Here is a 55520-nt window from a genome sequence, read left to right as displayed (position 1 = left end):
GCCGTGGGGGCGCGGGTGAATGCCGGTACCATCGATGTGCAGGCGCAGAATATTACTCTCAGCGCGGCCACCAACAGCCTGTCTGTTACCGGTGGATCCTCAAGCAAGCGCCATACCAGCTCGGTCAATCTCTATGATGAAACGCTCCTCGGCAGCCAGTTGAACGCCACGGGCGATATCAATCTGCAGACAGCAAACGATATCACCCTCAGTGCCAGCGCGGTGCAAACGGATGGCGCGTTGAAACTGGCGGCAGGTGGCGATGTCACCTTAACCACCCAGACCGAACAGCATGACGAGCAGCGCAATCATACCGGGACTAAAAAAGGGCTGGTCAGCAGCTCACTGACAATAAAAAGAGATAGAAGTTTTCATGCTGTATTATCCCCAAAAAACAAGAAATCTGGATTTATGCACTGCATCACACCTTAGGTTTCACATCACAAATATCCAGTATATCGTACAATTCACATACATATTTTCGGGTGATGATCTTGTATCTTTTTAACTATGTTAATAGAACGTAAATAACAGGATCCGCGATGAAAACCCAATCTGAAATGTATTTGAATGCGTTAGGTGCAACGGTCGAGTTGCCTGAAAATGTTATTAAAGAACTTAATACTAAAGGGTATACCGTTATTAAAAATGTTATTGATCCTGACTGGTTGGAGGATATGCGTAATACCATTGATAATATTGTACAGAAAGAAGGGAATAATCTGGCCATTGAACATCATCAAGAAGCAACGGCAACCCGGATAGCAAATCTCATTAATAAAGGTACTGTATGGGAAAAGGTCTGGTCTCATCCGCTGATACTTTCAGCTTGCCGTTATGTCTTTCAGGGAGAATTTAAAATATCCAGTTTGAATTCCCGTGAAGCATTACATGGTGGTGGTCATCAGCCTTTGCATGCTGACTGGAAAAAAGAACGTACTGATTTTCCTAAAGTGCACTTAGTGAACACTATTTGGGCAATAGATGATCTCAGCGCTGAAAATGGTGCGCCGCGTATTATTCCCGGTACTCACCTGCGCCCTGAGTTACCGGAAGATATCATGGCCGATCCGGGATTATCGCATCCGGATGAAGTGATTTTCGCAGCACCAGCAGGTAGTGTTATGATTTATAACGCGCATACCTGGCACGGTGGGACAACTAACCTTATCGGTACGCGTCGTAGAGTACTACATGGGCTGTATATTGACCGTGCTGATATCGCGCAACAGGATCAACGTAAATGGCTAAAACCTGAAACCACGAGCCGTTTAACGCCAGCACAGAAATGGCTATTGGATGTTTTATAAGTCGACGACTCCCTTTGAAGATGATTGAACAGTAATAATGCTGCAAGTTATAAACCCATATAAAAACCCCAGTTGACATAGAATTAACTGGGGTTTTTATCAAAAATCAGGATAGTATGGTCAGTCAATTATGTGATAATGAAAAATAATATATATAAAGAGAATGTTATCTATGAATATTGAACAGTTGGCGGAGAAAATTACTTTTTTCACAAAAAATACCAATAGAATAAGATTCCCTGATAATATAAAAAATGTTCCCCCTTTGGCCTTTCAAGTTAATTTTACACGTTTGGAAATTATTCTTGATGGTCATTTGTCAGAGTTATGCTTGCATAAACCGGATAATATTCTGCATAAAAACGATGTATTATATATTCCGTCAAACAGTTGGAATTTCTCGGTATGGGATGAACCCGCGTCAACATTAAGTATTCTTTTTGGCAAGCAGCAAATTGGGTTTAGTATCCAACGTTGGGATGGATATAAATTAGAGAGGCTTGGTAGAACAAACATTGCGCGCCTTGGTCCCCGTGTCGGGTCATATTTGCTTAAAGCATTAAATGAAATAATGATACAACCTGACGCGCAAAAAACGGCCAATTTTATCGTGAATGGGTTGCTCAGTCATTGCACTGACCTGTTAGGAAAGCAAATCCATACGGCATCTCGTAGTTGGGCTCTTTTTGAGGCAATAAGAGAATTTATTGATAATAATTTTAAATCAGAACTTACCCGAGAGTCTGTAGCGAATAAGTTTTATATCTCACCAAATTACCTCTCACATTTATTTAATAAGTCAGGATCTATTGGATTTAATGAATATCTTAATCATGTTCGTCTGGAACAGGCAAAAGAGTTATTGAAAACCTATGACGCGAAAATAAAAGAAATTGCTCACTCATGTGGCTTTACGGACAGTAATTATTTTTGTCGTGTTTTTCGTAAAAATACCGGGCGTTCTCCGTCAGAATATCGACGTCAACACCATAGCCATTACCTAAAAAGCTAAATAATATTGATCTGCGTTGTAGGGGACAACGTTGATATTTGTTTAATCATTTCGATGGTCTTGTGTGGCGTGAGTAGAAAAGAGCTAATGCTCATCTTAATTGATCGCGAATGGGCAAATCGTTCCCCGCCATCAATTTCAATATCGGTGATCAGTAAAACCACATCTGCGCATTTAACATCTTCTGATGTTAACGTATTCTCAATGCCTAAAGCGCCTTGGGTTTCGATCTTGATGCTCCATTTTTCTTGATGGCATAATTTTTCCAGGCGTTCGGCTGCCATGTAGGTATGTGCTACCCCACTTACACAGGCCGTCACTGCAATCAGATTGAGGTTCATATTGTCACTATGCCCATTGAATTTGTTTTACCCACCAATCGTAACCCGATAGCCTGAAGCTTCAACAAGTAATTTAAGCTGATTAATTGCTGCAGGGACCGGCGTAGCAACCTCTTTCATCGCCCAAGCCTGACCTAATAACCTATATTTAGGCTCGCCATATTGATGAAAGGGCAAAAGATGCAATTCAATCAAGTTTAGCGGTGCCAGGATAGCCAAGACACGCTGAACATTTTCCTCACTGAGGGTGTAACCTGGAATTAAGGGTAAACGAGGGATCACCGTAATTCCTTCTGCCACCAGTAAGCGTAAATTATCCAGTACTCGGACTAAGTTTATATTCAATATATCTTGCGACTGCTTTTCATCCATAATTTTTAAGTCGAATAAAACCTCATTGCACTGTTGGGCTAAAGGTAATAATCGCTTTGCTGGTGCATCGCCCGCCGTTTCAATGGCCGTTTTAATTCCCCATTGGCGTATGCGTTTTAGAAATTGGGTAGCAAATTTTGCCTGCATAAGCACTTCACCTCCCGAGAGTGTTACACCCCCCCCTGATGTGCGAAAGAAGATCTCGTCTTTTAATATTTCATGCTCAAGTTCATCCAGCGTCACATCACGACCGATACGTTCTAATGCCCCAGAAGGGCATTCATCGACATCGTTTGGGCAGGAAGCGCAATGTAAGCATTTACTCTCTCGGCGGACTATTTCAATCTTGGGTGAGAGCGATTCAGGATTTGCGCACCACGGGCATTTATGTGGACAACCTTTAAAAAAAATGACCGTCCGAATACCTTGCCCATCATTGAGTGAATAACGTTGGATATTGAAGATGCGCGCAGTATTGGCGCGTCTTGTCATGACTTTACAGCTGATGTGCAGTGCGGCGGATGATATCATCTTGGATCTCCTTCGATAACTCAACAAAGAAGGCACTGTATCCCGCAACGCGCACCACAAGCCCTGCAAAATCCTTAGGCCGTTGCTGTGCTTCTCGAAGCGTATCAGCATTAACCACATTGAATTGGATATGTTGCAATTTCAACTTGGTGAATGCGTGTAAGAAATCGGCAAGTTTATTTAGCCCTTGTTCACCGGCTAATGTTGATGGTGTGAATTTCACATTTAGCAGCGTCCCGTTTGACAGTAAATAATTATCCAACTTACTGACTGACTTCAGCACTGCGGTTGGACCTTGCCCATCCTGACCGAGCATGGGCGAAAGGCCACCATCGGCTAATTGTTCCCCTGCAAAACGACCATCGGGTGTTGCACCCACGACAGAGCCAAGAGGAATATGCGCAGAGACGGTATACGAACCTGGCGTAAACTGGCCCCCACGTGGATTGGTGTATTTCTCAACTTCTTTACAGTAAAAGCGCAGCAGATCAGCGCTAATATTGTCCACCTGATCAATATCATTACCGTATTTATCGAAATGGTTAATCAGCCGCGCCCGAATTTTTTCACCCTCCGGGGTAGCAAAATTGGCGTTAAGGACGTTAATCAGTTCATCAAAACTCATGCGATTTTGTTCAAACACCATGCCTTTTAGTGCATGTAACGAGTCACTTAGATTGGCAATACCAATACCTTGCACACCAGAGAAGTTGTAACGCGCCCCTCCTGCGGTAATATCTTTCCCTTTGATGATGCAGTCATCGATAAATGACGAAAGTAGAGGAACCGGAGCCCAGTCACGATGACCAATATCACAGATGTTACTGCCTTCAACCATTAACCTGATGTAGTAACGGATTTTTTCTCGAATTTGGGCCAGTAATGCTTCATAGGTAATCTCATGATTCCCTGCATTTTCATGTATCGTGATTTCCATGACTTTGAGTAAATTGAACATGGCAATATCATGTAATCCATAGGTTTTACCTGGGATTGACAGTTCTACACAGCCCACAACGGCATAATCGCGCGCATCCTCTAACGAAACACCTCGATTCAGGAAGGCGGGGATCACCACCTCATCATTAAATATTTGTGGAATACCGGTGCCCAACCGAATGGTTTCCACTGTTTTTCTCAGGAATGGGCGGTCAATAAGTTCATTGATGCGCACACCTAAATTAGGTTGTGGTAGTTGAACATGTTGATACGCCTCTAAACAAAGGAAAGAGAGGACATTAACCGCACTGCGGCCATTTTCGGTTACGCCGCCCAGTAATGCGGTATAACCGGTTGGGAACCCGGCAAAATAACGGGCGCTACCTGTTGAGCGTAATAACACGATGTCGTTGCATTTCACCCACAATGACTCCAGCAGTTCTTGCAGAAAAGCAGGAGTATGTCCTCGGTTGAGTGATGTTTGATAATACGGGAGCATATATTGGTCAAAACGGCCTAACGACAGTGAACTGGCATTGGATTCATACTGTAAAATCACGTTCATGTACCAGAACAGCTGACAGGCTTGCCAGAACTCTTCAGGCCGATGAACCGCATTATGACGCGCGATAGCGGCCATTTGCTGTAGTTCTTCACGACGAACAGGATCTGTGCAGGCTTCAGCTATTTCATCGGCCAAAAGAGCGTAGCGTAAAATATGGCGTTGTGAGGCCTCAAGAAGAATCAATGCGGCTTTAAAGAAGTGATTATCGGGTTGCTCATGACAATGATGTGTCATGTCTTCAATCAGTGCAGAAAGGCCGTTATTCAGCAGACGTGGGTAGTCGATAATAATGTGACCCTGTCCTTTATCTGTCTGGTTAATGCTAAAAATTTGTGTATTGACCGCTGTCTTCACCTCATCAGTCATTTGGCCGTTGATAAAATCTTTCATTGAGCGTTTTTCCCAATAGGGGTAAAGCTGCTCGCGATAAATACATTTATCTTCTTCGCTGATTTCAAAACGATCTTGTGGTCGACTTGGGAACTGATCCAGTTCTTTCAGCAGCCAATAAGGGTCCATTTCGGGTGAGATGATCCCGGCTCGCGGTTTTACCGTGCGGTTGCCGGCAATCAATTCATCATCTCGAATGGTGATATTGACATGATCGAGGATATGCGCCGTGGCTTTAGCGCGGCGGATGATAACCGGTTCGCCTTCCGTTTGTTTATGGTTGGAGGTATAGAGTATCGCGCGTTCCAACGAAATTTCTCGCGGGTTGGAAAAGAGTGCGCTTTTAAGACGTTGAGTTCGATTATTCAAAACAACCTCCTTTATTTAAAAGGACGAACGGGTGATATAGCAAAAAAACATTACGTATTTTGAGAAAGATGAGTGCTTATTTTATTCATTATCGCGTCAGCTCGTTTTACGGCGTCACTAATATTGACTCGCACGATTGTTTTACCCACAAAACGTTCTTCAAACTTAATACCAATATCTTTTGTCAGAATGACCATATCAGCATCAGCGATTTCAGCTGGGGTTAGCTCATTTTCCAGGCCAATAGAGCCTTGCGTTTCGACTTTAACCTCCCAACCTTTGGCTTTTGCTGCACTTTCCAATGCTTCTGCCGCCATATATGTATGAGCAACACCTGATGGGCATGCGGTTACCGCAATAATCTTGGTCATGGAATATTCCTTGTGATGAGTTACTTAATTTCAAAATCTATATCGAAGTCATCTTCTTTCGTCTGAATAATCAATTGATTTTTACGCGTCATGGACTTCAGCAAATTGACACACAATGCAGTCACAATGGCACCAACGGCCAGCCCGGCGATATAACCTAACTTGCCATCAACAACCGGTAAAACGATGAGTCCCCCCCATCCGGCATAACATTGCGCACCGAATAAGGCGACGGTGACCGTTCCGCATACGGCACCAAACATAATGGAAGGAATAACGCGTAACGGATCTGAGGCCGCAAAGGGGATCGCGCCTTCTGTGATGCCGACACAACCCATAACCAGTGCCGCTTTTCCGGCTTCTCGCTCTTCAATGGTAAAGTTTTTACGATTAATGAGTGTGGCAAGTCCCATACCTAAAGGCGGGACTGCAATCCCAACCGCTGCAATGGCGACGACGGTATAAATGCCTTGTGAAACGCAAATCAACATAAAAGCATAGGCAACTTTGTTGACCGGCCCACCCATATCAAATGCCAGCATCAAGCCCATGATTGCGGCTAGTAACAAAATACTTCCTTGCTGCATTCCTTGTAGCCAATGTGTCAGATTGGCGGTCAATACACCGACAGGCTCGCCAAGCCCCCACATCATTATCCCGGCAGTAATGAAGGTACCAATAATGGGGATCACAAATATTGGCATCACCGAGCGAAGCACTTTTGGGACGCGAATTTTTTTCAAGTAATATACGATAATCCCGCCGATCATCCCGGCAATAAGCGCGCCAAAGAACCCTGCACCGAAGCTATTACCAACCCAGGCACCGATAGCACAAGGTGCCAGCGCCGCACGTTCAGAAATGGAATAGCCTATATAGGCCGCTAAGAATGGGACCATCAGTGTTAAACCGGCAACACCTACGTCAAAAAGCTTTTTCAAGTTTGGGTCAGTAGCAACATCGGGTACAGCTCCCTTCCCGTATAGCATGACGGATATAGCCAAAAGAATGCCACCAGAGACCACGAAAGGGATCATATGAGACACACCGGTCATAAGGTGCTGGCGAGTATTTTTTAGTATTTGCACCAACTCATTCATACGTTAGCTCCAGAGGTTGTGTCGTTTTTTCATGTGCTCAATGTGTTAAACAATAGGCCTTAGCCTTCAAGGAAAACAGAAGAGAAAAAGAACATTTACTGGACTTTTGTAATACAACCAAAAAAATGAGATCCCACTCAAATGTTTCCCGCGTTACCGTGAATACCGCGAAAAGTCGCAACTTGTGACATCGAACACGAAAACTCCAATTGATTACATTTGTCCAGCATTTGGCAGTTTTGTCACATAGCTTAATGCGAACAGATTTTTTAACCTGTAAACAATTAATTAATCTCATCAGGGAAGCATCATGGCTCTTGTTATTAAATTTACCTGTGATTTATCCAACGGAGTTCATGCCCGACCAGCCAGTCAGGTTGAAATTCTCTGTAATACCTTTGCTTCAATGATTGAATGGCACAATGTACGAACTGATCGCCGTGGGGACGCTAAAAGCGCACTTGCGTTGATTGGCACCAATACTCTTCAAGGGGATGAGTGTCATATTCTTGTCAATGGTATTGATGAGCTACAGGCTTATGAGCAACTGAGCCTATTTATACGTGATGAATTCCCTCATTGTGATACTCCGCTGCCTAAAGCAACGGAAATGGAAAGCCAGAATATCCCGGAATCGCTATTAAACCTTAAGCCCACATTTTTACGTGCTCGCACCGTTTGCGAGGGGAGTGCCGGTGGTGCCCTGATACATCTTAAGTCTTTGGATTTTCATGATTTAGGTGAGATTCCAGCGACACAATGTATCGAAAACGAACAATCTGAATTGGATCGCGGTTTAAAGCAATTGGTTAGAACCCTCGAATTGCGGTTACTGGATAATGACGGTACGGCGAGTGCTATTCTGGAAGCGCATCGCTCTTTGGCCAGCGACATCTCGCTACATCAACACTTACTGGGCGGTGTCTTAACCGGTTTGAGTTGCGCCCAAGCAGTTATCGCGACAGCCGATCATTTTTGTGCTCAATTTGAACAATCTGGTAGTTGCTATCTGCAAGAGCGTGTTCTGGATGTTCGGGATGTCTGCTTTCAGTTATTACAACATATCTATGGTGAGTCTCGTTTCCCCGCGCCGGGCCAGTTAACTCAAGTGGCTATCTGCATGGCTGATGAGCTCACGCCCAGCCAATTCCTTGAGCTGGATAAATCGTTATTAAAAGGTTTGATACTGCGGAATGGGGGGACGACCTCTCATACGGTGATCCTGGCGCGTTCTTTCAATATCCCAACGCTGGTGGGAATGGATATCAATGCTTTATCACCTTGGATAGGGCAGCAGGTGCAAATTGATGGCAATGCAGGTCTTTTGGTCGTTGAACTCAATGACACCGTGAGGCGCTATTATCAACAAGAAGACGACTTGCAAGTACAACTTCGTGAGCAACAACGTGCCTGGTTGTCTCAAGAAGGCAAGACTATTGACGGTGTCCGTATCGAAGTGGCGGCGAATATTGCCCATTCTGTGGAATCTGCCGCCGCATTCGCGAATGGGGCTGAGGCCATTGGCTTATTTCGTACTGAAATGCTGTATATGGATCGCCCCAGCGCCCCTAGCGAAGATAAGCTATACAACATTTACTGTCAGGCGCTAGAGGCAGCAGGAGGGCGCAGTATTATTGTGCGCACGATGGATATCGGTGGCGACAAGCCCGTAGAGTATTTAAATATTCCCGCCGAGAATAATCCATTCCTCGGTTACCGGGCGGTACGTATTTATGAAGAATACCTTACGTTGTTCCGTACCCAGCTACGTTCCATTTTACGGGCTTCAGCCCATGGCTCGCTGAAAATCATGATCCCGATGATCTCCTCCATGGAAGAGATCCTTTGGATTAAAGAGCAGTTGGCAGAGGTAAAACAAACCCTGCGTGCCGATCACATCCCTTTCGATGAAAAAATTCCATTGGGCATCATGCTGGAAGTGCCATCGGTGATGTTCATTATCGATCAGTGTTGTGAGGAAATTGATTTCTTCAGTATTGGTAGCAACGATTTAACGCAGTACTTGCTCGCCGTAGACCGTGATAATGCCAAGGTGACGCGTCACTATAATAGTTTGAACCCGGCTTTCCTTCGCGCTCTGGATTATGTGGTTCAGGCGGTTCATCGTCAGGGGAAATGGATTGGATTGTGCGGTGAATTAGGGGCGAAAGGCTCGGTACTCCCTTTATTGGTTGGATTGGGGCTCGATGAACTGAGTATGAGTGCGCCGTCTATCTTGGCAACGAAAGCCCGCTTGTCACTGCTTGATAGCCGTGCCTGTCGCCAGTTGTTAAATCAGGCGATGGATTGTCGTACCTCATTGGAAGTTGAGCACCTTCTAGCCCAGTTCCGCATGACGTTACAGGATGCACCGTTGATAACGCCGCAATGCATCACGCTAAATAGTGACTGGCGTAGCAAGGAAGAGGTCATTAAAGGGATGACTGACAACTTATTGCTGGCAGGCCGTTGCCGTTACCCGCGAAAATTGGAGGCCGATCTGTGGGCAAGAGAGGCTGTATTCTCCACCGGTTTAGGTTTCAGTTTCGCTATCCCTCATAGCAAATCTGAACATATCGAACAATCCACCATTAGTGTGGCGCGCCTGTCTGAGCCGGTAACATGGGGTGATGAAGAGGCACAATTTATTATTATGTTAACGCTAAATAAACACGCGGCTGGCGATCAACATATGCGTATTTTCTCACGTCTTGCACGCCGTATTATGCATGAGGAGTTCCGTAGTGCGTTGGTGAGTGCCAATAGCAGCGAGGCCATTGCGGCCTTATTGCAAAAAGAGCTTGAGCTTTAATCTCGCAGTGTAATGGCAAAAAATAAAACCCTGTCAGGGGCGTGCTGATAGGGATAAAGTGAAGCGTCTTTTATGCATTTTTTATAGGAAGACGCTATCACTGATGCCTATAGGTAAAGAAAGGGGTTTGAGGCATTTGGAGCGTTTATTTTAGGCCACAGTGTGTCCGTTATCCGCTTTTTTACCGTTATACCCAGTGCGCTGGTGGCGGCGATATAAGTTAATTTCCGCTGCCAGCGCCCAGTCCTCTAGAACGCCCAGCCCAGATTTGCCCAGCCGGTGAAATCCTGACGATCACTATTGACCATGCCCGATAGCTGTAGGCTGGCAGACACACCGTTATCGCTTACCAGTGCCATACCCAGATCGAAGGTTCCCTGAGTGTTTTTATCCTTGGTGCTTACGCCAACTACCTGCGAATTAGGGATACTCTGATCGATGGTGATCTCATCGCCATACAACATCTGTTGCAGCCCGACATTAAAGAACGGCTTAAGCAGTGTCTCGTTGGTTAGTGGATAGCGACCATCGAGACGTACTCCAGCATGGAGAGCGACTGCATGGTCGCTGTAGCTGCTATAGCGGGTGTCGATAAGATCATAGTTGCTGTTATTGGATGAGACAGTATAGCCATCGCGTTGCTGCCAGATATGCGTCAGCCCGACCATCGGCGTCATGGCATAGTTGCGATTCAACTGCCAGCTATTACCCACGGAGATATCGGTATAGAGGCCGCTGCTATCATAGCTGCCGCTCTGGCTGCCCACGCCGTAGTAGGTATTACTGTCACTGTAATCGGTGTCACTGCTGAACCACGTACTGGTCGCCGCAATAAACAGACTTTCAGAGAGCTTCATTCCGCCCTGAACCCCCAGCATCAGCGTATTGATCTCCTCCTTACGCCCTACAGAGGTACCATTAAAATCGGTGCTGGCACTCTCATAGCCGCCGTGCCAGCCAAGCTGGAAATCGCCAAAATGTTGGTTCTGACCAAGCAGTACCCCATAGCGTTGACCGCTGTAACCGGAGGTGACGGGATCACGACGGTACTCACCAGCATAAGGTGTGATAAAGACGCAGCTATCGGCACTCTCTAACTTCTGGTTACAGCCTGCGTTACCTACCAACTGACCATGCAGTTGCGAGGAGATAATATTGGATGCCTGCTCCATGGAAGAACGCTGTGCCAATGCGGAGACTCCGGCATGAGAGACATCCGGTGCATACACCAGTGCGGCAGATCCCAACGAACTACTGCCGCCACCGCTGTGAATCACCTTGATATCAGGCGTAATACCGTACAACCCAGCAATAGCCCCCCCCACCGTACTCTGCTGGCCGGTGGTGGTATCGTAAGCCAGATTGTTCAAGCTGTACTCTTTGCCATAGGCGAAACCTTCACTGGCCTGCCCAGCCATCAGCACCAGATCGGCCCCTTGCGTACCGTTACCCAGCACGATCGAACCGCCATTACTGACCGCCCACGGTGTCTCATTGCCCAAGGCGAGTGTATAGCGTTCAATATTAACTACCGAACCGTCGGCCATCACTTCATAGGCTTGCTGTTGGCTTCCGCCGGTGGCTGTCGCCAAAATTCTGCCGCTGGAGTTGATCGTGGCACTACCGTTGAGCACATGAATACCATAGGCGGATGCACTGCCCTGCGCACTATCGCTAAATGCATCAACGATCAGTGTACCGTTGTTGTAGATGTAGACCCCTTCGCCCTCGGTACTGATCGCGCTTGCGGTCGCATTGTTACCGCTGGCCGTGACTGACAACGAGCCATTGTTGCTCATCAGATGAGTGGGGTTAGCTGGGTTCCATGGATCGGGATCGACGCCTGGGTTGGCAGAGAGGGTATGCAGGCCGGTTGCCCGCGCATCGCCAGCACTGGCATGAGCACTGACATCCAGACGACCATTGTTGACCACGCCATTACCGGCATTGGTATAGATGCCGCTGGCAAAGGCGTCCTGCTCGGCCGTGGCACTCACCTGCATTACACCCTCGTTGCTCAGCATCATATGGTCACCGTAGTGATCCCCGGCGGCATCGGAAAAGGCCAGGCCAGCCTGGATACCATAGGCCTCTGCACTGCCGTGTAGGCTGTTGCTCGTGGCACTGATGCTACCCTGATTACGCAGAGTGGACCAATAGGCATCCGTTGCCTGCAACCCGCTGGCAACAGCATGTTGATCCTGACTGCTGGCACTCACGGTGATCGAGCCATGAGCCTGATTAGTAAAGGTGCCGGAGGTGACCAGTACGCCATTCGCCTGAGCGTCACCCTGAGTGGGTTCAACCCGCAGCGACAGCGCGCCTGCGTTGGTCGCATCCACTGCTTGCCCTTCTGCGTTGGCGGTCAGATCTGCCAATGAAAAGTTATTGACCTCTGGTGCGGCGATCACAGTATGATCGCCCGTGTTATGCGGTTGCTGAGCGAAGTGGAAGGTCTGATCGGCATAGCTATTACCGCTAATCAGTAAAGCAACAGCAACGGCAGATAAACGCCAGATCTTATGGTTACTCATAGGTAATTCCCCAAATATTAGCCCAATATTTTTTATCGTTAGTAAAAGGATGTGGACGCTTAGAAATTAAGGATAAAGCCGACTTTGGCGAAAATATCTTCTTTATCGCCCCACGACCATTCATTACCCCGATGCTGTTTTTGATCCTTATATTGCAGGTCGGCCATAAAGGATATCGTCGGGTTGAAGGGGATTTCGGTATATAAACCGTAATTGTTGTAGTTATAACCACTGCCGTCATGAGTACGAATACCACCGATCTCCCAGCGCAGTTCCAGATAGGTACTGTTAGCGAAGCGATACTGTATCAACGGGCGAATTGCCGTCTCGCGCCAGCGGTAGTCGTTATCTTCAGCGTGGTAATAGGCCTTTGCGCCAATATTAAAATTATCGGTAACGCGATAGAGGTACAGTGGTTCGGTTTCGATATAAGCGCCGCGGTCAGTTCTGTCTATCCAGCCCAATTCGGCATTGAGATGCAGGAAATTACGGCCGAACCCCAGATTTATCTCTGGGCGAATATGGTACATCTGCTTTTCTGGCGCATCTTTGGCATCAGTAAAACGCTCGTAGCCAAATTCGGCACCGTAACTCAAGTTCTCGTTAACCCAGTTGATATATTTCGGCAGCAACTGAATTTCCATAAAAGAGTCACGGCGCGATTTATCGGAGCCGGCAAATGCATTATTACGTGGGCCGTCGTAAATCGTGGTCTCACGTAGCACATAACCCATGCTAAAACTGTCGGTAATCTTGGTTGAACCATCAGCAAACACCAGTGTGCTATACAGTTGCGCTGGGTGATTGGAAAACTTGATATTTTCATACTCATACCCGGTAAAGACGCGGGTTCTTTTCGGCGCGGAATTGTTCACTGTCCGGTCATCGTCGATAAATATAATATCGCCGAAGTCTCTGGAAACACCGAACAAGTCTAGGTTGGAGTTCTTAATGGTCGGCGTATCGCCGCCACTGAGCAGCGGGAGCTCCTGAGCATCGGCTGCCAGCAAAGTGCCAGGTGTGATCAACAGCGCCGACAGTAACAATCTCTTCATGCCTGTAATCCTTATTCTATCATCGCGAAATGGGGGCAATGCCATCCTCTGCTCTGGTGAACCGAGAGGTGGCATTAGGGTAATTGGGCGTCGGTAGTCATCAGTGCAGAGAAGAGCTGGAGAGACCATCCAATGGTTTGTAATTATTGGGAACGTAGGACTGATACATCTCTTTTAGCAGCTCCATATCGCCCTTGCTTTGTAGGTATTTTTCAACATCGGCATTGATCTCTTTCGCCAGAAAAGCGCCAACAAACATGCCAACATCAAGGGAAAGGATATTTTTTGAGATCTTGCCGTTGCTATCGACAGCGTCATACCAGCCATACGGGGATTCGATATTCGGATAAGCCTGCTTCAGTTTCTTTAATGCGCTGATCGCTCCGGCAGGATCGACGATATAGGAGAGTGCTATTGCGTGCGGCGTACCGGTATACCCATCATCGATTTTATTCTTGAAGCGCACTTTGCTCTCGGAAAGCTGTGGCACACCGAAGGAATGGTAAGCGTTATCCGTGGTAGCGGAGGAAGAGACCATTGGAATGCCGTGCTTGCTGGCATAGACTTTTTGAATAAAGGTGTGATCCTCAACAATGCCGTAGTTAGGCATCAGTTCACGCTCATTCAGCCATATTTGCGGCATCATCATCTGGAAATAAGCGCCATCCCAAGTCAGCAGCGGGTTGTATTGCTTGCCGTTTATTTCATAGCGTTGGGTATAGAGCTCCATTTTACTGAACGCACTAACCGGTAATGCTTTGGCTCCCATATCTTTAGTCGCCAGCACCGCCCAGGCCACCGCAGCACGGCTTTCATTACCCTTGCGATCAACGAAGTATCCCAGTGACGCATTGTTTTTTGTCGACCACCCAGAGGAGAGCAGACCTTTATTTTCGTCGTACAGTGCGGCCCAGCCTGGTTTCTGTCCGTCCAGTATCGCCTCAATGCGCTGCACGATCTCTTGCTTGTCCGCATCGCTCGAATCTAGAAATGCACCGGCAACCCCCGCCAATGCGAACGAGAGATTACCGTTATCTACCGCAGGTACGATCTCATCGGGATTGGTTACCAGCTTGCCGTCGCGGATATCATAGGGCCAGTAAAATAACCCGTTCCACTTGGGCGCCTGCTCCAACGTGGTCAATGTCTCTTTAATTCGTTGTAACGCCTGCAGATTACCGGCTTTTACCGACTCGGTTAATATATTGAGATACAGCCCCACCTCGGTGGTATTGGTATAATAACCTTTAACAATTTCAGTACCTTCAATACGGATCGTATCGTAAGGCACTTTGGCCTTCTCATCGACACCCACACCGTCACGGTAGAAATCAAGGTTATTCTGAAATTCGGATTCAAATCCCTTTGGATAAAGATGCTCAGAAACTTTTAATTGATCAATCACGACGCTCTGGGCGAACAAGCCGCCATTAACCGTGAGTAATATAGCGGCGAGGACAATTTTTCTTTTATTAATCATGTAAATATGCCTTATAAGCCTGACTTTAGGTTAAAAACCATTCAGTAGAAACGTTTCTATAATCTGCGCAACAAACAACGTGAGTCAACCGCATTCACAGAGATTTATTGAAAAGTGTGACATACAAAACATTTTATTACATTTTGTGCTAATTTTATAATAACAATCATATAACTGTATGTTTTTAATTAATTTATTGGTAAGTTGATGTCAAAGCGTGATAGAGATCTCGTAACGGAATGTCAGTATGTAGCGCGATATTGACAGTGGCCCATGGCAAACTCTAATCTAGTGAAACGTTTCTATTGGGCGGTGAGAGTGGGTGATGACAGGAGTGATGTTACATAACGTCAATAAAATATATCCAAACGGCATGCAGGTTCTGCATGATATTAATCTGGATATTAAAGACGGTGAATTCATGGTGATCGTTGGCCCCTCTGGCTGCGCAAAATCAACGATGTTGCGCATGATTGCTGGCCTTGAAGAAATAACCAGCGGTGAGCTCACTATCGCGGGCAGAAAATGTAATGACGTGCAGCCTAAAGATCGCGGCATTGCCATGGTATTTCAAAACTATGCCCTCTATCCGCATATGACCGTGTACGAAAATATGGCGTTTGGCCTGAAGGTGGCGAAGAAGACCAAAGCTGAAATCGCTCAGCGAGTCAATGAGGCCGCCGAGTTACTGGAAATCACGGATCTGCTGCAACGCAAGCCGAAAGAGATGTCAGGCGGCCAATGCCAACGCGTGGCGTTAGGTCGGGCCATGGTCAGAAAACCTGCGGTATTTTTATTCGACGAACCTCTGTCCAACCTGGACGCTAAGCTGCGCGTCTCCATGCGCCTGCGCATCAGTAAGTTGCATCAACAACTACGCGAATCGGGTAGACCGGCCACGATGATTTACGTCACTCACGATCAGGTTGAGGCGATGACCATGGGTGAACGTGTCTGTATCCTGCGCAAGGGGGAGATCATGCAGGTTGACCGGCCAATGAACGTCTATCGCCATCCGCTAAATAAATTTGTTGCGGAGTTTGTGGGTTCGCCCGCCATGAACATGTTTAGTGGTCGTATCGAGGAATACCAAGAGCAACTGGTTATTCGCTGCGGCGAATATCGCTTTCCACTGCCTGCGGATAAAATTGCTAAGAGTCGGCCTTATCTGGGCCGGGAGATCGACTTGGGGATCAGGCCTGAGGATATCAGCATCAGTCCCGCAGACGCAGCCAATGCGCTAATTGCCACGGTTATCAGAGTCGATGCGATGGGTTCCGATGAGTTTATCTATTTTAACTTGATGGGGCAGCAGGCCATCTGTAAACGGCCTAATCCTGAAGATGAAATCCAGATCAATGAGACCTGCCATTTCTCTTTTAATTTGGATAAGTGCCATCTTTTCGATAAAGAAAGCGAAAAAAATATTCTCTATATCTAATCAATTTTAAGTTGCAGGTGAGTTAAATCCCGCAGCTTGAAGGCGTTCGGATATATATTTAATTATCTTCAGGGCAAGTTAAATGATAACCAAGTCAATCACCAACGTCGTATACAGCGCACAGGGCGGCGTACTGCAGTTTAACTTCATGCAGGGCAACATGTTGAAAAACATGCTGGCCGGCGACATCATGCTCAACCTGTTTGACACCCCAAGGCTGGATATGGCAATTGCCAATATCTTCCTGCGCCAGTTGGACGATAGCGGTATTGTGCGGGTTACCCCACTGCTGTTTCACAATGACCAACTCGTCACCTATAAGAACGCGCAGGATGAAATCATCTGGCAGACCACGACTCCAGACTTCACCGCCTTTGTTACTCTCTCCTTTAGCCATGGGCAGGAAGAGACTTACTACTACAGTGTACGGGTTGAGAATCACGGCGCACAGGCGCTACGCTATGATCTGATCTACGGTCAGGATCTGTCACTGTCCGATGCCGGTGCTACCAAGACCAATGAATCCTACTGCAGTCAGTATCTGGATCATAAGGTCTTCTCGCTTGATAAGTATGGCTATACCGTATCCTCTCGGCAAAACCTACCACAGAGCACCGGTAATCCCCTGCTACAACTCGGTAGCTTCTCACCCGCAGTAGGTTTCTCCACCGATGGCTACCAGTTCTTTGCCAAGCAGTACAAGTTTAGCCACTTGCCCACCATCGTCACTGAACCATCGCTGGAGAACCGGAACTACCAGTATGAAATGGCCTATGTCGCTCTACAGCTACAGCCAATCACGCTGTCCGCGGGTGACAGCGCAGACAGCGTATTTTACGGTTTCTATCTCAGCCATCAGCCAGAGGCCAATATTGCACAGGCCTTTGATGTCGCGCGGATCCGTGCTAACTATCGCCAGCCACAGCGAGAACCCGCGACAGAGCAGGTTGCCCCAACTCAGCAGGGCTATGATCAGCGGCCACTGTCGGGAGACAAGCTAACGGCAGAAGAGATCGAGCAACTGTTTGACGGTGAAAAACAGTTTGTTGAACAGTTGGACGGTGAACTGCTATCGTTTTTCTATCAGGATGCTAACTACGTCACGCTGGCAGAAAAAGAGCGCTATCTGGAGCGACCGACTGGCCATATTATTTCCTCCGGCAATAATATCGACTTCACTAATCCCATCATGAATTCTACCCACTATATCTATGGGGTATTCAACTCACATCTGACGCTGGGCAACACCTCCTTTAATAAATTGCTGGGTGTCAATCGTAATATGCTCAATCAGTTCAAGAGCAGCGGTCAGCGTATTCTGGTACAGGTTGACGGCGAATATCGCATTCTGGCGATGCCTTCTGCATATGAAGTGGGTGCCAACTTCTCGCGCTGGATATACAAGTTGGCCGGGGGCATGATTCAGGTCCGCGCCTTCGCCAGCCAGAGTGAGCCGGTTATTCAATTGGATATTGCTGTCTCAGGCCATAGCCAACCGCTCAACGTTATTGTCAGCCACCAACTGATCATGGGCAATATGGAGGAGGAAGCGACCGTACAGGTTGAACGCCATGACGATCTGTTGCAGATCAGCCGCACGGGCGATGCTCATGGCCCCCGCTTTAGCATCGCGACTTGTGGCGGGTTCACGGGTGTCGAAAGATACGTCGATAGCGACAGCCAAGGAGTACAGTACCTGTTGCTACAAGGACAGATTGCTCAGCAGGCCAGCATCGCCTTTGGTGGCGTGCTAAACGGCGTAGACAGCCGCGGAAAGTGGCTGGATTTTGAACACGAGCGGCAGGCTTATCACGCACAGTATCGTGCACTGCTAAACGACTTTTCGGTGAGTTTTTCTGCCGCACCACAGCAAGCGCAGAAGCTTAATCACGCCATGCACTGGTTCACCCATAATGCGCTCACCCACTACAGCTCACCGCATGGTTTAGAGCAGCCAGCCGGTGCCGCCTGGGGCACCCGTGATGTTTCACAGGGGCCGATAGAGTTCTTCATGGCCATGGGGCGCTATCAGCAGGTTGAGGCGATTCTGTGCCAAACCTATCGCCATCAGTATCTGGAAACCGGAACCTGGCCGCAGTGGTTTATGTTCGATGAATATGCTCAGGTACAGCAGCAGGAGTCGCACGGCGATATCGTGGTCTGGCCGCTGAAAGCGTTGGCAGATTATCTGTTAGCCACGGATCGCGTCGCGTTATTGGACACGCGTCTGTCCTACACCAGCATCAAACAGAATTTCGCCTTTACCGGCGAGCAGGAGACGCTGCTGCAACATGTTCAGCGGCAGATAGACCATATCGTGGCGCATCTGGTACCCGGTACCTATCTTTCCAGCTACGGTGACGGTGACTGGGATGATACGTTGCAGCCCGCCAATCAGTCGCTGCGGGAAAATATGGTCAGCGGCTGGACTATTCCGCTGACGCTGCAAACGCTGAAAACCTTGACCAAGGCGCTGCAGGCTTATCCGCAGTTTGCCGATTTTATCGCACGTATCGTGACGCTAACCAGCAACATGGAGGCGGATTACCATAAGTATCTGATCAAGGATGGCGTGATCAGCGGCTTTATTCACTTTAATCAGGGGGAGGCGGAATACCTGCTGCATCCTACCGATACCACGACCCATATCAAGTACCGCCTGTTGCCCGCCAAGCGCTCAATTATCTCCGAGTCGTTCGATAAAGAGATGGCTGAGCAGCACATGAAGATCATCATGGAGAACCTGATGTATCCTGATGGCGTGCGCCTGATGGATCGGATGGCAGAGTACAAGGCCGGTAAGCAGACTTACTTCAAACGGGCCGAATTGTCCGCTAATCTGGGGCGCGAAATCGGCCTACAATACTGCCACGCCCATATTCGCTTTATAGAAGCCCTATGCAAAATGGGGATGGCGCAGGAGCTGTACGATAACCTGTTTAAAACCATCCCTGTTGGGATCCAGGAGAGCGTGCCTAACGCCGAGCTGCGCCAGGCAAACAGCTATTTCTCTAGCTCCGATGCCAAGTTTGATGATCGCTACCAGGCTTACGACAACTTCGATCAATTGAAAACCGGTGCCGTAGCCGCGAAAGCGGGCTGGCGTATTTACTCCAGCGGTCCTGGGATCTATATCAACCAGATTGTTTCCAACGTACTTGGCGTGCGTTATCAGGCCGGCGATCTGTTGCTGGATCCGGTGATAAGTCGGCAGTTTGGTGATGTGACGCTAAGCTATCAACTCTATAACCTTCCGGTCACGCTGCGCATCTATCCGCAACAGGGGGAGTTTACCCCGAAGCGTGTGCTACTCGATGGTCAGCCGCTGGCGTTTACGTTGCAGGATAATCCCTATCGCAGTGGGGCCGCACTGATTCACCGCCAGGAGATTGAAGGGCGTCTGACAGCACACAGTCAGCTAGAGATTTACCTGTAGTTACGGGGCTGAGTCGCCGGGCTGAATGTGCCACACTGAAGTGTGGCGCTACAAAAGCCTGAGTGGCTCATGCTATAGTAAATTCCTTTTTTATTTAGAGAGTTAGCCGTGAGTGTAACGATTAAGGATGTTGCTAAAAGGGCCAAAGTCTCCATATCTACCGTCTCCTATGCCATTAATGGCAGTCCGAAGATCACGGAGGAGACGCGGCTGCGGGTGCTGAAAATAGCACAAGAGATGAACTATACCGCCAACAACAACGCCAAGATGCTAAAGGCTAAGAAGAGTGGTGCTATCGGGCTATTCTTCAACTCATGGTTTGGTCCTGTTTATAGCGAACTGGTGCGCGGCATTGAGGAGAGAGTGCACCGCGAGCACTACGATTTACTTGCCTGCAGCCTGTATGGCGGCGAACAGTCTACTGCTCACAAATACCTCAGAGATCGCTCGGTGGACGGAGCCATTGTACTTACCAGCTCTTTCGATGATCGCTTCCTGCAATCCGTTGCTTCCGATGTTCTGCCGATTGTCGTACTGGATCGTGAACTGAAGAGCCCGCACATTTATAACGTCTTGATCGATAACTTCGGCGGTGCCTTCAAGGCCGTCAACGCTCTATTGGCGAAAGGCTGCCGGGATATCTATTTCTTCAGTGGCCCCGAACAGTCTTACGATAACCAGAAACGTCTGGACGGTTTTATTGCAGCGCTGGGTTATCACAATATGCAACTCAACCGCGACTTTATTATCCGCTCTAATTTTACCGAAGCGGATGCCTATTTAAAAATGCAAGCGCTGATTGCCGCAGGACGAGTCCCTTCAGCTATTTTCTCGGCTAATGATGAGATGGCCATCGGTATTCTGCGCGCCGCAAAAGAGCATAATATTCGAGTGCCAGAAGATCTAAAAGTGGTTGGATTTGATAATATTTATGCTTCAGGTGTATTAACCCCTTCGTTGACCACCATCGAACATCATAAATATGAGATGGGCGTTATTTCGGCCAACACGCTGCTGAGGGCAATAAAAGAAGAAACCGATATTGACGCGGTTACCTTATTACCAACCGAGTTGATTGAAAGAGAAACGCTATAGCGGCCGACTATTTGCCATAGCGCGAGATAAATAATGGCGATTGCCAAATATCCGCGCTTCAGGATTAATCAATAATATGAAGATACTTTATTATATTGCAATCGCGATAGCCTCGCTGCCGCTTATGGCGGCCGAAAGGCTAGAAATTATGGTGCCCAGCGGCAGCTATGTTTCTTTTATGCGTAATACCGTCACCCCTGAATTTAATAAGCTCTATCCCGAGGTTAATTTAGTGGTATCCAACGACGAACAACTGGATACTCGGATGGCCGCCGGAGATAACCCCAATGTTTACATCGGTGTATTCGGCTATCAACCCGCCAAACTGGCGAAGCTCGGCAAGCTGGCGTATTTGGATAAATTCCCCGGTTTTGCCGAATTAAATGAACGTATCGATCCTCACTTCTTACGCGAAAACTTTGGCCGTACCTACTATATTCCGTGGAACGCCACCACCCAGATGATGATTTATAATAAGGAGCTATTTGCCGAGGCAGGCTTGGATCCCGAGCGTCCTCCAGCGACCTGGGATGAATTTTTACTGGCGGCCGAAAAGATCTCCGCCTTGCCCCCTCGCTCAGACGGTAGCAAAGTCTACGGCACGGTATTCTGGAATGATGTGCTGTCATTCGGCAGTTGGTACTGGAATCTGCTGGCACCCATGTATTACAACGTTAATCAGGGCCAGTATCAGTTACTAAACCGCTACGGTACCGACATCGTATTCGACCATCCCGATGCCAACATGGCGCAGTTTATGCGTACCATGCAGCAGGCGCAGCGCTTTGCGCCACTGACTATGGAAAAAAGCTTCTTCTCCCGTAATATCGGCATGTGGCTACAATTCGGCTTCGGCTGGAAGGCCACCCTCTCGTCGGCGGCTGAACGCCCAATGGTGGTAGGCCAGGACGTGGCCATCGCCCCGATCCCGGTACAAACCAAGGGCGATATCCACTACTCGGTATTGGATGGCCGGGCCATTATGATTTTCAAGGATGAGGCCAGGAAAGAGCAACTCAGTTGGGCGCTGCTCAACCTACTTATGCGCGACGATATCAATCTACAGGCCAATATTGCCCTGGGCCAGCTCCCTACGTTGAAGGCGCTGCAAGATGCTCCCTATTTTCAGTCCGCAGAGGCACAACCGTTCGTACAGCAACTACAACATGCGATCATGAGTGAGCCTTTCGCCAATGCGATGGAGGTGGCGAATATTATTCTCGCCAACTACAGCAAAGTGGTACTGAAAGGGGAAATATCCCCGGAACAAGCGGTTGCCACCTCGGCACAGGCCGCACGCCAACTGCTCAATGAACACTGAGCCATGCACGCAGCGACCCGGTATCGATGCAGGTATTCCCCTAAGGAGCCGATGTGAAAAATAAAAATGTGATGATGGGCTACCTGTTTATTGCGCCCTGGATTATTTATTTCCTGGTTTTTATTTTATATCCCTTTTTTCTCTCTTTTCAGAACAGCTTTCTGGATATCAACGTACTGAGTCCAGAGAGTACCCAATTTGTCGGCTTGAACAACTGGATTAGTGTTTCTAGCGACGGGCTATTTTGGCGTTCGCTGTTCAACGTGATCTTTAACCAGGTCATCTTTGTCCTACTCAGTTTCGTACTGGCAATGGGTATGGCGCTGTTGCTGCACGAAATCACCCACTTCGGCGGCTTGTTCCGCACCATCATGTTTATTCCGGTTATCACTTCGATCACCGTGGCGATGATTATCTTTAATTTTCTCTCCAGCCCAGCAGGGCCGCTACAGAGCCTGCTGCTGGAATGGGGAGTGCTCGACGCGCCAGTGTTCTGGAAGTTCGAGCGCTGGTTGCCGATGCCGCTGATCGCCGTATTCAGCACCTGGAAGTGGTTTGGTATCCAAATGATCATTTTTTTAGGCGGCATTGCCGGGATCAGCAAGTCGCTGTATGAGGCGGCTGATATTGATGGTGCTTCTTGGCGTAGGAAAACCTGGAGCATTACGCTACCCCTGCTGAAACCACAGATTATCTTTGTCATGACGATGAATATTATTAACGGTATGCAGATGTTTATTGAAGTGCTGATGAACTTCGATCTTCACGGTGGCCCCTATAACGCGGCCCTGACACCGGTACTCTATTTGTATAAAACCGGTTTCTCGGATATGAAGATGGGCACCGCCTCAACTATCGGCCTGCTGCTGGCTGCGGTTATCTATATTTTCACCATGCTGCAATTGAAATTTACTCAGGAAAAGGAGCACAGCTAATGCGCATCAGCAAAAAAAATCTGTTGATTTATAGCCTGTTGGTCATCATCAGCCTGATCGTGCTGTATCCATTTTTCTTTATGATCATGAATTCGTTTAAGACTGGCTCGGAAATCATCAATGCCCCCAACGCTCTGCCGAAGAATTTTTCGTTTAATGGCTATATTCAAGCTTTTTATAGCCTGAATTTGGGGCGTATTTTCCTTAATACTTTGTTTATTTCCGTTACCGTGACTTTTGTCAATACGCTGCTTTCGGCCATGGTTGCCTACGCCATCGTCAAAATGAATCTCCCTGGCCGCGAGTTCTGGATCAAACTAATCTTGACCTCAATGATGGTGCCTGCGGTGCTGTTCACCATACCTACCTACATGATGCTGTACTCATGGGGTTGGGTGAATACTTTTCAGGCATTGATCGTGCCCGGCACCATTAGCGCCTACAACATCTTCTTACTAGTACAGTTTTTAAAACAGGTGGATAACGCCTATCTCGAAGCTGCCAGGATCGATGGCGCAGGTGAATTCACCATTTTCTTCAAGGTGGTGTTGCCGATGATCCGGCCTGCTCTTGCCACTGTCGCGATCCTCACGTTTATGGGGTCATGGAACGACTTTATGGGGCCGCTGTTGTATGTCCGCGACGATTCACTGATGACATTACAACTGGCGCTGTTCAAGTTTGTTAACGATATCCCTACTGATAACCTTGAGCAATTGTGGGCGATGACCACCATGATCGCCGTGCCAGTGGTGCTAGTGTTCTTTTTCCTACAGCGCAATTTTATCAAGGCGTTCACCGGTATCGGAGTGAAATGATGAGTGGAAAGAAAGGGTTCTTTGCGCTGGTGCTGATTATTCTGCTGGCCTATCTCAGCGCGTGGCTGATGGTCTATCAGCAGTCCAAACGCTATTTTGACTTCGCCGAACAGCGGTATGCCGCAGGGGATTATATTCTGGCGCTGAAGGGGATGAACAAGATCGAGCTGTACCGGCACGATGTTTATTCTGGCGGTTATCAGCAAGTGATCGACGACTGGCGCCACGGCATGCTGGTTTACCGACCAGATTTCTACTACCAGGCACTGGCGCGTAGTAGCGATCTATTGGCTCGGGCCAGCGATCAACAACTGGCCGAGTTTATTGCTACCTACACTGAAATTGATACCCGCTTCGTTGCCGAAGCGGCAACTTGCCTGCTGGCTCGCTACCGGCAGCGTGGTGAGAGCGCAAACCAGCGGACGATGGAGGAGTATCTGGCCGAGGCGTTTCCCGCCCATGCCTTGCGCACTTCTTCGCAGCTCGATGCTGGCTGCAATACCGATAGCTAACCCCGCCATGCGGCAGAGTGATCGGGAGATTACCTGATTTGGAGAACACTATGAGTACTGTCTATCGCGATGCCACTCTGCCCATTGAGGCTAGAATTGACGATTTGCTCAGCCAGATGACGTTGGCTGAGAAAGTGGGCCAACTGTGTCAACAACCGATGCTGGACTATCAGCAACACCGTGACGACTATCTTGCCGGGGTACGCGCTGGCCGCTGGGGGTCACGCATTCTGGCTGATACCGCCTGGGCGGGCAATGCGCCAGGAGAGAACGTCGATCCGTGCCAGTTAAATGAAATCCAGCGTGCCGCCGTAGAGCACAGTCGCCTGGGTATTCCGCTGTTGTTTGCCCGTGACGTGATTTACGGGCAGGCGACGGTGCTGCCGATACCCCTGGCGCAGGCAGCTTCCTGGAACCCTGAGCTGGTACAGCAGGCCTACCGCGTTATCGCCCGCGAGGCGGCTTCGTTAGGTATCCACTGGACCTTCGCCCCGATGCTGGATATTGCGCGCGATCCGCGCTGGGGGCGAACCATCGAAACCAGCGGGGAAGATCCCTGGCTCACCGCGCAGTTCGCCGCCGCTGTCGTCAAAGGATTTCAAGGGGACGATCTCAGCGCCGCCGATAGCCTGATGGCTTGTGCCAAGCACTTTGTCGGCTATGCCGCAGTGGAGGGCGGCCGCGACTACGATACCACCGAGCTGTCCGACAACACGCTGCACAATGTGCATCTGCCACCATTCCAAGCGGCGATAGAGGCAGGCGTTGGCTCGGTGATGACCGGTTTTTGCGATCTCGGCGGTACGCCGGTCACTGCACATGGTGAGCTGATACGCGGCTGGCTGAAACAGCAGCAGAACTTTGACGGCCTGGTGATAAGCGATTGGGGTTCGATTGCTGATCTGACTCACTTTGGTATCGCTCAAGATGCACTGAGAGCAGCAGAATTGGCGTTGCAGGCCGGTGTCGATATGGCGATGACCCATGAGGCCTATGAAGGTAAGCTGGATCAACTGGTGTTACAGGGGCGGATCAATGAGGCGTTGCTGGATGACGCAGTACGTCGGGTGCTACGCGCCAAGTTCCGCTGTGGCCTGTTTGAACGCCCTTATGTTGATGAAGAGTGGCATAAGCGCGAGCTGCGCCGTCCTGAGCATCTGGCTCTGGCACAGCGGTTAGCAGAGCAGTCGATCGTACTGCTGAAAAACCGGCAGGCGCTGCTGCCAATCTCCAGAACATCCGTACCGCTGACGCTGGCGGTGATCGGCCCACACGCCCATTCGCAGCGCCAGCATCTTGGCTCCTGGTGTCTGGACGGCGATGCCGACCACGTGATGTCGATCTATCAATCCCTCTGCGCTATCGCAGGGGAGGTTAAGGTGATCACCGAGCAGAGTAGTTTTAGCGATGAGATGATCGAATGTGCTCATCGGGCCGATATCGTTATTCTCTGTACCGGCGAGAGCCACCGCCGTACCGGCGAGGCGCGCAATATCGCCGAACTTCAGCTACCGCCGGGACAGGAGGAGTTGATCGCTGCGGTTGGGCGCATCGGTAAACCGCTGGTGGTAATACAGTGCACCGGTCGCCCGCTACCGTCACCGGCAACCGAGCAGTACGCCGATGCGCTGCTATACGGTTGGCAGTGTGGCAGCGAAGCGGGTAAGGCGATTGCTCGCATTATTTTCGGCGAACACGTTCCCTGTGGCAAATTGCCGATGACGGTGCCACGTAGTACCGGTCAGATCCCGATTTATTATGGCCGCAAGCCACTGGGCAAAATGCGCGACTATCGTGAATATCAGCCCTATAAAGATCTGGCGGATACACCGCTGTATCCCTTTGGTTTTGGCCTGAGCTATACCCGATTTACTTATAGTGATTTGCAGTTAAGCCATAAATCACTCGAATTGGGGGCATCGTTACGGGTGACAATTACCGTCACTAACGATGGCGCAGTGGCTGGGGATGAGGTGGTGCAGTGCTATATTCGCCAGTACGTCGCCAGCACCACGCGGCCACAGCGTGAACTGAAAGGTTTCCAACGTATCAGCTTGCAGCCGGGGGAAGCGGGAGAAGTTAGCTTCACGCTGGGAGTGAGCGAGCTGGCATTCTACGGCCAACATCGCCGCTATGCGCAGGAGCCTTCGCGTATCAGCGTATTTGTCGGTGGCGACTCAACGACGCCACATCAGGCGGATTTTACGCTGTTTGAGAATCTTTACGCTGTTTGAAAATAGAGAGGCCCTATTTTGAGAGGTAAGGGTATACCTAATGGAATTGGGGCAATTCACTCTCTAATGCAGTAGTTCTAAAGGCGGTGAAGTGTTGGTCATTTTACCCATGACGAAAGCCAGATTGGCGGCGGCGACCAAAGATGCGGCATGTGCATCAGTACTCATTTGTTGAGCATTCAACAAACCATTTGCCGCCTCATTGGCGACCGTTATTGTGCCAACACCACTGCGATAAGACTCCAGCGCTGCATCATAGGTAATAAAGGCGGTTTTCACGAGATTTAATGCCGCCTGATTGGATTCAAGTGCAGAGCGCAATGTATCTGCTGCTACCACAATTTCGCGCACCGCCAATTCCTGCGTTTTCTTAAATCCTTCAGCAGCAACAGCCGCGCGGGATTCTGCCTCTTTAACTCTGGCTGCACGTATCCCGCCATCGTACAGAGGAACACTGACACCGATTAAAATGCTAGAGGATGAAGTTTGTGGGCTGATACCCGGTAGACCCTGAATATCAAAATGCCCATCACCACCAGCAACAGCCCCGGCCAGATAGACTTTCGGCAAGAAATCGGCTTCAGTGGCTTTGATACCCGCCTTGGCTGCCTCGACCGCCGCATAGCTGGCTAAAACATCTGGCCGCTGGGAGAGGGCCAACTGGATCATCTTTTCTGTCGGGGCGCTTATCCCATCCGGCAAAGCACGATCTTCGGCATAGGCGGCTTTGATATCCAATGACGGAGAAACCCCCATCGCCCCCAGTAATGCCTGATAAGCATCACGTTCAGTACCTTTTGCCACCACACGACGCAACTCAGACTGTGCGACTTGCTGCCGTGCCAGCGCCACTTCAACCGTTGTCGCAATACCCTTTTTCTGGCGCTCCGCGGCAGCATCCTGAATCTTTAGGCTGTTTTGCAGCGTTTGTTTTGCTATCTGACTCTGAGTTTGTGCTGCACCATATTGGAAGTAAGTGCGAGTCACATCGTAGATTAGCTTCTGGTGCATACCATTGAAGGTCACATTAGCGGCATAAGAAGTCTGTTTAGCGGCGTCAAGTAACGCGCTGCGCTGACCGAAATCAAAGATAAGCCACTGTAATGCCAAAGCAGGAACAACCGCGCTCCCGGTTGTTTTCAGATCCTTTTCGTTGCCGATAGCATAAGGCAGAGGTGTGGTCGTACTCTGGTAACCACCAATCACACTGGCAGAAATTATCGGTAAAAATATCGCCTCCCCCATTCCTACCGCAAGCGCTGCCTGTCGCGCTTGCTGCCAGGCAATGCGGGTATCCGGATTCTGACTCTGGGCGATATCAATTAATTCTGGCAACGAATAAGCATGATCGCTTTTTATGGTAGGCGGTTGTGCTAATTCCGCCACTATCGGATTCGGTGGCACAGAAAAGTTACCGCTCCCTACGGAAGCCCTTGCATTCCCATCATGCGTCCAGGGTTCGGAGTAAGATGCAGGCGCAAGATCCAAGCGATCTGTAGCACAACCAGCGATCAACATGCTCAAACTCAATATCGAGCAAGTCAGGCTTATTTGGGCAATCCGGGCAGTTAATACTGCATGCGTCATCATGTCATTAAATTCCCAGAAGTTCCTCAAGTCGCTTTATACGTTGTTGAATAGTAAGATCAATAGGTGATAACCCTTGCCGTAAAGACCCGCTATTCTGTCCTTGCTCATCCGATAATGTCATGGCATCGCTTCCAGCCGAGAGCCGGCGCAGTTGTTCCACATCAGACGCCGATTTTTCCGTGGGTAGAAACAGAACAGGGCACAATTTGCCCATTTCTGCCAGTATGGCCTGTAAGCGCACGCACTCTTCCCGTGAGGGGCGCAATTGTGCTGGCTCAAAGGGAATTAGCGCCAACTCTTCCTGCGCACGGGTAATCTCCGCCTCAACAGTTGTGGCCTCTCTGAGCGCTGCAGGCCGGGCATCCGGCGATAGTGCGGCTAAATTTGTCAGCCCCTTCAAGGCGCGACTAATATGTACATGCACCGCATCGGTAATCGCGACCGGCCACAGCCGGCTAAAAATCAAATACACCACCAGATTACCCAGCAAGATACCCAGCACCCTATCGAGTGCTACGCCCATATCGGTACTTGGTCCGAAGCCTTGCAGCACGGTAAGCAGGAAGGCTAGTCCAACCTGTACGCCAGCATACGCGATACGCTCGCTGCCACATGACACCCAAGCGGCCAATAGAATGCAGCCAAATACCAGCGCCATTAATTGTCCGATATCATTCATGTGGGGAATAATGAAAATAATCGACAGTACCCCCATCAATGCCCCGATCAGACACCCTATAATCCGCAAAACCAGTTTATGAACCGTTTCACCTGTCGTACCGAGCGCGGCAACATAGCAAGTGATCATAGCAGTATGAATGTCCTGCCAATCCAGTGCGGTGTAGATCAGGTAGCAAATCAGAGCCGCTGCGGTGGTTTTCAGGGCAAACTGCTGATGAACAGGGTTAGTCAATGCGTCTGCTGCAAAGAATGAGGATTTCGGGGCGTCCAGGTCTTGCCCATTATCTGCATTTGCTAGTGCGATCAGCGCGTTTTTGATTTCATTGATTTCATCGCTGGCATCCTCAATAGCGAAGTGAGGGGGGGCCGCGAGATCACCGCGGGCAATCGCCTGAGCCGCATCACTACAGTAGGTCGCAAGCTCAAGGCGCACTGCCTCTGGTGAAGTAGGAGGTAACGCCGAGGTTACCAAGAGCAGCCGGTAACTACTTTTTACGGCACTTTCAAGCCAGGCCGCTTCAGCCGAGGGCCGTAGATGAAAGATACGAACAAAAAGCGCCCGCTGTTGATGCTCATGTTGCCCTTCCTGTAGCAGTTCTCCAACCCGAGCCATATTGGCGGCATCGGGGTGCCGTAATGTCTCGGCGACTGTGGATAATCGCTCCGCTAAGCTGGCCCGCAATAACGTCTGTGGTGCTCGGCCAAGGAAAAGGTTAAACCCAATAATCAGCAACATCGGTGAAACAGCCATCAACCAGGCGTACAACAGCCCCCGCGTGGCCACTTCTCCCATTGGGATATCGCTCAGTAACGTCATCACATAAGCGATAACCAGCGCAATAATACTCCCTACCGGGCCGAGCTTACTGGCTGATCCGAGATAGAGAAATAGAAACGAACTGACAATCAAGGCCGCCATTCGCAGTGGTGCGGCCTCCAGGGTGAAATGGATAAGCAGAAATACCACCCCGACGACCAACGACACCAGGATTGTTATCGCCACGGCCATCACCGTGCTCTCTACGCCATCCGGCTTCATAACAAAGATGATGAGATAGCAACTAATCGCAGATTCAGGGATGCCATATACCATGGCGATCATCGCCATCAATGCACATAGCACAGCAACACGCCACGCCATAGCCACCCGCCCTGGGAAAAAGGCTAAGTCAGCTTTTGCCTGACGGATTATGCCGCCAAGCGTACCGTCAGCAACTGTCGTCATTTCGCACGATAACCACAGCGGTCGCTCCGATACGCATCAGGTCCTCCGGTGGTTTTTCCAAACTGATCCTCACAGGGAAGCGCTGAACAACACGCACCCAGTTTAATGACTTCGGCACATAAGGCAGGCCGCGTGGAATATTTAGCATATCCTCGGAGCTAACCCCCCAGCCAATCCCTTCGACCCGTCCTTGAATCGCACGCTGTCTATCCGCCATGACATACACGGTGGCACAATTACCCACCTTGATATGTTTCAACTCCGTTTCACGGAAGAATGCTGAAGCATGCCAGTGTTCGGTATTGATAAGGGTGAAAATAGCTTGATCCGGGACGACAAACTCCCCTGCGGACACCGTCAACCCAACGACCCGACCATCATGAGGCGCATGTACTTGCGTATTAGCCAGTTCCCGTTCGGCAATGGCAAGCGCTGCACGGCGCGCTACCACTAGCGCTTTAGAAGACGCAGTACTGCTAACCAAGGCTTCGGCGGCAACAGACTGTTTTAACGCCTGTTTTAGACTGACTTCCGCATCGTGTTTCGCTGTTGCTGCATCATCTACCTGCTGGGCTGTGACATAGCCTTTAGGGCGCAAAGGTTGTAACCGAGCCAATGTCTGAGTGGCTAATTTGAGATTGGCTTGCGCCCGTACAATCTGCTCATTGGTGATTGCGGCGTTGGATTGTTCGGCGACCACTGTCCGTTGCTGGGTATCGTGGGCAGCTTCTGCCATTTTCAACTCAGCCCGCGCTTGTTCGACTTGCAGGTGGTAGAGGTCTGGTTCAATGGAAAATAGCAAATCACCGCGCTGGACTTTGCTATTTTCCTCGACATTGATCGAAATGATACGGCCAGGAACCGAGCTGGCAATATGTACGACGCTCGCTCCCAACTCCGCATCCTCAGACAGCGGGTTCAGTGTGGTCTGCCGCACTGAAAGCCATCCAGAAATTGCTGCTGCGACAATGATTACCCCGGCGACAATTAGCGCCAGTTGCCGCTTATGCCCACTCCCTTGTTGTTTATTCATATTCATTATTCATCGCGCAAACAGTAATAGGGAACAGATGAATGCCACAGCAAGCGCCAGGCAGACATACACCAACAGCCGCCATGGCAGCACCTCATCAATACCCACGCGAATAAACAGAATACGAGCAATAACCGCGGTGATTATCCCGATAAAAGCGCAAGCCATCCAAGAAGGGAAGTAGGAACCCACTAACGAAAATGAGGGAGCCTCGGCACCTGAGCAGCCACTCAGCGCTATAGCCGATAACAGGAGCCATAACCCACGCCATGGATTCTGTTTTGCTGTCGTTAAAAACGTACAGAAAAACCACTGCAGCTTCCTGAGGGAAGTCATATTATTCATTGAACAGCCTCAATTAACGCGCTAAACCCTACCAGAAAGCCGGGTTTATCATCATAAGCCAACCGCTACTGATCACTTCACAGAATGTTTTTGATTCATGATTAACCGAAATGCTTTCTCTGGTTGGGCAACGAGTTGGATATCATCCAGAGGATTACCGGCTAGCAGAGTCAGGTCAGCCAGTGTGTTATTTTCCACGACACCCTATTTATTGGGGTAAGGATTTCTTGGGCCAGAGAAGGGACAAACTTCAGTATCACCGTGACCTCCCTGCGGCTACACTCTTGAGCATAGAACAAATTCTTTCGTAACAACTTATTTTTATGACAAAAGTTAACCCGGACAGAACTCCTCTCCTGACCTGATAATGCCAATCGCCGTGTTTTTATTGTTTGCCCGAATACGCTGGCTTTTGATAGGACCCACGAGTGGCCCGCCAGTGGCTGGGGAATATGAACAGCGAATGGGAACTTAAGTCAGGTCAGACAAGAACATGGTATGAGACGGTAGATCATTCTGGAAATATAAGGAGCGTTGCTCCTCAGACTGCTGACAAACCCCGATGACTTGATCTTGAACGGTGAGGATAGGCAGAGGAGTAAAGCGTCCGCGCCAGGGAGGGCGCGGCTCGAGCCCCCAGGGAAGGCTATTTTTATACAGGGAAGCCGGCGTCTTTACGATCTGCCTGTTCTCTCCGTTGCAGGCACTTTGTCAATAACCTCCAAATATCCAGCTTTGCCTTACTGACATCAATCCCAACGTGATACATGGTTTACCTCCTTTCACAGAAACCATCACGCCTGTTTTGCTTGTTTATTCAGCGTCATAGCTCTTGGTAACCGTTCAATATTTATGCAGGCGTGAAAGGTGAAACAGAGGGTTTTCTCTACGACTCAAGGTTTTCCCTTAGCGGCGTTTTGATGTTTCAGTGTAGCGATAGCTAATCACCACAGGAGTTAAGATACAAACGGTTAGAGGCATAATGGGTGCGTTCAGGTGAATCGCCCCCTCTTTTCTATTTGATTATTTTTAACGTGGGTTTATTCAGTTTATGTAATTATACGGATTAAAATACTTTGAAATACTGATTGACGCTAAAAAGGTTAAAAGAGAAATATCCGAAAATACGTGTTAATTAATATCAAGAAATATCTCAATTATTCTGTGGTGTGGAAAAAGTAAAATATAGACTTTCAATAAACCAAACTGAACGAATAAAGCATTGCTCACGCGCGATATATATATATATCTTAAGAAAACGATAAATTATGTTTTGGTTGTTTCGTTACTTACTTGGGTATGTGATTTGCTTTACAATGCAATAGACGCAAGACAGTATTAAATAAAAATATGGGACACTATGGCATTACAAGGAAAGTTTGTTGTTAACAATGCTCACTATTCCCCTTTGAGTATTTTTGGTGTTGGTACCTTTATGGCCTTTTCTGGCAATAAGGCATACCGCAACAGAGGCGGCTGTACCATGGTCCCTGATAACGGGCCATTACCCGAGGGGCGCTACTGGATTGTTGAGCGCCCTAAAGACGGAGTTAAAACCCGCATTAATATCGCAATGAAAGATTTCCCCACCAAGTTTACCCATGCGCCGACTGACCATAATGAATGGTTTGGCTTGTACCGTGATGATGGGAAAATTGACGATTACACTTGGATCAATAATGTTGAACGTGGAAATTTCAGATTGCACCCCATCGGCCCGATGGGGGTTTCTATGGGGTGTATCACGTTACAACATGCTGCCGATTTTCAGGTGCTGCGCCAAGCCCTACTCCACACACAAACCATTGCAGTTAATGGAACTAAATTGATGGCCTATGGGGGTATTGAGGTGGTGACGTATGGCAACACTTGTCCGTAGGTTATTGAAGGTACTATTTTTTATCGGCCTGTTTATACTGGCGGTTAAGTATATCCATAGTTACCCCTATCCGATGCCTGAGAGCCAGTTACAGCACTGGTTCAGTATCTCAGAGTTTTTGGGGTTCAGTAACCCCGAAGATATCTATTTCCCGGCAATGCTGGTTCTCGATATTATTGTCGCATCGCTAGCTTATGTGTTTATTATGAAGGGATTTTATAAGTTCAGAACACGAAAAAAAACGTCACACGCGGGATAGAAAAATCACTTTCCTGTTAATGGTAACCACTCTATATCGCGTAAAGTGGTTACCCGTTTTATAGTTTTCTCGTTGTGCCATTCGCCACCCAACCTTCATCAATCGCCACCCGCACAAATTGCCGTCACCATACTCTCTACCCTCAACCAACAGAGAGTTAATCCATGAGTGATTATCATCACGGCGCGCGCGTCATCGAAATCAACGACGGTACTCGCGTTATTTCCACTGTTTCCACCGCCATTATCGGCATGGTCTGTACCAGCGATGATGCCGACGCGGCAACATTTCCCCTTAACACCCCGGTACTGATTACCAACGTACTGGCCGCCGCCGGTAAAGCCGGTAAAAAAGGTACCCTGGCCGCGTCATTGCTGGCGATTGCGGAGCAGGCCCGCCCGGTCACCATTGTCGTTCGCGAAGATTGACCAAGAGACGGGATGGCATAAAACCCTGTCTAACGTCGGCGTGAATGGCGTGACCGGTATCTCTGCCAGCGTCTACAGGGATTTACAGACCGTTGGCACTGACGCCGACCTGCTCAACCAAGCCTGTGTAACCACCCTTGTGCGCAAAGACGGTTTCAAGTTTTGGGGAGCGCGCACCTGCTCCGATGATCCACTGTTCGCTTTTGAGAACTACACCCGCACCGCACAAATTCTGGCTGACACCATGGCCGAGGCACAATTGTGGGCGATTGACCGCCCGATGCACCCGACACTGGTTAAAGACATGATTGGCAGCATCAACGCCAAGTTCCGCGAAATGAAATCCGCCGGGCTGATTATTGACGGTACTTGCTGGTATGACGACAGCGCCAACGATAAAGACACCCTAAAAGCGGGCAAACTGTTTATTGATTACGACTACACCCCAGTGCCACCACTGGAAGATTTAACTCTTCGCCAGCGTATCACCGATAAATATCTGGTGAACTTTGCCGCTGCCGTCAACAGCTAAGGAAACCTGAACTATGGCACTGCCACGTAAGCTGAAACTGATGAACCTGTTTAACGATGGTCGGGATTATATTGGGATCGTCTCCTCCATCACCCTGCCGAAACTGACCCGCAAACTGGAGAACTACCGGGGCGGCGGGATGAATGGCGCAGCGCCGATTGATTTGGGGCTGGATGATGACGCGCTGGCGATGGAGTGGGCAATGGGTGGCCTTGACGAGTTTGTGTTGCAGCAATGGGGCGCACCCAAAGTTGACGCGGTTCCGTTGCGTTTTTCTGGCGCTTACCAGCGTGACGATACTGGCGAAGTCACAGCGGTAGAGGTCGAGATCCGTGGCCGCCATAAAGAGATTGATGGCGGTGAGTCCAAGCAAGGGGAAGACACTGAAACCAAGGTGTCCACACAATGCACTTATTACAAGCTGACCATTGATGGCAAAGTCGTGATGGAGATTGACGTGGTTAATCAGCAAGGTAGCGCACAGCCTGAGCAACAGCGGCTACACCACTCAATTATCTCTCGAAGTGTTGCTGTCTGATGTCACTTATGAGGCCGAGTGAGTTCACAATAAGTGTTCTCATTCTAACTTTATTCACTTAAGGCTAATTTGCATGCGTTTACGGTATTATCATACTTGGATAAGCAGAGAGAGGAGGGGATTCGAGTATGATGCATTGCCCGCTTTGTAAGACCGCTGCACATGCTCGGTCTAGCCGTTACCTGAGTGAACAAACGAAAGAACGTTATCACCAATAAATTGCAGTTGTACTTTCGCCACGCACGAAACAGTAGACCGGATCATTGTATCGCCGGGGGAAACCAAACCAGCTCCACCACATCCAAGTTGAACCAATCAAAGAGTGTTGTGGATTTAAACGAAGCCTGCGCAAGCGGGTTTTTTTTCGCCCTAATTAGCCGAATACTAAAATGTTATCACCATGCTATTTTAAATCTCTGCTGCCATTTTGCTGCCAATAGCTTTCAGAAACAAAAAAGCCACTTCGTTAAAAGTGGCTTAATCATATGATTTTAAAGCTAAAATTTGGTGGCCCCTACTGGACTTGAACCAGTGACCAAGCGATTATGAGTCATAAAATCGGCATGTTTTCAATTGTTCGTCATTGTCTCGGTTTGTATTTTTAATTGTCTATAATCAATTAGTTATGATGTTAATGTTGTTTCTGTTTGGTTGCCTGATATCCTCATTGTATTATCCTTACCTGACCCGTTACCTGACCCGAAATAGGCATCGGGTCAGGTAACGCCCATCCTTAGAAAGGTAGACCCATGGCCACGAATCTTACCGAGACCGCTATACGTGGATTGAAAACCAAGAACACTGCGTATTACGAGTGGAGTAACAGCGCTCAACGTGGCACCGGCAGGCTCGGCGTGAAGGTACAACCTTCCAGCAGCAAGGTGTTTTACTTTCGCTACTACGTTGAGAAAGGGAAGAAAGAGCGATTCATCCAGTTGGGCATCTGGCCTGAAATGAAACTGGTAACAGCCAATGAGCTGGCGAAAAAATACGGTGCCTGGCTTATTGAAGGAAAAGATCCTCAGCAAGAACTTGAGCAGCAACGTCTGGCCGAGCAACACATCATGCAGCTCCATCGTTCCCAGGGATCGTTTGAAGAACTGGTGCATGGGTACGTTAATAAGATGAAGCTCGACAACAAACGGACTTGGGCCGATGTGCTGAAACGTCTTGAAAAGGAGTGTTACTCGGTTATTCCTCGTGAGACCAAAGCGAAGGATGTCACTCCGTTGCAGATCAAACACATTCTCTCAGGCATTATCCAGCGTGATGCTGTGGTCCATGCAAACCGGATTCGCTCGTATCTGATGGCGGCATTCAACTACGGTCTGAAAGCTGATAACGATCCCATGAATACCAGCGTGGGTATTACGTTCGGTCTTGAAGTTAACCCGGTATCGGCCATACCGAAGCAGTCTTCGGCGGAAAAAGTGGGTGATACATGGTTAACGTTGGAAGAGCTTCGTTTTGTCATGGAACATTTCTCCGAGGCGACTGGCGTGGGTCCCTTGATGCAACACTTAATTCGTTTCTGTACTTACGTTGGCGGGCAGCGTCCGTTTGAAATGATTGCCAGCCAATGGAGTGCTATTGATTGGCAACAAAAGACACTGCTGGTAATAGCGGATGTCTCGAAAAACAAGCGTGAGCATCTGATCCCGCTGACTGAATCGGCGCTACAGGAATTAGCCTCAGTGAAAGAGCTGACTAAGGAAAGTAACAGTCCTTATATTTTCCCGCTCTCGACCAACGGTGAGCGACCGGTACGCACTGATAGCCTGGCGCGTTCCATTATGTATTTCCGGGCCTTTAATCCTGAGTTTAAAGTTTTCACGGCGCGAGATTTACGTCGGACCTGTAAGACTCTGATGGGGGAGGCGGGGATCAGTAAAGAGATCCGTGATCGTATTCAGAATCACGCTTTAAATGACGTAAGCTCGAAACACTATGACCGTTATGATTACCTGACTGAAAAGCGCAGGGCGCTTGAGATCTGGGAAGATCGGGTCAACAACTATCAGCGGCAGCAGGAAAACAACGTTGTGAACTTGTTTGGGCGGAGGTAAGGGCTTGTCAAAATATGAGCTAAATTCAGCAGAAGAGCGGTATCAGCCGGGCTCTGGAGACTTGGTGCTGGCTAATAAGCTGGGGATTATCGATGAGCATGAGATGGAGGCGCTGGAGTCGGGCTTGCTGCTGATGCTGTATGAGCAGCTATTTATTGAGGGCCAGCCTCCTGAAGCGCTGGCTTTTGAGCACATCAGTAGGTGGCATCGCCAATGGTTGGGGAATGTGTACGATTGGGCAGGGAGGTTGCGTAACGCTAACCTGACTAAGGATGGTTTTCAGTTTGCTGCTGCCGATAGGATTCTGCTTCTCATCGATGGTTTTGAGAAACAATTTCTTTCTCGGACTAGGGAGTTGAAGTCTTTACTTCGCCCTGAGCTGATTAGATATCTGGCTGAATCTCATGTGGAATTTATTTTGATCCACCCATTCAGGGAAGGTAACGGGCGTCTGTCGCGGCTGCTTTGCGATGTATTGGCTGTTCAGGCGGGAAAGAGCTTGCTGGATTACAGCTTATGGGATGAGCACAAAGCGTTTTACTTTAAGGCAATTCAGGCTGGCGTATCGGGGAACTATAGCCCCATGATGCAACTGGTGAGCGACATCTTGCCAGATTAACGGGCGAGACCAACGGCTTTCGCCTGTGCCAGATTTTGTTTGAGTTGCTGCTCAATTTTTTGCACAGAAACACCTGTTTCGATAGCGGTCGAGCTGGCGACGGCACGGTAGATTTGAGTTTTAGTGATCTGGCTATGTGCTATTTTTTGTGTCATGTGGAAAGCCTCGTTGTTTCAGTCTTGATTCTAGTTTGGATAGGGGGGACTGGCAAGGCTGTTATCTGCTAATCGTTTACCAAGGGGAACTTGGGTTTCCTAGGGGATTAATCAGATGCGCCACGATTTCCAGTCCTTGCTAAAAGTACTGATGAATTATTAAGTTACGTGTAAAATATGCGCACTCATTACTCTGTTATGGATTTAGGGGAAAGATATGGCGCACGATTTTTACACTCTGGAGGAAATGGCCCCCCGCTTTGGTGTGGATGCTAATGTATTCATTAAGGCGTGGCTTGAAGGGCGGCTTCCTCTTTACATTTACTTCGGTAATGAGAGCCGACCATGTACGATCAAGCGCTGTGTTTCCGCTAAAGAAAATGAACATGTCATGCATGACATACTTTATGGCCGTGATTTCTATCAGAGCAAAGCTAGCCCAGACAACGATGTATTGATGTTTGTACCAGAAACTCCGTTAAGCGCGCATCTGAAAGTTAAGGCTCAATATGAGTTTGGTGGTGGCAATATGCCTGAGCGGGGGAAATACTACGAATACATGTATCAGGGAAATGCCCGAGGTTATTGGCTTGCCAAGCCAACAAATGTTGCCCATTTGAGCCGTGGAAAATATTTACTGACTGATAAAGAGTCTTTTGAGTATAAGAAGCTATTTCTTGGTGATGTGATGGTTCATGCTCACGAGGAGTATGATTATCTTATTTTTTCTGAGAATACCTATGTTGAAAAATCATCTTTAATGATCAGAGAAGACGATATCAAGACCAACCTCCCCGAACTAAAAAAAGCCAGTGTCCACGTTATTGATAATGAAATTACAACAGAAGAGTCGGGGATAGTTAATTCCTTAAAAGAATATCCCACTCCAAAAATCAAATTCGCTCTTTGTCTGATGATTCATATTCTCGCTCCAAAACGCAGTGATAACACACCAATAATTACAAAAATAACTTCGGATTTTAACCTGTTATGGGATGAAGGGTTTTCAGAAAGCACAGTTAACAGTTGGGCTAAGAAGCCAGATTTACAAAGTAAGAAAAGACTACGGCCATCATTCGCCCAAGAAACCGGAATATATATCCTCCTCTCAACTTACTGCGCTCTCGAAGATATCAAAAAAAATGCTTCAATCGTGGCTACTCGGCTCACCGAGTTGGTCACATCTACATCGTTGAATTTGGGTGTTAAGTTCTCTGCTGAAGATGTAACTCCTTGGCTCAAAAGGCCTCCCAAAAGACGTTCCAGCAAGAGTAATTAGCGCTTTAATAAGTTATTAATAAGGACTTAGTAAAAAACGCAGGTCTTCCCCACAAAATCAATTCGATACATGATGCCTCCACCGAAACAACAGGAGGCAATCATGAACACACCTTTTACTCAACCGACGGCTGAACAGCGTCTACAGGCTCTGCAGAACTATGGAGAGCCTTCCGATCGCTTGGTACGTGAACAAGAGCGTCAGCGCATTACATCCATTGCTCGCTCCACTGCGTGGAAGCTTGAGCGAGTAGGCAAATTTCCTTTGCGTAAAGCTCTTGGGACCAAGTCTTGTGGCTGGCTTCTGAGCGACTTACTTTTTTGGATCAACATCCGATGATGTTCTCTGAACCTTAGCCGTTACTAGCTGTTCCGCCAATACTCATAGAGACCAATATGAATGTGACTGGATAACTAAAATTGAAACATTGTTTAATATTACAGCGAGACTCTTATGTCAAAAAAAATCACGTTCTCCACTAACTACGAATCAACCATTGAAGCTTATAAGGAGTACAGTAAAAATGTAGGATGTTCACTCTCTGCGACTATTTCTCAAGTGTTGCACGCTGCTGCGCCATCGTTTTTGAAAAAACAAATCCCATTGATTTCTGGTGGATCTAAAAAAACAGATGCGGAGTTTCTTCTGGATATTTGAAAGTCTCATATTTTGATGTCAGGACATATTCTGGATGTGAAAGATATAAAAAACAGTCTGTCAGACCAGAGAATGAGTAATCTTGAAATAGAGGAAATTAAAAAAACGTTAAGAAACTTTATTGAGGAAACTGAGGCAAAAAATGTTATTTATATTTACACGGATCGAAAGGTGAATTATGCAAAACGATTGGCAACTGGACTTGCTACTATCCAGTTGATCAAAGATGCCATGTATGAAAGTAATTTTTTTGATCTTAGCCGGGTTGTATTACTCCCTGCTATTGAGCTAATTGAGTATGGAATTGATAGTGTTCTCAAAAGGCACTCTATAAATATTTCATTCCCACATATTTGTTGGATTCCGATTTTTTATATAAACGATAAGGCTGTGATGATACCTGTTATTCAAGAACGTGACGTTCCATCTTCCTCAAAACCAACGGGGAACATTATCATTATTAATCCTTTTGCCGATATAATTAAGGGTGAAAAAAATTGATTTATTGATTTCCTCCTTTAGGTACCTAAAGGTAGCTGTAATTAATAACTGATACCGGAGTTAAGCAGAATGTCTGGATTTCTTTACCATCTATGCCGGAATGTGGGGGAAGTTGAGGATCAAAATCTTAAGTCGGTGATTGAAAAAGTTCGCAAAGCTTTATCGATAAGTTCGGAGCGGACACTGATTGACAGTCAACGGTCACCCAACAACAGGGAGTCATTGCAATACCTGATTAATAGAAATATGAACAGAGGCGACGATCTGGTTGTATTAGACCTAAACAGTCTGGGGATCAACGCAGAGGAGATCCAGGAAAACATAATACGATGTGCTAAAAAGGCTATACGCATTCATTGTTACTTCCCTCAAAAGAAGCTAACTCCGACTGCTGATGGGTATGTTTTTACTTTATTACTTCCAAAGATACAAAATGAATGCAGGAAGGTAAGTTTATCGGCGTTGAAGACTAGGAATATTACTAAACCATTAGGGAGGAAAGAAGGAAGTGAATACTACAATGATATTCGGACATGTAAGACTATGGGACTGACACAATCACAAACAGCTAAAAAATTGAGGATCAGCATATCGACAGTTAAGCGTAATTGGAATAACGGAATTATCGGTTAATTCAGCAAGCTAATTGCAGAGTAACTTTTAAACAGTCATCACAGGCTGGGGCTGACTTTATCTTAAATCTAGGTGTTGGAAAGGTATTATAATGGCTATCTACTCTTAGATCTGACTAATGACCATCTAAGCGTAGAATTACTTAACAAGTAATTATCAGATCACAACAGTATGGGGATACTAAGATCTGATGCCAGTATATACCTTAATCATCGGGAAGGTATAGCCCTACCTGCGTGGCAATAACAAATACGGTCTCTGACAGACCGTAGGGTCAACCACATAGGAATATTAATATGACAAGTAAATATATACAGGACTACCGTATAAAAATTAATATCTTTCTGAATGCCCTGACGAATAAATATCCAAGAGTCACTGCGGTAAGAGTGGATCTCCATTATCCGGGTATCGTCGATGATGGTGATAATATTTGCTGCTTCCCTAATCTGGAACCAGGAGTGATGTCCCGGATGCGTGGATCCCTAAAGGCTAAGCTGGAAGCGGATAAGGTTCGCAAGCAACGAGAAGGTAAACGTATTTATCGTTGCCCTATGTTTATTATATGGGTAAGAGAGTTTTCGGAATCAGGTAAATGCCATTACCATATCTGTCTGTTATTCAACAAAGACGCCTACTACCACCTCGGTGATTACAATCAGGAAGACAATCTGAGAGGAATGATTACAGCGGCATGGTACAGCGCTTTAGGGCTGGAACTGGACGACCACCAAGGTCTGGTGCATTTTCCAGATGACTGCCGCTACGTGCTGGACACTAACAGCCCTGACTTCAACGAACATTACCAAGACCTGCTTGAGCGCCTGGATTACCTGAGCAAAGTCGAAACCAAAGTGTTTGGGGAAGGGGATCGTAATTTCGGGTGCAGCCAAATCGATCTTTAACTTATCTATTCAATGGCCTACACGATAGGAAGGCCATTTTAGTTATCGTAAATGACTCAGGAGATAATTAATCTTTCAGACACTTCAATTGCTGATGATGAGGGAAATCGTTCAATGCTTCGCCAACTAACGAATCTTTAGTTATGTTCACTCCCCCTCCTCCCTGTCTAAGGATACGGAGTGCAGCCAGCCAATTTGCACGTCCTGACCCTGAAAGACGAAGCCTTGAAATCTCACCACCTGAACGAAGCCAAATATCTTCATCTTGAGGCCCTGCAGGGTACAGTTCGCAAAAAATTTCACCTAATTCACGCCAGATATCCACTTTTTCATTAGGTATTATGGTGTCAGTAAGCTTCTTCACGCCCCCACAATCTAAAGCTATTGGAAAATTATCCTCAAGATCACTCGCCTTGAAAATAGGATGTTGTTTACCTGGTGCCGCTGAGCGTACTTGTTCTGATACATGATTAAATACCTCAAATACCCTAATAAGCCCATCACCATGCGTGCCTCCTCCTCCACGAAGAACATTAAGTAAATGCTCAGTAAACAAGCTATTACGTGCTCCATTAAACACTAATGAGTATTCAGAAGCCCTGGATGAGGCAATTAATACACGCCCGCTTCCCTCAGATAGCCTACTTAATGATTTTTCTGAATACCCTAGATCAGCGTAGCTATTGTTAAGATTTTTGAAACTTACCGATGCTCCTGAATGGCATGCATCGATAAAGACTACAACCCTACGTGCTTGGATATTTTTCAGCGCTAACGAAAATTCTTCCTCAGACATTACGCTCTCTATAAAATTATCCATAGAGCAATCAAACGGAATTAATGCACTTGAAGCTTCAGTGTGTTTACCCAAGCGAGCACCATGCCCAGAAAAGAAAATCACAACAGTATCGCTGGGCTTCGCTCGATCGGCTAATGCTTTTAGTTCGCGGCGCATTGCTGCGAGAGTTGCCTTGTTGTCCAGCAAAATCGCAACGTTTGAAGTTTTATAGCCGCAATGTGAGGGAGATACTAGCGTCAAATACATATCTCGACCATCATTGAGCACGGTAATTGGCAATGGGCTAACCTGAGAATAGTTAGCTACTGAAATAATTAACGCATGTCCTTCAGAAAAATCACCTTCTTCAATATGCATCTTTAGCTCTTTATCATCCATTTGCATTTATTGACTATTTTAGAAATATCGAATTTCCCGTAGGGCCCTGAGTTTATCGTTTTGAGGATAATCACTCTGCATTTCTTTAAACAGAGCACTAACGTATGGCCCACGTCCTCGCTGTAGATAAGAAATCGCATCATGCCAACGATTTCTTCCTGAACCATTCACTTTCAAATCAGCATCTTTCCCTCCAGCACGATCCCAAAGCGCTTGTTCATCAGGTCCATTAGGATATAGCTCGACTGCAAGCTCCTCTAATAAAGCCCATTTCTCCGAGTATGAAACATTCGGTAGTCCTAAAACTAATCTCCAGAATAAACCAACCATGCTATAACACTGTATTAACGCTGGTTTTAAGTCGCCTCGACCTTGTTTTGTAAGCTTTATCAGCGTTTCTACAATTTGATGCCAACTTTGATTTTGAATGATACGTCCTAATTCCTCAGAATCAGCACTTTGTAATGGTTTAGTTAATGCATTTTCATTTAACCATCGTAGAACTCGGAACTCTTCAAGGTTTGGTAAATATTTGATAACTCTCAAAATATTCCCAATGTCAGGATTATCACTTTGCAATACAAGTGCGAGTTTTTCATTGGTTAAAATAGCTCTTTCAAGTAAATTATCTGGATGATTTATATTTCCTTCCAAAGCATTATGAAGCCAACCAATAGCTGTTGCACGTAAACAATTTCCTCTAGCTGGCTCTGGAAGGTAACTCCAAACATCTGCATTCTTAATGTATTTACTGAGATCAGCCAAGGGAGTGAATGAAAGCGCCTCAATCAACTGTAGGTTTACTTCGGAATTTTGAATAAGTTTCTTAAGAACGACAGAAAATGCTCCATACGGGTCATTTGGTCCTTTCCAAGCTTCAGAATTTATCGATAAAGCATAAAACCAGAGATCCTGAACGTGTATGGAAGTAAAACTCAGCGTTCCTAATAGAGAAGGATTATCTGCAATTCTCTCTGCTGCCAGATGAAGCAATCGGGTTTCATTAGTTCGAGCTAAAGCCAACTCTATGGTTTCTCTAGGGCCAGTTCTTCGCAATGCAGCACGCAGACCTTCTAATTCGGTTGCTCTAGTATCGATTGAAAGCTGACGCATGATTGCATCTAAAGGCTCAAGACAAGCGCTCGCTGCAGTTCCATGGAGTTTTAACCAGTTTTTGCTGTGAGCAATAGCCATTACGACATTACCGGTTTCAAGATCGAGAACGTCTGGTACCGCTTTAACTATCTGATACTCAAACTCACCTTCTATCGGCAGATATTCTGCGAGTTGAGCTATTACTTTCGGGCCCAGCTTGGCCCAGCGCCAAAAAGCACTAGCCAATATTTCAGGAGATGCGTGCGAACCAGAAATTAGACCATTGATAATCGAAAGCCGCCAGGGTTCTATAGCAGCAGTCGCACAAAGTGCATCGCTAAGAACCGAGAGCATACCAATATCTTCTGAAGCTACTAATGAATTAGCTGTAGCCCAGTCTTTAAGACTAGTCCATATCCTTGTAGCATCTGGAAGTCCAGCAGTTCCAAGGTTTCTTAGCAGTAAAATATCTTGAAGAGAGGCATGCGGTAAACGCAAGACAAGTCTGTGTGTAAAGACGTTCTTGTAGTCTAAGCCTGGCGCAGGATAAGGAGAAAGCTTCTCAATAATTCGCAGCGCAGATACACATTCATCAAATTGTGGATCTGGATTTTTATCAATCTCATACAAACGCTGCAGTAATGGTAATTCAGAAAATTGATAAATTTTAGCTCCTACTTGTTGGGTCAACTCCATAACGGAAGATCTATCCATACCGCCATATAGAATCCCCGCAGCAAGAGAAGGTGATTGAATATCATTACTAAGTACACGGTAAGACGACCAACGTGAGGCTAGAGCATTGGGTGTACAAATAACTGCAGGAGTAATTTCATCGATAATATCTTGTGGTCCGAAGCTCAGTCTAAATGAAAATTTAGAACGAATTTCGGGCCATAAATGAACCCATAGAGAAGCTATCAATTCATCAAAATCCTGCAAACCGAATCTAATCACAGGCCCCCGTCCGCGTGTCACTAATGCATTAGCAAGCGAAACCAATTCAGGAGTTGGCTTTAGTGGTTTCGCTATTGCTAGAAACTCACATGCTTCGAGTACGCCAGGAAATATAGGTTCGGTGAGCAACATTTCGAAAAGTGGGCGTAGGTCGGAGATGTTAATAACTTCTTCAAGCGGGACGATAACTGCATGAGAAAGAACCATGCCTGGTCGACTAGCTGCCGGATCAGCAAATGTGCGGGCCAAGATATAATATTTCCCATGTGGGAAACCACTTACGAATGGCGACCAATTTACACCAAGAGGTGCTGCATCAGGCAAGTCTAAGTATGAAGTCAGAGCTGAAATAATTGGGAGGTCAGAACTTCCTAACCGGAGCCCATGTCCTCCACGAGACTCGCCATAAATAGCTTGTTCGACTTTCACACGTGGGCCTCTTTTACGGAATTGCTCGCCAATAGCTGCTGAATTGGAAGCGTTAGATCATTTGATTTCTGCCCATCAGGAAGGACAATGTAACCAAATTGTTCGGGGCCCCGAATTGAATATTCCATATCTCGATCTGCACTAGTCAAAGAGCGCTCCAGAGCAGACAAACCAAGTATCAAAGGCTCCTTCCATGTGCTCTTCAGGAAATTGAAAAACATCGGAAGCCGTTCCCGTAAAACAACTGCGGGCTCTTTCTGAATATCGGTACCCAGCTCATCCCAACAGCTAAGAAGTACACATATTCGAGGACTATCAAGGTGGGTAGAGCTTATTTTCCCCCTAACGTAAATTAATATTTGCAATAATTCTATCAATCTAGCCTGATCAGAAATCTGAATTTGATGATTTTCTTCACCACTACTACAAATATCATGTAAAGGTTTTGAAAAAATGTCATCGTTCGACCTTATTTGTTGTAAGCGGACAAGTAATAACCATGCAGGAGAATTGATAGCTCGCTCGCCCCAAGTAGCGGGAACTCTTCGAGTTGAGGAGATAGCTTTAATCTGCTCGCCGCCATAATCAGGCCAAACCAGCTCTGCTTTCATACCACTACAGTCAGATATAGGCCAGATACTGTCAACGTAAAGAGTTGTAGGCGTATGATCTGCTGACATTCCTTCATTCAGCTTTTCCATCGCGCCTTCAAAAGGTTCCAGGTTGCTAGCCGCGCCATCCATGCGTAATTGACCATCCCCCTTCATTAGCCTTTTTAGAAGCTGTGCGCCGTAATGTGTCTTACCTACTCCTGATTCACCAATTAAAAGAATAGAGTTTTCGTTTGTCATTATCTGGTACCAAACATAAAAAGAGGATCAGCGACAGCGGATTGGATAGGCGGTAAGCAAACAAAGTTACGCCGAATCCCTAGCGTCCAGTCGAGAAGGTCTTGAAGGCCATTAAGAATACTTGGGTCTCCCTCGGTATCAGATTGGACACTTACAGAAAACTCCGGTGTATTTGGCATGAGATTAAACACAGTCTCACGTACCATAGCTTCCATCTCAGGAGCAATTGAAACATCTGATTTAGTCCAGACAAGTGCAACAGCTCTGTTTCCAGCTTCAACCGAGATACGACGAGCTAATAATTGAAATGAATTACGCGCACTTCCCATATTTGACCCTGACAGCGCGCCTCGGTCGGCAATCAATAGGAAAACATCTGCATGTTCTGCAACCCAGCGAGCTCCTTCCCCATCAACTGCTTCGCGATTGACTGCCCATTTCTGAAACCATTCTCCAGGGGCGTCAGCAAAAAGGTAACCACTGCCCTTGTTAGCTGAATCTCTAAACTTAAGGTGCAAGAGGCCTGGAGTACGCCCTCCACGGCTTGTTGTATGCGGAGGAAAATTTGGTGGTAAACCAGGGCACCAGCGAAGCGCGCTTGCTACTGCTTCCCATCCAGCCAATGAATAAGATCCCGAGAATTGTCGCATACCTGCCCGAGCAAGCCCTCGAGATAAAAGCAGGTACCAAGCAGCAAGTAATGTAGTCTTACCAGCATTCTGTGGTCCAACAATCCCAACCAGTAATGGCTTTTGACGCCCAGCCACAAATCCCAGATCCGTAAGCCCCAAGGCACTTCCCGACCAAGGGAGCAGCAACTCATTAGTTGCTAATTCCTGCCGATTTGCTTCAGCTCCACGCTCTTTTCTCCAATCCGCGCAGCAAGTATGATCTAAATGGCCTAAATCACATGTACTGTCTGGTGCAAAGCATGTCGATCGAGAACACGATGTCATTTGTCTTAACTCCCACGCTTCTTAGCCTTAGTAACACTCTGCGTAGCTTCAGCAGCTTGTAATTCGCGAAAGAACCAAGACGCCCACTCAGGTAAGGTCAGTGCAGTCCCTGCTGGAATTCCGATTTTCTCACGTAAACCATCATCATCAAGGTCTGAGTTAATAGCATCTAATGCCCCTAAAATTGGCCTGCGACCGTCATTAGCAGGCAGCAACTGAGATGCCATATTACGCAGTTCACTCAATTCACTTGAAGTAACTAACTCACGTAAAAGGCAACGAACTGATATTCGCTCATTGGTATCGATGCCTGGTAAGCTCAAAACCGTTTCATAGAGGAATGCAACCACACTTGCAGGGGAAAAAGTAGGTACCTGTTGATACAAATCATACGCCATAAGCACTGCTGCAGTGGGTTTTGACAATCTCCGATAGCTCATACGTGCTGAAGGTGAATAAAGAGTTTCTTTCCACCAAATCAAGTTGGTACGCCGCTGTAAACCTGACGTTGCCATACCCACAGACTTAATTGCATCTTCAACGTAATTTGTAATGCTCTGCGATAATTGAAGAAAAGGGGTCGATAGATCAATGTCTCCCAGATTTGACTCTTCAACCGCGGTTTCCACTGCTTTAGAAATGGCCGAGGCAGCTCTCGTCCCAAACTCAGTTACCCATGCTGTGTTTTGACTATGAGGGGAAGTGTTAGGGTTACCATTAGTAGGGCCTGTATTCGTATTTGGCCCAGCCGCAGCATGAAGCTCATTCTCTAAAAGCTGCTGATCAACATTTACCTCCGCCACGGTTACTTCAATTGGTGAGGGAGCCATAGCGGGCATTGAAGAAATGTTTATTGACTCTGGGGTTGACCACTGAATCTCAGCATGCGCATCAACCCGCCGCTCGATATCTGCAACAATATCTATCCAGATCGATTGCTCGTTTTCTGCCTCCATATGAGGAAGGACGTTACGAGCCGATGATACAAAAGCTAGACCAATTTTTTCATCGCTAGATGCCTGCATTAGTGCATCTAGCAAAATAGCCCTAATAACCGTCACTGGCGAGCCTGCAAACGTGTTTATGTAGGTAGGCCAGCGCTTAAGCAAAACTGCGGTTGCTTCTGTTATGACAGGATCATCAACAGGCGCCTGAGGATCAAATGCAATTAAGCAATATGGTGTTGCCTTTCCGGGCGTTTTTTTTAGAATACCAACAAGGTCTCCTGCGGCATCCTGAAGTTTAGCTAACTTTGTATCATCGCTGTTAAGGTCTAGAAGACCAGCTTTAAGAAACCCCAATAACACTTGATTACTCATAATCGATTTCATCTTTTGTTATCCGTAGTATTGCTAATGTTACTGTAAGTAAAAGCAAGCCACAACGGACTGATGCAGAATACAAAAATTATCATTAAGTAACAATGACTAACCATTTCTTCTCGTGTGATTATTGATCCGTTCGTATAAGCGAAAACACTTCTTGATGAACAAAATTCAGCACAAAACTTCTGTCGGAAGCTTAAAAAAAAGCCCACGGGATGTGCGAAAGAAACACGCAGCCAACCTTAAAATTAGTGAGCCGACCTTAAGGGACATTTCATTGGAATAGTGAATTTCAACGAAAATTTTCAGACTGGATAAGCTCTATTCTTAAAGCTCAACTTATAGATGAAGACCAGAGAACCAGAATTGGTTAGCACCTTTCTTCGCAAGAAGTAAGTAAATATCGAAAAGTTGATAACGCACTGTCCAGAAGACTCCACTTCAAATAATTTTAGATAGATATTATTACCGTGAATCACCCCCGAAGCCTTCCTGGCTCGGGGGTTTTGTTTTTCTGTCTGAGGTCGTTTCATGAAAAAATCAGAAGGTCTGCAGGCCATCGAAAAGCCGCTGGCGTCACTCCCCCATGCCATTGGCAAACATATTCTTAACCATATCCAAAAGCTCACTCACTACGAGCCGGTTATCGGCATTATGGGTAAAACCGGATCGGGTAAGTCGTCGCTGTGTAACGCGTTGTTCCAGAGCGAGGTCACGCCCGTCAGTGATGTCAACGCCTGCACCCGTGACGTATTGCGATTGCGACTGAGCAGTGGCGACCATAGCCTGATACTGGTGGATTTGCCCGGCGTGGGTGAGAGCGAGCAACGGGATAGCGAATATGAATCTTTGTATCGCAATATCCTCCCTGAACTGGATCTCATTCTGTGGGTTATCAAAGTCGATGATCGGGCGTTCTCCGTAGATGAACGTTTCTACCGTCGAGTGATGGCGGGATACCAACAACGGGTGCTGTTTGTCGTCAACCAGGCTGACAAAATCGAACCCTGTCATGAGTGGAGCCCTATCAGCAATATGCCATCACCGAACCAGTCGGCAAATATTGAGGCCAGGCTAGATTCCATTCGCCAGTTGTTTTCACCTCACCATCCGGTGTGCACGGTCTCAGCCAAGACAGATTGGAATCTGCCCTCCATGGTCGACACGATGATGCGCTGCCTGCCTGACCGTGCCGCCAGCCCATTGGCGACGCAACTGCACGGGAGGTTATGCAGCGAACCGGTAAAAAAGCAGGCGCGTGAACGCTTTGGTGATGCGGTGGGAGAGGTCTTTGATTCAGCAGGACCGACGTCATTCATTCCTGCACCACTAAAAGCGCTTATCCGTACCGTCCGCGATACTGTGGTATCCGTTGCCCGCGCAGTATGGGACTGGATTTTCTTCTAAACAGACGCACTGCCATTATCGCCGGGACATACCCTGTCCGTTTTGACGTTTTATCACTTACCGAATGGGGTCTGTTTTCTCCTCAGGCCCCGCCACGGCTGATATTGGCCACAGTAAAAAATACGTCTTCTCGTGTCCATTCCCTGTCCCACCCCCTCGTTAAAATAACCGCTTTATTTTCAACTCATTATCTTACTGGAGAACCTGTCTCATGACTCAAGCTGAACGTCGTCATGACCGGCTTGCTGTTCGATTATCGTTGATTATCAGCCGCCTGGTAGCGGGTGAAACGCTAAACATGCAAACGCTGGCAACTGAGTTTGGCGTGTCGGTTCGTACCCTGCGGCGGGATTTTCGCGAACGTCTGATATATCTGGACCTGGAGTATCACAAAGGTCAGTGTCGCTTGTTATCCGGTGGCCGACAGAGAGAACTGGCGGTGATGACGTTTGCTCGCCAGTCAGGGGTTGAAGCACTGTTTCCTGGTATGGATAACCATCTGGTCGCTTCACTGTTGAGCGGTCCTGGTGAGTCTCCCTGCCTTATCTGGCAGGGAGTGGCCCAAGTGTCATCCCCAGACTCGGGCATATTCACCCAACTGGTGAGCGCGGTATCGGAACACCGGAAGGTGACGCTACTGGGAAGCGGCTGTCGTTGCACAAACCTTGCTCCCTATCGCTTGGTTCTGCGTGAGGGAGAATGGTATCTGACGGGTGAGCATCAGGCCCGGATTGCCGTTTTTCCCCTGACCGATATTCGGGCGGTCACGCTCCACAACGGCAGCTTCGCTCCAGATATGGCGATGCGCGACATCCTCTCTCACCCAGATTTTCTTCAGGCTTTACCCCACTTTCGCCTTTTTTACTCACTGTCTGCCGCCACTGACGGCGGGCTGATACCTCAGAAGGAATAACCACGATGAAATTGTTTACCACTACTGTGTTGGTCGCCAGTCTGTGCCTTGGCACGACTTTCCCCTCTGCCGCTGGAAATATCGTCGGCTCTGTCAAGGCCTGGCAATACATGCAGGCTGACGGCTGGAAATCTGCCGATGGCATGGATGACAACACATTGCACAATATGCTCTATCAGGCCAGCGTGATTGATAACTACCCCTGGACGAAACAGTTTCTGTTACGCGTTCGGGGTGGTGGTGCCATTTTCCTGGCTGACAAGAAAACTCACACCATTCGTCAACTAAAACTGAATCCTGCTGGTGAAACTTACAACGATATTGAAACGGTTTACCAGGGAGAAGATAAAGGAGAAGGATGTTATTTCGCCATCATTGATAGTCAATACCAACTCAGGGATCGAGCTGAGCGAGCAGCTATACAGGCTGAGGACTCAGCAAAAGCCAGAGAGCTTGCCTGGCAGCAATTTAGTCCAAAGGTAGTCATGGCAATCTCGGAGAATTGTGTCAATAAACAACAGCAGTCTGCCTTAGCGGCTAAACGCTCGGAAAACGATCGGGAACTGCAGCAATGGGTGGCACAGCAGAGCCTGGCTGAGCTGTGTCGCCGTACCGGTAATTGTTGAACAGTTAGCCACAGGGAGGAAGAGATAAGCGTCAAAAGACCTTTTCCTGACCCGATTTCAGAAGGTCTTTCCACTTAATGATTCCTCTGGCCTGCACTGGGATTTTATAGACAAGGAAAATGATGAACTGGCATTACGAAAAGAACGGCGTGCGTCACGACAGTGTGACCGAAAGCGACATAACCGAACGAATTCAGCGCGGTGAGCTGACCGCAGCAACGCTGGTATGGCGACAAGGCATGACGACGTGGCAGCCACTTTCGACCACGCCGCTGGCCGCCGTGCTGATGCAGAGCACTACGCCACCGGCACTGCCCGGTCACCGCATTCCTGGCGGAGTCGTCTGGACACTGGCGTTTGCTCCATTTATTGGATATGCACTGGCGCTATGGACTGCTGGAGTGAGCGGGATGCAGTTTGAGGACGCTTACCGCGCCGTCTCAAGCGGTCAATATTGGTTTATTCCACTGCTGTTAAATATCATGCTCGGGTATCTGGATGAAAGACGGCTTCGCAAAGCTGGGGTGGATACTGCGGCCTTCGGCAAACTGGCCTGGCTGGTTCCATTTTATCTGTGGCAACGGGCTAAAACGCTCGGGCAAAAACCTGTGTATTTCTGGGTTTGGCTGGTGATGTTGATATTGATCGTGCTGGTCTGAATTTTATCAGCAATGGGGAACAAGATATCGGGGGAAAATTGTTTTATTACCGATATGGCTCATTACTTGAAAATTTAATTTAAGGGTTTAAGGATAAAATCATGCGCTTATCTCACGTAATACTGATGGTATCAACTCTGGCGTCAGCAACAACTGCTCAGGCCATACCGAATATGTGGACCAGTGGCTTCGGTCAGGGCGTGACAGAATACCGGATCACCAATCCAGAAAATGTCATTTTCAACCTTAACTGCACCATGAACCCGGATGAGCAGAATATTTTACAACATAATGTGCTCATTGATCTGCCTGACGGTACTCGAGCAGATTCACGCGATGACAAAACGGCAATCACGATTGTGACGGATGACCAACAGTTTCCTTTACCCTATTCACTGGGCTGGCGAAATGGGGATAACGCCTGGATTCAGTTTATTGACGCGCTTGGTCATGCCGCAACGTTCGATGTTTATATTAATGACAAAAAAGCAGGGAGTTTCAACCCCGGCCTGAAAAATACGAAAAAAGAACTGAGCGACCTTAGCGGTTGCAGGAATACCGAGGGTTAGCCTCTTTTCTCAATAGCCATATCATCATCTAACAGGCCATGCCTCCTTCGGGACGCATGGCCTTTTTGTTTTTAATCTCCCAATAAGGAATTAACGATGACCCGTTTAGCCTCCCGTTTTGGCCGGGTGAACTCTGTTCGCCGCGACCGCCCTCTGACCCATGATGAACTGGCCTACTATGTCCCCAGCGTCTTTGGCGAAGACAAGCATGTCTCCCGCAGTGCCCGATACACGTACATTCCCACTATTACCTTATTGGATAAATTGCGCGAAGAAGGGTTTGTGCCGTTCTTTGCCTGCCAGACCCGGGTACGGGACCCCGAGAAACGTGATTACACTAAACACATGCTGCGTTTGCGGCGCGTCACTCAGATAGCCGGTCAACAAGTGCCTGAAATTATTATGTTGAACAGCCACGATGGCAGCAGTAGCCACCAATTAATCCCCGGCATGTTTCGTGCAGTCTGTGCGAATGGTTTAATCTGTGGTGAGTCTTTTAGCGATATTCGTGTGCCACACAAAGGCGATATAGTGGATAAGGTGATCGAAGGCGCGTATGAAGTGCTGGGGATTTTTGACCGGGTAGCAGAACAACGTGAAGGCATGCAGGCTCTGACTCTGCCCACAGCAGCGCAGCACGCGTTGGCCGATGCCGCGTTACACTATCGCTACGGTGAAGACCATCATCCGGTCACCGCCAACCAACTGCTGACCCCGCGTCGCTGGGAAGACAAAAAGACGGATTTATGGACGGTATTCCAGCGCCTGCAAGAAAATTTAACTAAAGGGGGCTTGTCCGGCATCAGCACTAAAGGCAAACGCACCCAGACCCGGGCAGTGAATGGCATCGATGGCGATATCAAACTCAACCGGGCACTGTGGGTGATGGCTGAGCGATTAAAGCAGGCCATGAGCTGATGTCTTGCCTACCTGTTTTGATGCTAATGGCTACGCGCAATCCTGCCCCCAACTACAACTGATTTTCACCGATCCCCAGCCAGCACACGACTGATAATTAATCGTATCTAAACGTACTCCCCCGGTAAGTACTTACTCACGTTTATCACCCCCCACAAACAGGTTCCCCTGTTTTCTGGTGGGGCCTGTTTTGCTATTAACCGATTATGGTACAAGGATTTTTCTCATGAACAGCCCCCTCAATACCGAAACAAACACACTCATAGCCACCCAGGTTTCTGATGCGCAACGCATCCATTTCTGGGCAAAACACTTTGGTCAGGTACCCAAATGGGCGTTGATTGAACCACAGGTTTTTCGTTGGCTGGACCGCTTGTGTGACGACTACCACGGCGACTTCTGGGACTTCTACACCTTGGCTAACGGTGGGGCATTTATGGTGCCGGGCACGGGGCAAGACTATGTGTTGTTTAACGCGCTCAATGGCAACGGGGCCACCGTCAGTCGTGAAGCAGCCGGTATTACCGCCTGCCTGATGGCTTACAGTCACCATGCCTGCCGTACTGAAAATGAGTTTATGACTGAACACTTTTACAGATTGCGCGAATATGCCTTACAACATCCTGAAAGTCGCGCCATTTTTGACTTGATTGACTGACAAGCAGGAGTTCCCCATGCCACATCAGCCTATGCGTGCTTCACTCCCCACCTTGCCTTTTGCCCAGCAACAGATTATCAGCCAGGCACTGGCGATACTGGAAACCCAACTCCGACACCGGCCCTACACCTTGACCTCACCCGACGCAGTGAAAGCCTGGCTGCAACTCCATCTTCGCCCTCAGGGGCGGGAGTGTTTTATGGTGCTATTTTTGGACAACCGCCACCGCTTGATGGCCAGTGAAACCGTTTCTGTCGGCACCTTTAATGCCACCACAGTTTACCCCCGAGAAGTCGTTATTCGGGCACTGCACCACCGCTGTGCTGCCGTTGTCATCGCCCACAATCATCCGGCCGGAGACCCTACTCCGAGCCAGGCTGACCGCACACTAACTACCCGGCTGGTTAATGCGCTGAACATGGTCGACATCCGCGTACTGGACCACCTGATTATCGGTGAGAGCGAGCCGGTTTCGTTAGCCGAGTTGGGGTGGCTGCCATGTTAACAACAATACAACAAACCCACATCCTGACCCTTCGCGGTCGGCAATGCAGTACCGCACATATCACCGAGGACGACAATGCGCTGCTGTACCGGATATCCCATTGTCAGGTGGCATTCGGCGATGGCGAATGGATCCATTTTACCGGCACAGGCTATCTGATTCGACTTAATGCCTGGA

The 55520-nt window shown here is 47.9% G+C and carries 49 protein-coding genes and 4 pseudogenes; 34 read left to right on the top strand and 19 right to left on the bottom strand.

Going from position 1 to position 55520, the window contains the following annotated elements; genetic code table 11:
• The 3 genes from AC971_RS24460 to AC971_RS18290 all read left to right on the top strand — a co-directional run.
• On the top strand, positions 1 to 432 hold a 432-nt coding region (locus AC971_RS24460; RefSeq protein WP_231573030.1), incomplete at its 5' end, for a hemagglutinin repeat-containing protein.
• A gap of 110 nt (positions 433 to 542) precedes the next feature.
• Positions 543 to 1310 carry a phytanoyl-CoA dioxygenase family protein gene (locus AC971_RS18295; protein WP_025381515.1) on the top strand — a complete coding sequence of 256 codons (768 nt, stop codon included), beginning with the start codon at positions 543 to 545 and terminating at the stop codon, positions 1308 to 1310.
• Between the two features lie 172 nt (positions 1311 to 1482).
• Complete coding sequence (locus AC971_RS18290; protein ID WP_038402019.1) at positions 1483 to 2322, top strand: helix-turn-helix transcriptional regulator; 840 nt, start codon at positions 1483 to 1485, stop codon at positions 2320 to 2322.
• Here the strand turns inward: AC971_RS18290 and AC971_RS18285 are convergent.
• Genes AC971_RS18285 through AC971_RS18265 form a run of 5 tightly spaced genes read right to left on the bottom strand, consistent with a single transcriptional unit; the run spans position 2319 to position 7300 of the window.
• Positions 2319 to 2663, bottom strand: coding sequence for a PTS fructose-like transporter subunit IIB (locus tag AC971_RS18285; protein ID WP_025381513.1), 345 nt, complete (start codon positions 2661 to 2663; stop codon positions 2319 to 2321). The genes AC971_RS18290 and AC971_RS18285 overlap by 4 nt on opposite strands.
• Positions 2664 to 2690: 27 nt before the next feature.
• On the bottom strand, positions 2691 to 3566 hold the full coding sequence (locus tag AC971_RS18280; RefSeq protein ID WP_025381512.1) for a [formate-C-acetyltransferase]-activating enzyme: 876 nt from the start codon (positions 3564 to 3566) through the stop codon (positions 2691 to 2693).
• Positions 3532 to 5829: a formate C-acetyltransferase gene (locus AC971_RS18275; RefSeq protein ID WP_025381511.1), complete on the bottom strand. Its 2298-nt coding sequence runs from the start codon at positions 5827 to 5829 to the stop codon at positions 3532 to 3534. The genes AC971_RS18280 and AC971_RS18275 overlap by 35 nt, the downstream gene beginning before the upstream one ends.
• 50 nt (positions 5830 to 5879) lie before the next feature.
• Positions 5880 to 6200, bottom strand: a complete 321-nt coding sequence (locus AC971_RS18270) for a PTS fructose-like transporter subunit IIB (protein ID WP_025381510.1) — start codon at positions 6198 to 6200, stop codon at positions 5880 to 5882.
• A 20-nt stretch (positions 6201 to 6220) separates the two neighbouring features.
• Positions 6221 to 7300, bottom strand: coding sequence for a PTS fructose transporter subunit EIIC (locus AC971_RS18265; RefSeq protein ID WP_025381509.1), 1080 nt, complete (start codon positions 7298 to 7300; stop codon positions 6221 to 6223).
• 310 nt (positions 7301 to 7610) lie between these two features.
• On the opposite strand from AC971_RS18265, the gene ptsP reads away from it, so the two are divergent.
• Positions 7611 to 10112 (top strand): phosphoenolpyruvate--protein phosphotransferase, encoded by a 2502-nt coding sequence (gene ptsP / locus AC971_RS18260; RefSeq protein WP_025381508.1) that lies wholly within the window; start codon positions 7611 to 7613, stop codon positions 10110 to 10112.
• 248 nt (positions 10113 to 10360) lie between these two features.
• On the opposite strand, the gene yapF is transcribed toward ptsP, so the two are convergent.
• The 3 genes from yapF to AC971_RS18245 form a co-directional block, all read right to left on the bottom strand.
• A complete protein-coding gene (yapF, locus tag AC971_RS18255) occupies positions 10361 to 12646 on the bottom strand; it encodes an autotransporter YapF (protein WP_025381507.1) in 2286 nt (761 codons plus the stop codon).
• 59 nt (positions 12647 to 12705) lie between these two features.
• Positions 12706 to 13701: a transporter gene (locus tag AC971_RS18250; protein ID WP_025381506.1), complete on the bottom strand. Its 996-nt coding sequence runs from the start codon at positions 13699 to 13701 to the stop codon at positions 12706 to 12708.
• Between the two features lie 100 nt (positions 13702 to 13801).
• Positions 13802 to 15181, bottom strand: a complete 1380-nt coding sequence (locus AC971_RS18245) for a glucoamylase family protein (RefSeq protein ID WP_025381505.1) — start codon at positions 15179 to 15181, stop codon at positions 13802 to 13804.
• A gap of 325 nt (positions 15182 to 15506) precedes the next feature.
• Between AC971_RS18245 and AC971_RS18240 the strand changes: the two genes are divergently transcribed.
• The 8 genes from AC971_RS18240 (at position 15507) to AC971_RS18205 (ending at position 26973) form a co-directional block, all read left to right on the top strand.
• Positions 15507 to 16622 carry an ABC transporter ATP-binding protein gene (locus tag AC971_RS18240; protein WP_025381504.1) on the top strand — a complete coding sequence of 372 codons (1116 nt, stop codon included), beginning with the start codon at positions 15507 to 15509 and terminating at the stop codon, positions 16620 to 16622.
• Between the two features lie 82 nt (positions 16623 to 16704).
• Positions 16705 to 20058, top strand: a complete 3354-nt coding sequence (locus AC971_RS18235; protein WP_025381503.1) for a cellobiose phosphorylase — start codon at positions 16705 to 16707, stop codon at positions 20056 to 20058.
• A 108-nt stretch (positions 20059 to 20166) separates the two neighbouring features.
• Positions 20167 to 21153 (top strand): LacI family DNA-binding transcriptional regulator, encoded by a 987-nt coding sequence (locus AC971_RS18230; protein ID WP_025381502.1) that lies wholly within the window; start codon positions 20167 to 20169, stop codon positions 21151 to 21153.
• Between the two features lie 76 nt (positions 21154 to 21229).
• Complete coding sequence (locus AC971_RS18225) at positions 21230 to 22474, top strand: extracellular solute-binding protein (protein ID WP_025381501.1); 1245 nt, start codon at positions 21230 to 21232, stop codon at positions 22472 to 22474.
• 53 nt (positions 22475 to 22527) lie between these two features.
• Positions 22528 to 23409, top strand: a complete 882-nt coding sequence (locus tag AC971_RS18220) for a carbohydrate ABC transporter permease (protein ID WP_025381500.1) — start codon at positions 22528 to 22530, stop codon at positions 23407 to 23409.
• Positions 23409 to 24227, top strand: coding sequence for a carbohydrate ABC transporter permease (locus AC971_RS18215; protein ID WP_025381499.1), 819 nt, complete (start codon positions 23409 to 23411; stop codon positions 24225 to 24227). Before AC971_RS18220 ends, AC971_RS18215 begins: the two co-directional genes overlap by 1 nt.
• Positions 24224 to 24739, top strand: a complete 516-nt coding sequence (locus tag AC971_RS18210) for a hypothetical protein (RefSeq protein ID WP_025381498.1) — start codon at positions 24224 to 24226, stop codon at positions 24737 to 24739. Before AC971_RS18215 ends, AC971_RS18210 begins: the two co-directional genes overlap by 4 nt.
• Positions 24740 to 24789: 50 nt before the next feature.
• Entirely contained in the window at positions 24790 to 26973 is a 2184-nt protein-coding gene (locus AC971_RS18205) for a glycoside hydrolase family 3 N-terminal domain-containing protein (RefSeq protein WP_025381497.1), read from the top strand.
• A 63-nt stretch (positions 26974 to 27036) separates the two neighbouring features.
• Here the strand turns inward: AC971_RS18205 and AC971_RS18200 are convergent, their stop codons facing one another.
• The 5 genes and pseudogenes from AC971_RS18200 to AC971_RS18180 form a co-directional block, all read right to left on the bottom strand.
• Positions 27037 to 28563, bottom strand: a complete 1527-nt coding sequence (locus tag AC971_RS18200; protein WP_025381496.1) for a TolC family protein — start codon at positions 28561 to 28563, stop codon at positions 27037 to 27039.
• A 4-nt stretch (positions 28564 to 28567) separates the two neighbouring features.
• Positions 28568 to 30469 carry an FUSC family protein gene (locus tag AC971_RS18195; protein WP_025381495.1) on the bottom strand — a complete coding sequence of 634 codons (1902 nt, stop codon included), beginning with the start codon at positions 30467 to 30469 and terminating at the stop codon, positions 28568 to 28570.
• Positions 30453 to 31502, bottom strand: a complete 1050-nt coding sequence (mdtN, locus tag AC971_RS18190; RefSeq protein ID WP_025381494.1) for a multidrug transporter subunit MdtN — start codon at positions 31500 to 31502, stop codon at positions 30453 to 30455. Before mdtN ends, AC971_RS18195 begins: the two co-directional genes overlap by 17 nt.
• Positions 31503 to 31511: 9 nt before the next feature.
• On the bottom strand, positions 31512 to 31847 hold the full coding sequence (locus tag AC971_RS18185) for a YtcA family lipoprotein (RefSeq protein WP_025381493.1): 336 nt from the start codon (positions 31845 to 31847) through the stop codon (positions 31512 to 31514).
• A pseudogene (locus AC971_RS18180) lies at positions 31844 to 32045 on the bottom strand (hypothetical protein). The gene AC971_RS18185 and the pseudogene AC971_RS18180 overlap by 4 nt, the downstream one beginning before the upstream one ends.
• Before the next feature lie 1162 nt (positions 32046 to 33207).
• Between AC971_RS18180 and AC971_RS23460 the strand changes: the two are divergent.
• The 7 genes and pseudogenes from AC971_RS23460 to AC971_RS18150 all read left to right on the top strand — a co-directional run bounded on the left by AC971_RS23460 (position 33208) and on the right by AC971_RS18150 (position 38168).
• Positions 33208 to 33726, top strand: coding sequence for a DUF2778 domain-containing protein (locus AC971_RS23460; protein ID WP_025381492.1), 519 nt, complete (start codon positions 33208 to 33210; stop codon positions 33724 to 33726).
• The gene (locus AC971_RS18170) at positions 33707 to 33985 is read left to right on the top strand and encodes a hypothetical protein (RefSeq protein ID WP_025381491.1); all 279 of its coding nucleotides are present in this window, start codon (positions 33707 to 33709) and stop codon (positions 33983 to 33985) included. The genes AC971_RS23460 and AC971_RS18170 overlap by 20 nt, the downstream gene beginning before the upstream one ends.
• Positions 33986 to 34149: 164 nt before the next feature.
• Positions 34150 to 34945: pseudogene (locus tag AC971_RS18165) on the top strand (phage tail sheath C-terminal domain-containing protein).
• A gap of 13 nt (positions 34946 to 34958) precedes the next feature.
• A complete protein-coding gene (locus tag AC971_RS18160) occupies positions 34959 to 35483 on the top strand; it encodes a phage major tail tube protein (protein WP_025381490.1) in 525 nt (174 codons plus the stop codon).
• A gap of 128 nt (positions 35484 to 35611) precedes the next feature.
• Positions 35612 to 35793: pseudogene (locus AC971_RS23450) on the top strand (ogr/Delta-like zinc finger family protein).
• A 439-nt stretch (positions 35794 to 36232) separates the two neighbouring features.
• Positions 36233 to 37549, top strand: a complete 1317-nt coding sequence (locus AC971_RS18155) for a tyrosine-type recombinase/integrase (protein WP_025381489.1) — start codon at positions 36233 to 36235, stop codon at positions 37547 to 37549.
• A gap of 4 nt (positions 37550 to 37553) precedes the next feature.
• Positions 37554 to 38168 carry a Fic/DOC family protein gene (locus tag AC971_RS18150; RefSeq protein ID WP_025381488.1) on the top strand — a complete coding sequence of 205 codons (615 nt, stop codon included), beginning with the start codon at positions 37554 to 37556 and terminating at the stop codon, positions 38166 to 38168.
• On the opposite strand, the gene AC971_RS22245 is transcribed toward AC971_RS18150, so the two are convergent.
• Complete coding sequence (locus AC971_RS22245) at positions 38165 to 38323, bottom strand: hypothetical protein (protein WP_038402017.1); 159 nt, start codon at positions 38321 to 38323, stop codon at positions 38165 to 38167. The two genes, AC971_RS18150 and AC971_RS22245, sit on opposite strands and share 4 nt — an antisense overlap.
• Positions 38324 to 38540: 217 nt before the next feature.
• On the opposite strand from AC971_RS22245, the gene AC971_RS25300 reads away from it, so the two are divergent.
• From AC971_RS25300 to AC971_RS18120, 6 genes are all read left to right on the top strand, one after another.
• Positions 38541 to 39602, top strand: a complete 1062-nt coding sequence (locus AC971_RS25300) for a hypothetical protein (protein WP_025381487.1) — start codon at positions 38541 to 38543, stop codon at positions 39600 to 39602.
• A 102-nt stretch (positions 39603 to 39704) separates the two neighbouring features.
• Complete coding sequence (locus AC971_RS18140; RefSeq protein WP_025381486.1) at positions 39705 to 39941, top strand: helix-turn-helix transcriptional regulator; 237 nt, start codon at positions 39705 to 39707, stop codon at positions 39939 to 39941.
• Positions 39942 to 40055: 114 nt separating this feature from the next.
• Positions 40056 to 40259, top strand: coding sequence for a hypothetical protein (locus tag AC971_RS18135; protein ID WP_025381485.1), 204 nt, complete (start codon positions 40056 to 40058; stop codon positions 40257 to 40259).
• Positions 40260 to 40295: 36 nt separating this feature from the next.
• A complete protein-coding gene (locus tag AC971_RS18130; protein ID WP_144236053.1) occupies positions 40296 to 40760 on the top strand; it encodes a hypothetical protein in 465 nt (154 codons plus the stop codon).
• Positions 40761 to 40829: 69 nt separating this feature from the next.
• On the top strand, positions 40830 to 41393 hold the full coding sequence (locus AC971_RS18125; protein ID WP_025381483.1) for a helix-turn-helix domain-containing protein: 564 nt from the start codon (positions 40830 to 40832) through the stop codon (positions 41391 to 41393).
• Between the two features lie 296 nt (positions 41394 to 41689).
• A complete protein-coding gene (locus AC971_RS18120; protein WP_038402014.1) occupies positions 41690 to 42298 on the top strand; it encodes an inovirus Gp2 family protein in 609 nt (202 codons plus the stop codon).
• 67 nt (positions 42299 to 42365) lie between these two features.
• On the opposite strand, the gene AC971_RS18115 is transcribed toward AC971_RS18120, so the two are convergent.
• The 5 genes from AC971_RS18115 to AC971_RS18095 all read right to left on the bottom strand — a co-directional run bounded on the left by AC971_RS18115 (position 42366) and on the right by AC971_RS18095 (position 49094).
• Complete coding sequence (locus AC971_RS18115) at positions 42366 to 43475, bottom strand: caspase family protein (protein WP_197090737.1); 1110 nt, start codon at positions 43473 to 43475, stop codon at positions 42366 to 42368.
• A gap of 18 nt (positions 43476 to 43493) precedes the next feature.
• Positions 43494 to 45956, bottom strand: coding sequence for a GAP1-N1 domain-containing protein (locus AC971_RS18110; protein ID WP_025381480.1), 2463 nt, complete (start codon positions 45954 to 45956; stop codon positions 43494 to 43496).
• Entirely contained in the window at positions 45953 to 46807 is an 855-nt protein-coding gene (locus tag AC971_RS18105; RefSeq protein ID WP_025381479.1) for a TRAFAC clade GTPase domain-containing protein, read from the bottom strand. The genes AC971_RS18110 and AC971_RS18105 overlap by 4 nt, the downstream gene beginning before the upstream one ends.
• Entirely contained in the window at positions 46807 to 47574 is a 768-nt protein-coding gene (locus AC971_RS18100; protein WP_197090736.1) for a TRAFAC clade GTPase domain-containing protein, read from the bottom strand. The genes AC971_RS18105 and AC971_RS18100 overlap by 1 nt, the downstream gene beginning before the upstream one ends.
• 194 nt (positions 47575 to 47768) lie before the next feature.
• Complete coding sequence (locus AC971_RS18095) at positions 47769 to 49094, bottom strand: GTPase-associated system all-helical protein GASH (RefSeq protein WP_048677780.1); 1326 nt, start codon at positions 49092 to 49094, stop codon at positions 47769 to 47771.
• A gap of 525 nt (positions 49095 to 49619) precedes the next feature.
• On the opposite strand from AC971_RS18095, the gene AC971_RS18090 reads away from it, so the two are divergent.
• From AC971_RS18090 to AC971_RS25295, 9 genes and pseudogenes are all read left to right on the top strand, one after another.
• A complete protein-coding gene (locus AC971_RS18090) occupies positions 49620 to 50495 on the top strand; it encodes a GTPase family protein (RefSeq protein WP_048677779.1) in 876 nt (291 codons plus the stop codon).
• A 211-nt stretch (positions 50496 to 50706) separates the two neighbouring features.
• On the top strand, positions 50707 to 51408 hold the full coding sequence (locus AC971_RS18085; RefSeq protein WP_048677778.1) for a helix-turn-helix transcriptional regulator: 702 nt from the start codon (positions 50707 to 50709) through the stop codon (positions 51406 to 51408).
• Positions 51409 to 51413: 5 nt separating this feature from the next.
• Positions 51414 to 52034 carry a hypothetical protein gene (locus AC971_RS18080; protein ID WP_025381474.1) on the top strand — a complete coding sequence of 207 codons (621 nt, stop codon included), beginning with the start codon at positions 51414 to 51416 and terminating at the stop codon, positions 52032 to 52034.
• Between the two features lie 122 nt (positions 52035 to 52156).
• Positions 52157 to 52693 carry a DUF4339 domain-containing protein gene (locus AC971_RS18075; RefSeq protein WP_025381473.1) on the top strand — a complete coding sequence of 179 codons (537 nt, stop codon included), beginning with the start codon at positions 52157 to 52159 and terminating at the stop codon, positions 52691 to 52693.
• 101 nt (positions 52694 to 52794) lie between these two features.
• Positions 52795 to 53262: a hypothetical protein gene (locus AC971_RS18070; protein ID WP_025381472.1), complete on the top strand. Its 468-nt coding sequence runs from the start codon at positions 52795 to 52797 to the stop codon at positions 53260 to 53262.
• Between the two features lie 96 nt (positions 53263 to 53358).
• Positions 53359 to 54180 carry a DUF932 domain-containing protein gene (locus AC971_RS18065; protein WP_025382928.1) on the top strand — a complete coding sequence of 274 codons (822 nt, stop codon included), beginning with the start codon at positions 53359 to 53361 and terminating at the stop codon, positions 54178 to 54180.
• 226 nt (positions 54181 to 54406) lie between these two features.
• A complete protein-coding gene (locus tag AC971_RS18060; protein WP_048677777.1) occupies positions 54407 to 54838 on the top strand; it encodes an antirestriction protein in 432 nt (143 codons plus the stop codon).
• A 31-nt stretch (positions 54839 to 54869) separates the two neighbouring features.
• Positions 54870 to 55343: a RadC family protein gene (radC, locus tag AC971_RS18055; RefSeq protein WP_025382930.1), complete on the top strand. Its 474-nt coding sequence runs from the start codon at positions 54870 to 54872 to the stop codon at positions 55341 to 55343.
• A gap of 29 nt (positions 55344 to 55372) precedes the next feature.
• A pseudogene (locus AC971_RS25295) lies at positions 55373 to 55520 on the top strand (DUF5983 family protein); the annotation flags it as partial.

Source organism: Yersinia similis (assembly GCF_001053095.1).
GTDB lineage: Bacteria > Pseudomonadota > Gammaproteobacteria > Enterobacterales > Enterobacteriaceae > Yersinia > Yersinia similis.
This window is presented reverse-complemented; position numbering and strand designations above follow the sequence as displayed.

Coding starts and splice junctions, on each gene's coding strand:
- AC971_RS18295 (WP_025381515.1), top strand. CDS start 543: ATGAAAACCCAATCTGAAATGTATTTGAATGCGTTAGGTGCAACGGTC.
- AC971_RS18290 (WP_038402019.1), top strand. CDS start 1,483: ATGAATATTGAACAGTTGGCGGAGAAAATTACTTTTTTCACAAAAAAT.
- AC971_RS18285 (WP_025381513.1), bottom strand. CDS start 2,663: ATGAACCTCAATCTGATTGCAGTGACGGCCTGTGTAAGTGGGGTAGCA.
- AC971_RS18280 (WP_025381512.1), bottom strand. CDS start 3,566: ATGATATCATCCGCCGCACTGCACATCAGCTGTAAAGTCATGACAAGA.
- AC971_RS18270 (WP_025381510.1), bottom strand. CDS start 6,200: ATGACCAAGATTATTGCGGTAACCGCATGCCCATCAGGTGTTGCTCAT.
- AC971_RS18265 (WP_025381509.1), bottom strand. CDS start 7,300: ATGAATGAGTTGGTGCAAATACTAAAAAATACTCGCCAGCACCTTATG.
- ptsP (WP_025381508.1), top strand. CDS start 7,611: ATGGCTCTTGTTATTAAATTTACCTGTGATTTATCCAACGGAGTTCAT.
- yapF (WP_025381507.1), bottom strand. CDS start 12,646: ATGAGTAACCATAAGATCTGGCGTTTATCTGCCGTTGCTGTTGCTTTA.
- AC971_RS18250 (WP_025381506.1), bottom strand. CDS start 13,701: ATGAAGAGATTGTTACTGTCGGCGCTGTTGATCACACCTGGCACTTTG.
- AC971_RS18245 (WP_025381505.1), bottom strand. CDS start 15,181: ATGATTAATAAAAGAAAAATTGTCCTCGCCGCTATATTACTCACGGTT.
- AC971_RS18240 (WP_025381504.1), top strand. CDS start 15,507: ATGACAGGAGTGATGTTACATAACGTCAATAAAATATATCCAAACGGC.
- AC971_RS18235 (WP_025381503.1), top strand. CDS start 16,705: ATGATAACCAAGTCAATCACCAACGTCGTATACAGCGCACAGGGCGGC.
- AC971_RS18225 (WP_025381501.1), top strand. CDS start 21,230: ATGAAGATACTTTATTATATTGCAATCGCGATAGCCTCGCTGCCGCTT.
- AC971_RS18215 (WP_025381499.1), top strand. CDS start 23,409: ATGCGCATCAGCAAAAAAAATCTGTTGATTTATAGCCTGTTGGTCATC.
- AC971_RS18210 (WP_025381498.1), top strand. CDS start 24,224: ATGATGAGTGGAAAGAAAGGGTTCTTTGCGCTGGTGCTGATTATTCTG.
- AC971_RS18205 (WP_025381497.1), top strand. CDS start 24,790: ATGAGTACTGTCTATCGCGATGCCACTCTGCCCATTGAGGCTAGAATT.
- AC971_RS18200 (WP_025381496.1), bottom strand. CDS start 28,563: ATGATGACGCATGCAGTATTAACTGCCCGGATTGCCCAAATAAGCCTG.
- AC971_RS18195 (WP_025381495.1), bottom strand. CDS start 30,469: ATGACGACAGTTGCTGACGGTACGCTTGGCGGCATAATCCGTCAGGCA.
- mdtN (WP_025381494.1), bottom strand. CDS start 31,502: ATGAATAAACAACAAGGGAGTGGGCATAAGCGGCAACTGGCGCTAATT.
- AC971_RS18185 (WP_025381493.1), bottom strand. CDS start 31,847: ATGAATAATATGACTTCCCTCAGGAAGCTGCAGTGGTTTTTCTGTACG.
- AC971_RS23460 (WP_025381492.1), top strand. CDS start 33,208: ATGGCATTACAAGGAAAGTTTGTTGTTAACAATGCTCACTATTCCCCT.
- AC971_RS18170 (WP_025381491.1), top strand. CDS start 33,707: ATGGCAACACTTGTCCGTAGGTTATTGAAGGTACTATTTTTTATCGGC.
- AC971_RS18160 (WP_025381490.1), top strand. CDS start 34,959: ATGGCACTGCCACGTAAGCTGAAACTGATGAACCTGTTTAACGATGGT.
- AC971_RS18155 (WP_025381489.1), top strand. CDS start 36,233: ATGGCCACGAATCTTACCGAGACCGCTATACGTGGATTGAAAACCAAG.
- AC971_RS22245 (WP_038402017.1), bottom strand. CDS start 38,323: ATGACACAAAAAATAGCACATAGCCAGATCACTAAAACTCAAATCTAC.
- AC971_RS25300 (WP_025381487.1), top strand. CDS start 38,541: ATGGCGCACGATTTTTACACTCTGGAGGAAATGGCCCCCCGCTTTGGT.
- AC971_RS18140 (WP_025381486.1), top strand. CDS start 39,705: ATGAACACACCTTTTACTCAACCGACGGCTGAACAGCGTCTACAGGCT.
- AC971_RS18135 (WP_025381485.1), top strand. CDS start 40,056: ATGTCAAAAAAAATCACGTTCTCCACTAACTACGAATCAACCATTGAA.
- AC971_RS18125 (WP_025381483.1), top strand. CDS start 40,830: ATGTCTGGATTTCTTTACCATCTATGCCGGAATGTGGGGGAAGTTGAG.
- AC971_RS18120 (WP_038402014.1), top strand. CDS start 41,690: ATGACAAGTAAATATATACAGGACTACCGTATAAAAATTAATATCTTT.
- AC971_RS18115 (WP_197090737.1), bottom strand. CDS start 43,475: ATGGATGATAAAGAGCTAAAGATGCATATTGAAGAAGGTGATTTTTCT.
- AC971_RS18105 (WP_025381479.1), bottom strand. CDS start 46,807: ATGACAAACGAAAACTCTATTCTTTTAATTGGTGAATCAGGAGTAGGT.
- AC971_RS18095 (WP_048677780.1), bottom strand. CDS start 49,094: ATGAAATCGATTATGAGTAATCAAGTGTTATTGGGGTTTCTTAAAGCT.
- AC971_RS18090 (WP_048677779.1), top strand. CDS start 49,620: ATGAAAAAATCAGAAGGTCTGCAGGCCATCGAAAAGCCGCTGGCGTCA.
- AC971_RS18085 (WP_048677778.1), top strand. CDS start 50,707: ATGACTCAAGCTGAACGTCGTCATGACCGGCTTGCTGTTCGATTATCG.
- AC971_RS18080 (WP_025381474.1), top strand. CDS start 51,414: ATGAAATTGTTTACCACTACTGTGTTGGTCGCCAGTCTGTGCCTTGGC.
- AC971_RS18075 (WP_025381473.1), top strand. CDS start 52,157: ATGAACTGGCATTACGAAAAGAACGGCGTGCGTCACGACAGTGTGACC.
- AC971_RS18070 (WP_025381472.1), top strand. CDS start 52,795: ATGCGCTTATCTCACGTAATACTGATGGTATCAACTCTGGCGTCAGCA.
- AC971_RS18065 (WP_025382928.1), top strand. CDS start 53,359: ATGACCCGTTTAGCCTCCCGTTTTGGCCGGGTGAACTCTGTTCGCCGC.
- AC971_RS18060 (WP_048677777.1), top strand. CDS start 54,407: ATGAACAGCCCCCTCAATACCGAAACAAACACACTCATAGCCACCCAG.
- radC (WP_025382930.1), top strand. CDS start 54,870: ATGCGTGCTTCACTCCCCACCTTGCCTTTTGCCCAGCAACAGATTATC.